Raw genomic sequence first — 57256 nt, 5'->3', positions numbered from 1 at the left:
GTTGTCGAACTCGGTGAACGGAACGTCCCGGAGCAGCGCCATCCAGTACAACTCCACCATCTCCGCGGAGTTGCGCGGGTGGTCGATCCGCGGCGCCGGCGGTATCCGCAGCGACTGCGGGTCCGGGCCTTCGAGATCGAAAGCCAGTCCGGCCTGCGGATCGACCAGCTTGCGCCGGGTCACCGGAATTCGCTCGAAATCCTCGGCCCGCTGCGTGGAAATCGCCCGCAACAACGCGTTGTAGGCGCTCGGCACGACCTCCCCGGCATCGTCGTGCGCCAAACCCTTGCTGAAGTTCGCGACAAACGGATAGTCGCCTTCCTCACCGTTGTTCACGTGCTCCGGCCACGGCTGCCGGCTCAGCACATCCGCGGCCACGAGCCGCGATTCGCGTGCGCGAGTACAACGATCACTCATGGTGAACCTCCCCCGATATCACCCAGACGGACCTAGCTCCCCCGGGTCCTCCCTTCAGACAATCACGCTCAGCTATCAACGGCAGCGTCCGAATGGGTGGATGTCACACTCGGATGGACTGTGCACCATAAGTCACCCAGAGAAAGATCATTCCGGGTGGCAGGCCACCCGATGGGCCGAAAGAATTCGGCAATGCCGTGAAAATCCACGGCGGCGATGAAGCCACCGGCCCCGGGCAGGAATCCGGCTACTGCGGTTGTACGGAGGCAACCTTGGTGCCGAGCACGCGCGACAACGCCTCGGCGAGCGGTGTTGCGGATGCCGAGTGCCAGGCGACGATGGCGTCGGGGCGCAGGAGCAGTGCGCCGTCCGGGGGCAGGCAGACCTCGGCCAGCCAATCCTGGTGCGACACCTTGACCAGACGCAGCCCGAGGTCACTCGCTTCAGTGATCCAGCGCTCGTCGTCCGGGCCGGTGAGCAGGGTCAGGCCCGGGCCGGCGAAGTCCACTGTGGACGTCGTCGCGTCGAGCCAGGCGTGGGGCACGCGCGTGCCGGGACGGCCCGCCGGGGCGTAGTGGCCGACGGGTGCGGGACCGCGGCCGTCCGGGACGAACGCGCCTTCGGCGTACTGGGTGCCGAACATCGTGGCCGGCAGGTCGTCGTGCCGGTTGTCGGGTTTGGTGAAGGCGGCCAGCATGTCGCCGACGTGCCCGCGGACCGTGCTGGAGGCTTCGGCGATCGCGTAGCCGGCCGGATGGCGTTCGGCGTGGTAGGTGTCGAGGAGGGTGGGCGCCGCCCGCCCGGCCAGTGCGGCCGCGAGCTTCCAGGCGAGGTTGGCCGCGTCGGCGATGGCGGTGTTGGCGCCGGCCGCGGCCATCGGGGGCATCATGTGCGCGGCGTCGCCCACCAGGAACACGCGGCCCTGGCGGAACCGGTCGGCCACGCGCATCGCCGACTCCCAGGGCGACCGGCTGAGCAGTTCGACGTCGAGATCCGGGATGCCGATCACGATGCGCAGGAGGTCGTGCCAGTCGCCGTCGCCGAGCGTGTGCGCCTCGGGGAAGTCGGCCGTCGAGAACAGCCACCGATCGGTGCCGTTGACCGAAAGGAAGGCGCCCGACGCCACCGGATTGTCGATCTCGCACAGGTTGAACGGCCTTTCCCGCACCAGCTCGGTGAGATCGGCGCGGAAGTAGAGATCGAGGTTGTCGGCGAGGTGACCGTGGCCGCTGCGCTCGATGCCCAGAGCGGTGCGGACGGGACTGCGCGCGCCGTCGGCGGCGATCAGGTAGTCCGCGGCCAGCTCGTACGGTTCGCCGTCCGGGGGCTTCAGCAGCGCGGTCACCCCGTCGTCGTCTTGGGTGAAGGACACCAGTTCGGTGCCGAGCCGGACGGACACGCCCCGCTCCGTCGCGGCCCGGCGCAGGATCGGCTCCAGCACGACCTGCGGGCACAGGACGTTCGGTCCCGGGCTCAGCTCGGGAATCCTCGCCTGCTGCTTCCGCCGTTCCCGCATGGTGCCGGTCATTTCCCGCACCCGGGCGGCGGCCAGCGTCGGACCGACCAGAACTTCGGTGAACGACGCCAGCGGCGCACTCGCCTCAGCGACCTCGGCCGCCAAGCCGAGCAGGCGGAACACCTCGGTGCTGCGCGGGTTGAACCGGCGTGCCTTCGGCTGCGGCGACACACCGGCGTGCTTCTCGACCAGCACCGGATACCCCCCTTCGCGGCGCAGCACGAGGGCGGCGGTCAGTCCGGCGATGCCACCGCCGCTGATCAGCACCGGAACACGTGTGGTCATGGGAACCCCTCAAAGTAAAAGCGACACGGTACAACTGAGTACACAGTACAACTAGTGATATGGTCAAGCCATGATTACCGGGACGGGCCGGCGGGAGCGCAAGAAGGCCGCCACCCACCAGGCCCTGGCCGACGCGGCCCTGCGGCTGTTCCTCGAGCGCGGCTACGACAACGTGGGCGTTCGCGAGATCGCCGACGCCGCCGACGTGTCCACCACGACCCTGCAGAAACACTTCCCCAGCAAGGAATCCCTCGTGTTCGACCGGGACGCCGAGATCGAGGACGCCTTGCTCGCGGCCGTGCGCGACCGAGCGCCGGGCACTTCCGTGCTGGACGCACTGCGGGACCACACGCTCGCCCGCGTCGAGCGCGGCGCCGCCGCCGACGGGGCGTCGGAGTTCATGACCCTCGTGCGTAGCACTCCGGCGTTGAGCGAGTACTGGCACCGGATGTGGATGCGGCACGAGGAGGCGCTCACCCGCGTCCTCGCCGCCGAAACCGGCGCCCCGGAAACCGATCCCGGATGCGCGGCACTGGCCCACTTCGCGCTGGAAACCTCGGCCCTCGCCATCCGCTCCGAAAATCCGGCCCGCGTCGCCGAAGCCGCGTTCGCCATCCTCGAACACGGCTGGCGCACCTCATCCCGCTGAGGCAACTCCAGCGGCCGCGCGACGAAACTCCTTGCCTGGACGCCGGTGTCAACGTGGCGGGAGAGGCGGTCGCTCGGCAGGTTCGACGTCGAAGACGCCGGTCGGTCAGTGGACGTCCGCGGCGGTGGGGGTGGGCGGTGCACTGCGGAACCGTCCCGGTGACACGCCGTACTCGCGGCGGAAGGCCGCCGAGAAGGCGAACTCGGTCGAGTAGCCCACCTTCGGGGCGATGCTCGCCAGCGAGGCGTCGGTTTCCCGGAGCAGCCGGGCGGCGAAGGCGAGCCGCCAGCCGGTCAGGTAGCTCATCGGCGGCCGGCCCACCGCGGTGGTGAACAGCCGGGAGAAGGCGGTACGGGGCATCGCGGCGACCTCGCTCAGCCGGCCCACCGTCCACGGCCGGTGCGGGTTTTCGTGGATCTCGCGCAGCGCGGCCGCGATGCCCGGGTGGGCGACCGCCGGCCACCCGGGCGCGGTGTCCTGCTCGTGCCACTGCCGGAGCACCTGGACGAGGACGAGGTCCAGCAGTGCCCGCCGCGTCGCGCCGGAGCCCGGGCGGGCCGCGGAGACGTCGGCGGTGAGGAGCTCGATCAGGGACCGCAGCTCCGGGTGGCGGTCGTAGTCCGGTGACACCACGATGAGGTCGGGCAGCGCGCGCAGGTACTGGGGTGGGTGGCCGTGGTCGAGCCGGTAGGCCCCGCACAGGAATTCGAAGGCCGCGGGCCCCGGAGCCGGCGGGTGCGCGCCCGGTTCGACGAGCGGGAGGTCGCGCAGCGCGCGGGGCTCCTGGCTGAGGCCGTGTTCGGCGCCGGACGAGGTGAGCACGATGTCGCCCGGCCGCAGGGCCACGGGCTCGCCGGGGCCGACCAGCCAGCAGGTGCCGCGGGTGATGATGTGGAACCCGCTGCCGTCGAACGCGGCGAACCGGAGACCCGCCGAAGGCGGCTGCCTGATCAGGCGAGCGCCGGCGCTCCCGACCCGCACGCTGCGGATCACCTCGCTGATCAGGTCCATACCCGCAATCTTAACGACGCACAGCCGCGTATGAACCGGTGCCGCCGGCGCATGGCACACCACGCGCGGACGGTGCTTGAGTCGGTGGAGTGATCGAATACGCGAACGCCGGAACCACGGACGTCCTGCGCGCCCACGCCGGGAAAGTGGAACAGAACGAGCGGCCGGCCGGCGAAGGCTTGGCCGCCCTGCGCGAGGACGGCGTCTTCGCCTGGCGGACGCCGCGGGAGCACGGCGGCGAATGGGCCGACGCGGAGACCGTCGGGCGCCGGCTGACCGGCCTCGGCCGGGCCTGCCCCTCCACCGCGTGGATCGCCGGGACCTGCGTCACGGCGAAGAACCTCGCCGCCCGCACCTTCACCGGTTCCGCGACGCCGGAGTTCTTCGCCGACCCCGACGCGCTGTTCTGCGGTTCGGGGGTGCCCGGCGCGCGGGGTGAGCGGGTGCCGGACGGGGTGCGCGTCACCGGCCGCTGGCCGAACGTCTCGGGCTGCGAAGACGCGGTCTGGGCCACGCTCGCGGTGCTGGTCGACGGCGAATTCTCCTTCGCGGTGGTGCCGACGGCCGAACTCGTCGTCGAGCGGACCTGGGACATGGCGGGCATGCGCGGCACCGGCAGCCACACCTTGGTCGCCGACGGCGTCCTGGTGCCGGCCGGGCGGATCGCGGCGGCGTCACCGTTCCCCCTGGGAGACGCGATGCTCTACGCCACCACGGTGCTCGGCCCGGTGGTGGGCGCCGCCCGAGGAGCGCTCGACGCCGTCGACGCGATGTTCGCTTCGGACCGCAAGCCGTTCATGACCGCGTACACGCGCATGGGCGAATCGGCGGGAGCCCGCCACTGGCTGGCGGAGGCCGGCTACCTCGTGGACCGCGCCGAGCGGACGATGCTGGAAGTGGCCCGCGAAGCGAGTTCCGTGGAATTGTCGCTTGCGGACGGTCCGCGGCTGCGCATGGCTCTCGCGGACGCCGGCCGGGACTGCCGGACCGCCGTCGAGCGGATGCTCGACCTGCACGGTCCGAGCGGTTTCGCGACGTCGAACGTCCTGCAGCGCTTCTGGCGGGACGTCGCCGTCGGCAGCAGGCACCCGCACCTCAACCCGTACCTCGCGGTGGAAAACCTGGGCACGGCGCTGGTCCCGGCCGATCACTGACCGACGACGGAAGCCGGCGCGGGAGCCGCGGTGGGCTCAGTGCTCGGCGATCACGTGGATCAGCTGCAGCTGTTCCGGCTGCAACGCGGGCGCCTGGAACCCGGCCGTGGCCAGCGCGGCGCCCGACAACGTCAGCGGCCGGTCCGCCCAAGCGGGAAACGCGGGCAGCCCGTGCCGGCGCACCCGCTCGACGGCGGACAGGAACCGCACGGTGTAGCGGGTTCCGGGGGCCAGTCCGGGCAGCCGGACGCTCCCGGGCGGGGCCGAGGCGCCGGTCTGCAGCGCGACGAAGGCGAAGAGCGCTTCGGTGCGGTCCTGGGCGACGACGCCGTGGAGCCAGTGCGCCGGGTCGGGGTGGTCGCCGCGGACGACGGTGCCGCTGTGCAGCAGCGGCCGGAACCGCTTGTGCAGGGCGATCCAGGCCGTGAGTTCGGCGAGTTCGGTTTCGCTCGCCGAGGTCAGGTCCCACTCCATGCCGAAGTGCCCGAAGAACGCGGTGCCGGCGCGGAAGTCGAGGGTGTGCGTGCGGCCGGTGGTGTGCGCCGTCGGCGCGCCGACGTGCGAGCCCAGCATCTCCGGGGGCAGCAGCAACCCGGTCCAGCGCTGGATGTGCTGCCGCTCGAGCGCGTCCAGGCAATCGCTGACCCAGATCCGCTCGGTCCGGGCGAGGATCTCGAGGTCGGCGCGGCCACCGCCCGACGAGCAGGACTCGATCTCCAGGCCCGGGTGCTTCGCGCGGAGCTCGTCCAGCAGCCGGTAGAGGGCGCGGGTCTGGTCGTGCACGCCGGCCGTGCCGCTCGCGGTGTGCCCCGCGTCGACGAGATCGCGGTTGTGGTCCCACTTGAGGTAGCCGACGCCGTACTCGGTGACCAGCGCGTCGAGCCGGTCCAGCACGTAGGCGTAGGCGTCCGGACGGGAAATGTCGAGCACCTGCTGGCGTCGCGCCTCGGGCGGGAGCCGCCCGTCCGGCCGGAGGATCCACTCCGGGTGGGCCCGGGCGAGGTCGGAGTCCGGGTTGACCATTTCGGGTTCGACCCAGAGCCCGAACTGCATGCCGAGCGAGCGGACGTGGTCGGCGATCGGGCGCAGACCGTCCGGCCACACCTGCTCGTCGACGAACCAGTCACCCAGTCCCGCGTTGTCGGCCCGGCGGCCGCGGAACCAGCCGTCGTCGAGCGTGAACCGCTCCGCGCCGACCCGCGCGGCGAGCACGGCGAGCTCGCGCAGTTTCGCCGGATCGTGGTCGAAGTAGACCGCTTCCCAGGTGTTCAGGGCGATCGGCCGCGGCGAGGTGGGATGCTCGGGCCGGCTGCGCAGGTCGGCGTGGAACCGGCCGGACAGCTCGTCCAGCCCGTCGCCGTGGGAACCCATCAGCGTCGGGCAGGCATAGGACTCGCCCGGGGCGAGGATCACCTCGCCGGGCAACAGGATTTCCCCGCCGCCGAGGATCGCGACGCCCGCGGCGTCGCGCTCGGCGTAGGTGGTGTGGTTGCCGCTCCAGGCGGTGTGCACGCCCCAGACCTCCCCGCGGCGGAAGCCGAAGCCGGGCTCACCGGCGAGCACCAGCAGGGTCGCGTCGAGGCCGGTCCGGCCACGGCGTCCGCTGCGGACGTGGGAGCCCAGCGTGAACGGGTGCCGCTGCGGGGCGCGCTCGCGCAGGTGGCGTCCGGTGAAATCCAGCAGTTCCCGGGCGTTCGCCGGGACCGGCAGGTTGAGGGTCAGCGAGTCGAGGCCGTAGTCGTCGCCGCCGATGTTCGTCACCGTCGCGTCCAGCCGCACCACACCCGACGGCGAGAGCGCCACCCGCAGCTCGAGCGCCAGTCCGGCGGCGACGTCCTGCGCGGTGGTGATCAGGGTGCCCTCCGCCGTCAGGTCCACCGCGGTCTTCGTGAACAGCGGGGAGAACGCGCGACCGGCGCGGCTGCCGGCGATGCCGGGGGTGCCGGCCCAGCCGGTGGCGGCTTCGGCCAGCACGCCGACGGGCAGCGGGTCGTCGATGCTGTTGGAGACGACCGGTGGCCGGGCCGCGCGCACCAGGTCCGCCAGTTCGGCTTCGGTGGGCTGCCCGAGATCGGCGCCCCAATACACGACGCGAGGCAGGCGGTCGCCGGTTGCGTCGAGCACGAGGCTGGTGCCGGCGGCGCCGAGGTGGACCACGCCGGGACTCGCCGGCTTGTCGTCGCCCGCGGTGAACGTCATCGTCAACACGCCGTTAGTTTCACTACAACACTAACCAGTGTCAAGAAGCCAACTAGCGGACGGCTATCGCCTGTACTTTGTTTCAGAAAAGACCTAACGAGCCGCTCACGCGCGGTACTCTCGCCCGGTGAGTTCCGGAACTCTCGAAGGCCGAGCACGGGCGGGAGCGCCCTGGCCGCAGCTGCCCGAAGCCGCCCGTGAGGTGCTCCTCGAGGCACTGGTCCACGGCCCCATCTCCCGCGCCGAGATCGCCGCGCGCCGGCAACTGTCGCGGCCGACGCTCAGCCGGATCACCCGGCAGCTCGTCGCCGACGGACTGCTGATCGAAGGCGGGACCGAGCTGCGTTCGGCGACCGGGCGCCCTTCGGAGCTGCTGCACGTCAACGGCGCCGCCCGGCACTTCTTCGGCGTGAAGCTCACCGGTGACCACCTCTACGCCGTGGTCACCGACCTCAACGCCGAAGTCGTGGCGTCGCTCGACACTCCCCTGCGCTCGGCGGACGTCACCGAGGTCGTCGGCCGGATCGCCGAAGCCGCCTCGGCGCTGCGGGCCGCGTTCCCGGACCTGACCGCCGCGGGCGTGACGCTGGCCGGGAGGGTGCGCTCGGGGACGGTGCACGGGTCGGCATACCTGCAGTGGTCCGGGGTCCCGCTCGCCGATCTCGTCGCCGAAGCGACCGGCCTGCCCACCGCCGTGGCCAACGACGTCCAGGCACTGACCGCCGCCGAACACTGGTTCGGTGCCGGCGCCGGGCTGCGGTCCCTGGTCCTCGTCACGATCGGCGTCGGCATCGGCTGCGGCCTGGTGCTCAACGGCGAACTCGTCGAGGGCGCGCACGGCACCGTGGGGCGGGCGGCGCACCTCGTCGTCGACCAGTCCGGGCCGGTGTGCGACCTCGGGCACCGCGGCTGCGCCGCCAGCTACCTGCTGAACGAGTCGATCGTGCGGGCGCTCGGCGCCGCGGACCACGCCGGCGCCGTCGCCCGGGCACAGGCCGGCGACCCCGCGGCGCGGCGGGTGTTCGGCGACGCCGGCTTCGCGCTCGGCATCATCATCGGCACGGTCGCGAACCTCGTCGACCCGCAGAAGGTCCTGCTGACCGGCGACGGCCTGCCGCTGTACGAGCTGGCCGCGGACCGGGTGCGGGACGGCATCGCGAAGTCCTACGAACCGGATCCCGCCCAGCTCGACCTCGACGTGCGGACCTTCGACTTCGGCGAATGGGCGCGTTCCGGGGCCGCGCTGGCCATCCGCGCCGCACTGACCGGCCGGACCGGCTGAGGGTTTACAACGGACTTCCGTGGCGCTAACGTTTTTCTCGCCTGAGAGCGCTTCCACCTCGACTGTCCACAGTGGCCAGTCGATCGCCCTCGGGAGGTATCGTGCAGAGATTCCTCGGCTTCTGCGCACTCGTGCTCACCGCGCTGATCGCCACGCTCATCGTCCCCACGGCCGCGTCCGCCGCGGCACCCACGCGCATCATGGCGCTCGGCGACTCGATCACCGGCTCGCCGGGCTGCTGGCGCGCGCTGCTCTGGCGGCACCTGCAGAACACCGGGTACACGAACACCGATTTCGTCGGAACGCTGCCGGCTCCCGGCTGCGGATTCACCTACGACGGGGAAAACGAAGGTCACGGCGGCTACCTGGCCACCGGGATCGCGAACAACAACCAGCTGCCCGGGTGGCTCGGCGCGACGCACCCGGACATCGTGCTCATGCACCTGGGCACCAACGACGTCTGGAGCAACATCGGCACCACGACGATCCTCGACGCCTACACCCGCCTGCTCGGCCAGATGCGGGCGAGCAATCCCGCGATGAAGGTGCTCGTGGCGAAGATCCTCCCGATGAACCCGTCGAACTGTTCCGCGTGCGGCCAGCGCGTCGTCGACCTCGACAACGCCATCCCCGGCTGGGCCCAGGCCCATTCGACGGCCGCGTCGCCCATCACGGTCGTCGACCAGTGGACCGGGTTCAGCACCTCCGCCGACACCGTCGACGGCGTCCACCCGAACAGCACGACCGGAATCCAGAAGATGGAAAGCCGGTGGTACCCGGCGCTGACCGCGGCCCTCGGCGGGGGCAGCACGCCGACCGGCTCCACCGTGGTGGGCGTCCAGTCCGCCCGGTGCCTCGACGTCACCGGTGCCGGCACGGCCAACGGAACCAAGGTCCAGCTCTGGGACTGCAACGGCCAGTCGAACCAGGCGTGGACGTTCGGCTCGGCCGGCGAGATCCGGGGCGGGAGCGGCCGCTGCCTCGACGTCGCGGGGCAAGGTACGGCACCGGGCACCGCGGTGGACATCTGGGACTGCACCGGCCAGGCCAACCAGCAGTGGACGCTCAACGCCGACGGCTCGATCACCGGACGGCAGTCCGGCCTCTGCCTCGACGCGAGTGGCCAGCAGACGGCCAACGGAACTGCGGTGGCGCTCTGGACCTGCAACGGGCAGGCGAACCAGCGCTGGTCCCGGCGCTGAGTGAACGCAATGACCGCCCCAGACGGATATCCCGTCCGGGGCGGTCGCGGCGTTCACTTCAAATTGGGAACTTCGTCTCTGGTGATCACGTAAGAGCTGTTGTACGTCTTTTGCAGCTGGCTGATCGAGTTGTGCGAAGTGTTGGTCAGCCAGTCGGTGTGCCAGGTGTTGAACATGACCCACCGCGTGTTCGACGACTGCAGCTGGTCCGGGTCCGGAATCGGGCCGTTTTCGTGCAGGGCGATCGGGATGGTACCGCCGACGATGTTCTTGGTGGCGTTGAACAGGCCGGTCTGCGGTCCGTAGTCACCGGCGTAGGTGTCGGAACCGGCGATGTCGGCCAAGGACTTGCCCGGGTAGAACGACGAGTCCGGCTGACCGTTGAACGGCAGCAGCCACACCAGGTTGTCGAGCCCCTTGGTGCCGGTGAGGTAGTTGTACTCGAACTGCCACAGCCGCTTGTACTGGGAGCCGCCTTCCTTGCTCCACCAGAACCAGGTGCCCCCGGCTTCGTGGAAGGGCCGCCACAGCACGGGAACCCCGGCGTTCTCCATGATCTGCAGCTGGGCGGCGGCCTTGTCGAGCCGCTGGACGAACGAGGCGTACTCGGCCGTTCCCGGCGTCAGCACGGCGTTGATGGACACGGCCATCTGGCTGCCCTCGTAGGTGTCCGGCTTCGTCGGCGCACCCATGTGGTAGCCGACCATCGGGATGCCACCGGCGTTCCACCACGTCACTCCGCGGCCGCCGACGCCGTCCTGCTCGATGTCCATGCCGCGGATCGCCGGATATTTGCCCGTGTGGTCGTGGATATAGTTCATCTCGTACTCGGAGCCGGCCACCCAGGTGGACTCCTCCTGGCCGGAAATGATGTGGTTGCCGTACTGGCTGTAGAAGTAGCAAAGCAGGTTCTTCGCCTGGGCCGTCGCGCGCGGGTTGACGGGATTCGCCGCGCAGGTGCCGCCGGGCGGGGTCGATCCGCCGCCGAGGCTCCACCGCTGGTTGGCCTGGCCGTGGCAGCCCCAGAGCTGGACCGTCGTGCCGTTCGCCGTCGCGGCGGCGTTCACGTCGGCACACAATCCCGACTGGGCACCGTAAACGCTGCCGTCGGAACGCAGGGTGAACTTCTGGTTCGCCGCGCCGGTGCAGGTCCGGATCTGCAGCTTCGTGCCGGCCGCGATCTGGCCGGCGTCCAGGCACATCGAACCACCGAACACGCGCAGCTCACCGGCGTCCGTGACGGTCCACTGCTGGTTGGCCTGGCCGTTGCAGTCCCAGATCTCGATCCCGGTACCGGCGGTCTGCACGTTGCCGGTGACGTCGAGGCAGCGGCCGGAAGCCGCGCCGACGAGGGATCCGGTCTGGGCCGCCGACGCGGTTGCGCCGCCGGCGAGCAACGGGACGACGAGAGCCGACGCCGCAAGAACGCGGGTGGTCCTCCTCCCCCAGCGGCCGAACCGGTGTTGCGTCTGCGGTGAACTTCGAGGGAACGACATCGCATCTCCTTTGATGGCGATGAAGGCCGGCCCGCCCGAAACGGGCGCGGCGCGAGGAAAGATGACAACGTCTGAGAGCGCTTCCAGTCCGGAATTCTAACACCGCGCCGACACCGGAAAGCCGGTGAAAATAAGTTCGAGCAGAAAACTTAAGAAGTTCGATTTGCCCTGCCGGTAAATCCGCGCAGCGCGGAACGAAAATTCCGCAATCGGCGGCGAATCAATCGCGACGGACCGAATCGGATCGCTTCTCCGGTCGCGAACCTCAGGCAGGCGGAACGGTACTGGCGCGCAGCACACACTTCGCGCCCGGCGACCAGCGTTCGGTCACCGGGGCCCCGTCGACCAGCTCCAGCACCGATTCGGCCACCGAGACGCCGTACTGGTGCACGTCGACGCTCATCGTCGTCAGCGAAGGGGTGGCCAGGCGGCACAGCGTCGAGTCGTCCCAGGCAATGATGCTGAGCCGCTCCGGAACGTCGATCCCCAGTTCCTTGGCGGCACCGAGGCCCGCCAGCGCCATCACGTCGTTGTCGTAGAGGATCGCGGTCGGCGGTTCGGCGCCGGACAGCAGCTCGGTGGTGCGTTTCGCCCCGGACTCCTCCGAGTAGTCACCCTCCGCGATGAGCGGCTCGATGCCGGCCGCACGGCAGCCGGCGACGAGCGCGTCGGTGCGGGCCCGGGTGTGCAGCAGCTGCGCGGGCCCGGTCACCCGCGCGATGCGCCGGTGGCCGAGGTCGAGCAGGACTCGCAGAGCCTCCCGGACCGGTCCGGCGTTGTCGGTGCGCACGGCCGGGAAGCCGTGGGCGTCCTCGGGCTCGCCGACCAGGACCGCGGGCATGTCCAGCGAGCGCAGCAGGGCCGGCCGGGGGTCGTCGTGGACGAGGTTGACCACCACGGTCGCCTCGACCATCCGCTGCGCGGCCCACCGCCGGTACGCCGCCAGCTCGCCGTCCTGCGTGCTGACGACGTGCAGCAGCAGCGAGAGGTCCCAATCCGCGAGGTGCTGCTCGATCCCCGCGATGAACTCCATGAAGAACGGCTCGGTGCCCAGCAGCCGGGGTGGGCGGGCCAGCACCAGGCCGATCGCGCCGGACGGACGGTGGGTGCTCACTCAGGACCTCATCACCGGGGAGCCGAGAGCGTTCGCCGACCGCAGCACGAGCGGGTCGGCGAACGCGGCCGGATCGACCGTGTTCGCGGTGCGGACCAGGAACGACCGGGTTTCGCCCGGCAGCAACGTGATCAGCATGTCGTCGACCACGGCGTCGGGCGCCACGCGATCGGCCAGGAGAGCGACGTCCCGGGCCAGTGCGGAAGCGGTGACGTCGACGCGGTAGCCGCCCGGCACCGCCGTCGCTTCGGCGGACAGCGGACCGGGCAGGTAGTCGTGCTCGAGGTCTTCGCCGAAGACGTGCACGAGCCGGGTCTCTCCGGTCGTCGCCACGAGCACCTCCTCTCCGGTCCCGGCCGGGGCCAGCTCCACTGTGGAGCGGGCCGGCACGGTGAACGGCAGTCTACGGCGCCCGGTGACCTGACCGGCGACCGTCCGCGTTTCCAGCTCGAGATCACCCGACCAGGGCGTGGCGGTGTCGTTGACCGCGATGACGACGTCTTCGCCGTCGCGCGGCTGGACCGTGAGCAGCCTCGGGGCGAACGCGTGCTTGAGGGCGTACCACAGCGGCTTGGGCCGTTCGTCCGAGTCGATCGCGGCCCAGGAGGTGACCGGCCAGCAGTCGTTGAGCTGCCAGACGACGGCCCCGGCGGTGCGCGGCCACCACGACCGGAAGTGCTCGATGCCGAAGGCCACCGCACGGGCCTGGTTGAGCTGGGTGGCCCAGTGCCAGTCGGGGAACGTCTCCGGCCGCGGCAGGTGGGGCGCCAGACCGCGGTCGAGCTTGCCGTTGCCGTCCTCGGCCTTCTGGTGGCGCAGGAACGCCGGCGAGGCCGGCGTGAGCGGGTCGTCGTGGATCCACCGGGTCAGGGTGGCCCAGGTGGGCGGCCCCTGGAAGCCGAACTCCGAGCAGAACCGCGGGATGTGGTCGCGGTAGCAGGTGTAGTCGACGCGGTTCCACACGTCCCACTCGTGCCGGGTGCCGTGGTCGGGGTCGTTGGGGTGCCGATCGCCGGGGCTGTACGGGCTCCCCGGTGCGTAGGGGCGGGTCGGGTCGAGTTCGGCGACGATGGCGGGCAGCAGTTCGGTGTAGTACTTCAGGCCCCACGTGCGGCCGTCGAGCTGTTCGGGCCAGCCCCAGTCGGCGAAGCCCCAGAGGTTTTCGTTGTTGCCGTTCCACAGCGCGAGGGAGGCGTGCGGGGTCAGCCGGGCGACGTTCTCCCGCGCCTCCGCCTCGACCTCCGTCCACAGTGGCTCCTCCTCGGGGTAGGAGGCACAGGCGAACGGAAAGTCCTGCCACACCAGGACGCCGCGTTCGTCACAGACGTCGTAGAAGTCTTCGGTTTCGTAGATGCCCCCGCCCCAGATGCGCAGCAGGTTGAGGTTCGCCCCGAGAGCTTGGTCGACGCGCCGGGCGAGCCGGGCGCGGGTGATCCGGGTGAGGAAGTGGTCGTCGGGGATCCAGTTGGCCCCCTTGGCGAACACCGGCGTGCCGTTGACCACGAACGTGAACGGGGTGCCGATCCCGTCCGGTTCGGTGTCCACGGTGATGGTCCGGAACCCGATGCGGCGCCGGTAGGCGTCGAGCTCCGTCCCGCGCCCGACGAGGTCGATTTCGAGGTCGTGGAGCGGGTGTTCGCCGTAGCCGGCGGGCCACCACAGCCGGACGTCCGGCACCGTCAGCGTCACGGTCGCCCGGGTGGCACCCGGTTCGACGGCGGCCCGGGCGGTCCGGCCTTCGGCCGGGATCGAGGCGACCAGCTCGAGCCGGTCGCCCGAGCCGGTGGCGCGCTCGACGTCCGCGTGGACCGTGACCCGGCCGGTGCCGTCCTCGTCGACCGTCACCAGCGGCCGCACGGTCGCCAGCCGGGCGGTGGTCCACCGCTCGAGGCGGACCGGCTTCCAGATGCCCGCGGTCTGCAGGTCGGGTCCCCAGTCCCAGCCGAACGAGCAGGCCATCTTGCGGATCATGTTGAACGGGCTCGGGTAGGCGTGGTCGCGCCAGCCCAGCTCCGCCTCGACCGCCTCGGCGTGGGCCAGTGCGCTCGCGATCTCGACGGTCAGGGTGTTCGTGCCGTCCCGCAGTACCTCGCGGACGTCGAAGCGGTGGGTGCGGTGCATGTTGGCGGTCCGCCCGAGCTCCCGGCCGTTGAGGGTCACGGTCGCCACGGTGTCGAGGCCGTCGAAGACGAGGTCCGTGCGTTCCGCCGAAGCCGGCGCCGAGGATTCGAAGTCGAGCGTGTAGCGCCACCCGGCCCGGTGCATCCACACCACGTCGGCCTCGGCGGTGTCGAGGTAGGGGTCCTCGATCAGGCCGGCGGCCAGCAGGTCCAGGTGGGCGGAGCCCGGCACGGTGGCGGGGAGCGCACGACCCCGGACCGCGTCCGGAACCGGCCCGGCCACGGCCTCGATCCGCCAGCCGTCGTGCAGTTCCTGACGGTTCAATTCGGGCGCTCCTCACGCGGCCGGCGGCTCGCTGGGGAGCCGAATCTGCTCGACGATTGTTACGCAGGTAACTTAAGTAAGTCAACCGAGTTGTGGTTCAGACCTTCTTCGCTCAGGGGGTCAAGCGGGCGGGTGGCGCCCACCTCAGGGTCATGCCGGTGCTCCGGGGAACCAGCATCGCGCGAAGTGCCCGTCTCCGACCTTCTCCTCCGCCGGTGTTGTAGCGCAGACCGCCGTCGCCGAACGGCAGCGGTCGCGGAACGTGCAGCCGCCGTGCACGCCGGGCGTGAGGCCGCCACCGGCCGGATCGGCCTGCTCCGCCATCGCCATCCCCCGCTTGTCGGGATCGGGCGCGGCCGCCGCGAGCAGCTGGGTGTACGGGTGCTTCGGCCGCAGGATCACCTCCGAGGCCGGACCGTGTTCGACGATCCGGCCGCGGTAGAGCACCGCGATGTCGTCGGCGAAGTGGCGGGCCGTGGCCAGGTCGTGCGTGATGTACAGCACGGCCAGACCGTCCTCGCGCTGCAGCCGCCCCAGGAGGTTGAGCACGCCGAGGCGGATGGAGACGTCGAGCATCGACACCGGTTCGTCCGCGATGATGACCTTCGCCCCGGGCGCGAGGGCCCGGGCGATCGCCACCCGCTGGCGTTGCCCGCCGGACAGTTCGTGCGGCCGGCGCCGCGCGATTTCGTCGGCCGGCGTCAGGTTGACCCGCTCCAGCAGGTGCAGGACCTGCCGCCAGGTGTCCTCGCGTCCCCGGGCGCGCCCGTGCAGCAGCAACGGCCGCGCCAGGTGGTGCTCCACGGTGTGGAAGGGGTTCAGCGACGCGAACGGGTCCTGGAACACCATCTGCACGTGGTCGCGGTACGCCCGGCCGGAAACCTCGGCACCGTCGTCGGCGCTGACCACGATCCGCCCGGACGACGGCGACTCGAGACGCGTGACCAGCCGGGCGATCGTCGACTTCCCCGACCCGGACTCGCCCACCAGCGCCGTCGTCCGCCCGGGCGTCAGGGTGAACGACACGCCATCGACCGCGCGCAGCCGGGACCGGCGCACGCCGTCGCGGACCCGGAAGTCCTTCACCAGGTCGCGGACCGCCAGCTCGGTCACCGGACACCTCCTTCGGTGAGGGCTTGGTCGCGCAGGAACGCCCCGCGCTCCCCGGTCAGGCTCGGGAACGACTCGAGCAACGTCCGGGTGTAGGGATGCGACGGCGCGCGGTACATCCGCTCGGCCGCGGCGTCTTCGACGATCTCGCCGTCCTTCATCACCGCGATCCGGTCGGCGATCTCCAGCAGCAGGGGGAGGTCGTGGGTGATGAGGATGGCGGCGAAGCCGAACTCGTCCCGCAGCCGCAGGATTTCCTTCAGGATTCCGCGCTGCACCACGACGTCCAGCGCGGTCGTGGGCTCGTCCATGATCATCACCTGCGGGTCGAGCAGCAGGGCCATCGCGATCATCACCCGCTGCCGCATCCCGCCCGACAGCTCGTGCGGGTACGCGCCCAGCCGGCCGGGATCGACGCCGACCAGCCGCAGGACCTCCTCGCACCTCGCTTTCCGCTGCGCCTTCGGCATGTCCGGGCGGTGAGTCGTGAGGACGTCGTCCAGCTGTGAACGCACGGTGGTCACCGGGTTCAGCGCGTTCATCGCGCCTTGGAAGACCATCGAGAGGCGGTCCCAGCGGAACGCGCGCAGCTCCTCGCGGTCCAGGGCCAGCACGTCGATGTCCGTGCCGTCGCGGTCGTGCAGGACGACCGTGCCCGCGGTGACCTCCGCGGGCGGCCGGTGCAGCCGGTTGATCGCGTAGGCCAGGGTCGTCTTCCCGCAGCCGGACTCCCCGGCCAGGCCGAGGATCTCGCCGCGCCGGAGCGTGAGGGACACGTCCTTGACCGCGTGGACCGGCGACTGGGTGCGGTACACGACGTCGAGGTGATCGACGCTCAGCACGACGTCGGCCCCGGCCTCGGCCGGCTGCCGGGTTTCCGGCCGTTCGGCGCGGCGCCGCCGGCCCGCCACCCGCAGCTTCGGGTTGATGATCTCGTCGATGCTGAAGTTGATCAGCGCGAGCCCGCAGCCGAACAGCGCGATGACCAGACCGGGCGGGACGAACCACCACCAGGCCGACCGCTGGAGGGCGAAACCGTTCTGGGCGAAGTAGAGCATCGTCCCCAGCGTCGAGGAGTTCGACGCACCGAGCCCGAGGAACGACAGCCCGGCCTCGGACAGGATCGCCGCGATCACCGCGAACACGAACTGCGACGCCAGCAGCGGCAGCAGGTTGGGCAGGATTTCGACGGTGATGATCCGCCACCGCTTCTCCCCCGCGACCCGCGCCGCGGCGACGTAGTCGCGATTGCGCAGCGAGAGCGTCTGGGCGCGCAGCACCCGCGCCGAGGCCGCCCACCCGGTGATGGCCAGCACGAGCGCGACCGTCCACGCGCCGCGCGACTCGGGCGGGACGAACCCGGCGATCACGATCACCAGCGGCAACCCGGGGATGACCAGCATGACGTTGGAGAACAGGGAAAACACTTCGTCGACGGCGCCGCCGGCGTAGGCGCCGATGACGCCGAAGAACGCCGAGAGCACCGTCGCCAGCACCCCGACGATCAGGCCGATCTGGAGGGAGCCACGGGTGGCGTACGCCAGCTGGGCGAAGACGTCCTGCCCGGTCTGGGTGAGACCGAGGAGGTGGCCGTCGCCCGGCGGGGCCAGTCCGGCGTCCCGGATCGCGTCGGGGTCGCCGACGAACAGCGGGCCGAAGATGCCGAACAGGGCGATGACGGCGACCAGGCCGAGCCCGACGCCCAGGCGGGGCGACCACGTCGGCAGGACCGCGCGCAGTCCGCTGATGCGGCCCCGGCGGACGGGCGTCAGGATCGGTGCGCCGGTGGTGGTTTCGGGGCTGAGATTCGTCACGTGCCGTTCTCCTTCTCAGGCCCGGGCCCGGGTGCGCGCGTCGATCAGCCCGTACAGCAGGTCGATCACGAGGTTGGCGCCGAGCACGGCCACGGTGATGATCAGGAAGATGCCCTGCATCAGCGCGTAGTCGTTGTTCTGCACCGCCTGCAGCAGCTTCGAGCCGATGCCCGGGTAGGAGAACACCTGCTCGGTGACGATCGACCCGGAAACCACGAAGCCCAGCGAAATCGCGAACCCGGCCACCGACGGCAGGACCGCGTTCCGGGCGGCGTAGCGCAGCATCACCCGCCCGTCGCGCAGTCCCTTGGCCTGCGCGGTGAGCACGTAGTCCTCGGACCCGGTGGACACCATCATGTTGCGCATGCCGAGCAGCCACCCGCCGACCGAGGAGACGACGATGGTGAGGGCGGGCAGGGTGCCGTGGTAGACGGCGGAGCCGAGGAAGTCGGCGTTCCACCCCGGGTCGAGGGCCACGTCGTAGCCGCCGAGCAGCGGGAACCACCCGAGGGCGCCGGCGAGCAGCGCCGCCAGCAGCAGCGCCAGCCAGAAGTACGGGACCGCGGCCAGGACCGTGGTCCCCGGCACGAGGGCGTCCAGCCACGTGCCGCGCTTCCAGCCGACGAACATGCCGAGCCCGACCCCGAGCACGAACGACACCAGGGTCGCGATGCCGACCAGGACCAGCGTCCAGGGCAGCGCCTGGGCGATGACGTCGGAGACCTTGGCGGGGAAGACGCTGACCGACACGCCGAGGTCGCCGTGCGCCAGCCGGCCGAGGTAGGAGCCGTACTGCGACCACAGGGGCTCGTCGCTGTGGGTGCCCAGCAGCAGCTCGTAGGCGCGGCGCACCGACGGATCGGGCGTCGCACCGCGCTGGGCCAGCTTCGCGAGCAGGACGTCCACCGGGTTGCCGGGCAGCAGGCGCGGGACCAGGAAGTCGAGCGTCAGCGCCGCCCACAGGGCCACCAGGTAGAACGCCAGTTTCCGAACGTAGTAGCGCACCGGTCACTGGCCCGCGGGCTTGAGGGTCTTGTAGATCTGGGCCTGGTCCGGCCGGCTCCACACCGCCGGGAAGGCGTACAGGTTGTCCTTGGCCGGCCAGCCGGTGAATTTGGCCGAGTGGTACTCGCTCGTCGTGCCGCCGGTCAGGATCGGGATGTAGGGCATGTCCTGTTCGGCCCGGGTCTGGACGACGTCGAAGTAGGGCTGCCGCTTCGCCGCGTCCGTCGAGTCGATGCCCTTGACGGCGTTGAGCGCCGCGTCGACTTCCGCGTCGGAGTAGCGGCTGTAGTTCGGGTAGGCCGATTCGCCGACCTTGGCGGTGGTCTCGGTCGAGAAGTAGTAGTTGTAGTCGTAGAACGGGTCCGCCGACGGGCCCTGGTTCATCGCGTCGATCAGCAGCTGGAAGCGGCCGCGCACGCGCGCGTCGGCCCACTCGTTGTAGGACACCTGCTGGGCGGTCAGCTTGATCCCGGCGGGCTGCAGCTGCTGGGCCATGGTGGTGATCGCGGTGATGTAGTCGGTCCAGCCCGAGGGCACCTGGACCGTCAGCTCCAGCGGTTTGCCGTCCTTGGCGAAGACGCCGTCCGGGCCCTTCGCGTAGCCCGCGCCCTGCAGGAGCCCGGTCGAGCGGGCCAGATCGGGTGCCTTCGGGGCGAGCCGTTCCCGCAGTTTCGGCGAGACGTACTTGGCGTCGCGGCCGAGCAGCGTGAAACCGGGCGAGATGTCGGAGGCGGTGTCCTCGAAGGCCAGCGCGTTGAGCTGGGTGCGGTTGATCGCGTAGTAGATCGCCTTGCGCACGGCCGGGTCGGTCTGCGGGCCGGTGCAGCCGAGAGCGGCGTTCGAACAGGTCGTGAGGTTCATCTGGTTCATCGGGACCGTGATGGCCTGATAGCCCGGGTAGTTCTTCGAAACGTTCTTGATTTCGGGGACCGGCCCGGTCTGCCAGTCGATCTGCTTGCTCGCCAGCGCGTCCGCGCCGGACTGGTTGCCGGCCAGCGCGAGGTAGCGGATCCGCTTCACCGCGGGCTCGCCGCCCCAGTAGCCGGGGTTGGCCTTGAACGTGAACGCCTGTGGCTTGAACTCCTCGAGCACGAACGGGCCGGTGCCGACCGGCTGCGCGATCACGTCGTTCGCCGGGTCGGGGATCTTCGACCACAGGTGCTGGGGCACGATGAAGGTCTTGCCGAGGACCTGCGCGCCCTGCATGAACGCGGGCTTCGAGAAGGTGATCCGGACGTGGGTGTCGTCGGTGGCGACGGCCTGGCCGTCGTAGCCGGTGGTGTTGATGGTCTTGTTCTTCGCGACCATGTCGAGGGTGAACGCGACGTCCTTGGCGGTGAAGGGCGTGCCGTCGGAGAACTTCACGTTCGACCGCAGGGTGACCAGCAGCTGCGTGCCGTCGGCGTTCCAGGCGAAGTCGGTGCCCAGCAGCGGGACGGGCTTCGCGTCCTGGGTGATGTTGTAGAAGAACAGCGGTTCGAAGATCGTCCCCGGGCCTTCCATCGTGCTGGAGGAGAACGGGTTGAAGTTGATCTGGTAGTCGCCCGACTGGCCGGTGTAGGCGACGAGCGTGCTGTCCGCGGCGGACCCGCTGTCCGACGACCCGCAGCCGGTGACGAGCGTGGTGGCCGCGATCGCGGCGAGCACAGCGCCGCAGGCCCCGCGACGCGCTGGGTGAACCGACATCAAGTCCTCCTGGCTGGGCTGCGTTGACCGTCCGCCGATCACGGCAGGCACAAGACTGGAGGCATTGTTAAGTCATCGAAGAAATTAAGTCAACCCTTTCGGGGCATCTGGCGGGCGCGAACGCGCTGTCTACCCCCAGCTGGCGGGCAGCGCCTTGCTACCCTTCGCGTATCGACCTAAGTAAGTCGGCAGGAGTTCGGATGAGCGCGCCCACCAGGACCACCCCGCACACCAGCAGCCGGGCGGCGGTCCTCGACGTCATCCGGGCCGCCGGCACCATCAGCCGGGTCAGCCTGGTCAACGCCACCGGCCTGACCGGTGCCACGATCTCCACGGTCGTCCGCGGTCTCATCGACGACGGCCTGGTCCAGGAAACCGGGCGCGCCGCATCGACCGGCGGCAAGCGCCGCGTCCTGCTGCAGCTGAACCCGGCGGCCCGGTACGCCGTGGGCATCCACCTCGACCACGCCGACATCACGTACGTGGTCACCGATCTGGCGGGCGCCGTGGTCGCGCGCATCTCGCGGCCCGGCGCGGGGAACGCCGCTCCCGAAGCGGTCGTGCAGCGGATGACCGACGAGGCCTGGGCGCTCGTCGCGAGCGCCGACGTCGACCGCGAGCGCCTGCTCGGGTTCGGCCTGGTCTTCCCCGGCCCGCTCAGCGCCAACGAAGGAATGGCGATCACCCCGCCGGCCATGCGGCAGTGGGCGGACTTCCCGCTGGGCCACGAAATGCGCCGCGCCACCGGCCTGCCGGTCGTGCTCGACAACGACGCGACCGCCGCGGCGCTCGGCGAGCACTGGTCCGGCGGCGTGGACCTGCCGCCCACCTTCGCCGCGCTGTACATGGGCAGCGGCATCGGCGCCGGGCTGATCGTCAACGGGATCAGCTACCGGGGCTCGAGCGGCAACACCGGCGAGCTGGGCCACATCTGCCTCGAAATGGACGGTCCCGAGTGCTGGTGCGGCGCGCGCGGCTGTCTCGAGGTCCTCGCCGGCCCGGCCGCGGTCGTGGCCGCCGCGCGTGCCGACCGCCGGCTCGCCCGCGCCGCCGGGTTGTCCCGGCGCGACCGCAACCCGGATCAGTCCGTGATCCCGGACTTCGCCGCGGTCAGCCGGGCGGCGCGACGCGGTGACGAGGGCGCGCTCGCCCTGCTGGAGCGCTCGGCGCGCTACGTCGCGGTCGCCGTGCGGAACCTGGCGAACATCATGGACCTCGAAGCCGTGGTCCTCACCGGCCCCAGCTTCGCCATCGCCGGGCCGAGCTACCTGCCGGCCGTCGAACGGGAACTGGACGGCATGTTCTTCGCCCGCGCCAACCACACCGTCGAAATGCGGCTGTCCCGGGCGGCGGCGACGGCACCGGCGATCGGCGCCGCCGCGATGGTGCTGCAGTCCGAACTCGTGCCGCTGCACAGCGGCCTGCGGCTGCCGGAGAACCTCCAGCCGTCCGAACCCCCGCTGTCACCCGCCTCCTGAACGGCCCGCCACCACGCCACCGGCGAACGAAGCGCATACGGGCAGCCGGGTGATCAGCGCGGCCTGGTAGGCGTGGTAGACGTCGGGTTTGCCCGGCCACACCGCGGCCGCAGGCGCGTTGCCGTGGTCGAGTTCGTGGTGCCAGGACCCGTTTTCCCGGTCCACGAAGTACTTCTCCGCGTACTCGCACCACCGCCGGAACCGGACGAGGTACTGCGCGTCCCCGGTCGCCTGGTGCAGCACCCAGGCCGCGGCCATCGCCTCGGCCACGACCCAATGCAGCCGGCTGCGCACCACCGGCGTCCCCGCGAAGTCCGTGGTGTAGACGAAACCGTCCGCGCCGTCGACCGACCAGCCGTCCCGGACCGCGGTGTCGAACAGGCAACGGGCGCTCTCGAGCAGCCATTCCGGCGCACGGCTGCCCAGCGCGGTCCGCACGTGCACCGCCAGCCGGGCCCATTCGAAAAGGTGGCCGATGGTCACGCCGTACGGCCGGAACGGATGGGCCGGGTCGTCCCGGTGGTACTCGGGCACCTCGGTCCACTCCGCCGTGAAGTGCTCGGGCAGCCGCCAGCCGTGCCCGCGGGCGACCCGGCCGACGAGCCGCTCGACGATGCGGGCGGCCCGCTCGAGCAGCCGCGGGTCGCCGGTGATCCCGGCGGCCGCGAGCAGGGCTTCGACGGCGTGCATGTTGGCGTTGGCCCCGCGGTAGGGCTCGAGCCGGGTCCACCCCCGGTCCCAGACGTCGGCCGCCAGCCCCGCCGCCGGCTCCCAGAAGCGTTCGTCGAACACGGCCAGCGCCTCGTCGAGCAGGACGCGGGCGCCGTCGATCCCGGCGGCGGCCGCGCTCGCCGTGGCGAGGATGACGAAGCCGTGCTCGTAGGCGCGTTTGTCGTCGACGACCGGCCCGGCCGCGGTGGCCGACGCGAACCACCCGCCGTGCTCGTCGTCGCGCAACAGGCCGGTCAACGCGGCGATCCCGTGCTCGGCGAACTCGGTGTACCCGCTTCTCCCCTCGGCCGCGGCGAGCGCGAAGACGTGCGTCATCCGGCAGGTGATCCAGGTTTCGACCGGCCGCTCGCGGACCGGACGCCCTCGCTCGTCCAGCCAGGTGAAGCCGCCTTCGGGGTGCCGGGAGGCACGGGCGAACTCCAGCAGCCGATCCGGCTCGGCGGCCAGCCACGCCGGCACCACCTCGTCGGCGAGCAGACGGCTTTCGGGCACCTGACCTCCTCCATCCACGTGATCATCAGTCTTCCCTCGACGCCGGATCCACCTCTGGTCGGCCCGCCGGTCAGGTGCCGGCCGACTGGCCGATGCCGAAGAAGCGGATCACCTCGTCGGCGAGGATCTGGAGGTTGTGCGGCTGGCCCTGCTCCCGGATCGCCTCGACCCGGGAGCCGTAGCGGGTGCGGGTCCACGTGCTGCGCGGGGTGTTGTACTCGGTGGAGGTGGGTGTCGCGCTCACGCCGAGCACATTGGTCCACTGGTCGATCGCCTCGCCGAAGTTGGCGAAGCGGAGTACGTCGTCTTCGGTGCCGTGCCAGAGCTGCACCCTGGGCCGTGGGCCCCGGTAGCCGGGGTAGGCGCTCCGCACCAGATCGCCCCACTGCTGCGCGGTCTTGTCGATGCGGCCCTCGGCGCAGTCGGTGTTCCACGACGCCGGACCGGCGAAGCAGCCGAACGGCACCCCCGCGAACGACGCGCCGGCCCGGAACACGTCCGGGTAGGAGCCGAGCAGGACGTTGGTCATCATGCCGCCCGAGGAGTGCCCGGTGACGAACGTGCGGGCCGGATCGCCGTGGTAGCGCTGCTGAACGTACTTGACCATCGACACGATGCCCTGTGCGTCACCGCCGCCGTCGTGCCTCAGCACCGCCGGCGAGTGGACGTCCCAGCAGCCGTCGGAACTGACCGCCGACGGGTAGATCACGATGAACCCGTACCGGTCGGCCAGCGAGGCGTACTGCGTGCCGGCGTAGAAGTCCTGCGCGGTGCCGTGGCACCAGTGCACCCCGACCACCACGGCGGGCCTGGCCGCCACCCTCGCGGGTACGTACACGAACATCTTGATGCCACTGGGGTTGTAGCCGAAGTCCTTGACCTGCTGCAACGACGCGGCACGAGCTGTGCCGGGAGCCAGCAGCGCCGCCAGGCCGATGAGCAGGGTCGTGACGAAGACCGCCGTCCTCGATGCCATCCGAACCGCCTTGTCTCGTCGATGAGGGAGGAACTCAGCCGAGACATTGTTAGGTTTCTGAAGAAAGAAAGTCAACCACGCGGTCGCCCGGACCCCGCTCACAACCCCAAGAGGGCCGACAGGGCGGTAGTGGCGAGATCTTCCGGGGCCTCGCCCATCCGGAAGCGCTCGTGCGGTCGTCGCAGGCTGAGAACCGCCAGGCCGTGCAGGGTGGCCCAGATGGCCGTGGCCAGCTGCTCCACCGATGGCTTCGCGGAAAGGATCGCCTTGGACTGAGCGTCGGCGACGGCTTCCCGAAGCACTTCGAAGGAGTCGTGCCCGACCGGACCGGCGTCCGGCCGGCTGCGGAACATGGTCGCGAACAGATCGGGGTGGTCCTGCACGAACCGCACGTACGCCGTGCCGCCGATGTTGGAGGCGAACACCTCGGCGATCAGAAACGGTGCCGGCTCGATGTCGAGGCGGTCGCAGACCAGCAGCGTCACCGGGGCGATCAGCAACACGGTGGTGACGTTGTCCAGGAACGCCGAGGCGACGGCGGTGATCAGCGACAGCAGGATCATCACCCGCAGCGGTGACCCCTTGGCCCGTTTGGCCAGCGCGGCGACCACCTTCGGGATCTTCTCGGTCGCGATGAACAGGTAGGCGATCACGAACACCGTGACGGCGATGGCCGTGCTCATGCCGTCAGTGCGGGGCCAGCGCCAGCTGCAGGAGCCGTGAGGCGGAGATGACGCCGTTCAGGGTCCGGTCCTCCATGACCGCGACCAGGGGGCAGCGCAGCCGGGCCATCATGGCCGCGACCTCGACGATCGTGTCGTCGGAGTTGACCCGCGGCAGCTCGGTGACCTCCTCGGGCAGCAGCGACCGCACGGTCCGGCCACCCAGCTTGTCCGCGACCCGGTCGGCCATGGACTCGTTGAGCACCCCGGCCAGCGACGGGTCGTCGCGCACGTAGCTCGGCACCAGGAACCGGACCACCTGCGACGCGGGCAGCACCGACTGCGGGCAGCCCGCCTTGTCGGTCACCACCAGGCCGGGCAGCCGCCGCTCGGCCAGCAGCCGCGCAGCGTCCAAGGCGTCGGAGTCCAGCTCCACCACCGGGTATTCCTCGGCCATCTCGACGGCGTGCATCGTCCCAGCGTAGGACGTCCCGACCGGGGACGCCGGGTTCACGATCAGCGCGAACGCCGAGATGAGCGCCATCGAACTTCCAAGCGTTCCTCCGGCGCCGGAGGTCGACCGCGGCCACTCAGCGGCCACGGAACCGCACGCCGGTAACCGCGCGGTAAGGATCTCCGAGCGCAAACGGTGCGACGATGAGGCAATCCACCGAGGAGGTCGCCATGACGAGTACTCACCCAGCACAGTCGCCGATCGGTCACCCTGCCTGGAAACGATTGGTGCCGGCGGGAATCGTCATCGTTTCCGCCCTCGTCGTGGCGGGCGGCGCGAAAGTCGCCTTCGAACTGGGCTCCACCATGATGCTGAGCATCGCCTCGGTGGGCGCTTGGATGATGTTGTGCCTCGGCTTGGCCTACGCAGGAGTCCGGCTGCGGCCCGGCGTCGGCGGCGCTCTCCTGGTCGGCTTCGGAATCGGCGCGCTCCTGGTGCTGGTGTTCGGAGGCATGCAGATGTTGGCGTGACCGGCCGCGGCGAACGCCGGCGGACGAATCGACCGAGGCCTTCGCCGCGGAACTCCGGTCAGCTCGCCGGCCCGGCCGCAAACGCGGCCAGGTCGGCAGCGGTGCCGGCGAAGACGTCTTGATCACCGGGAAAGGTGCCGGACTTCGCCCACTGGTAGAACGTGTAGGCACTCCACCCGGCAGGCATGCCGGGTGGGCCGCCCGCGTCCGAGGCGACCGGCGAAATCCACAACGGCGAATGCGCCGGGACAGTCACGTCACCGCCGGTGCAGTGGTTCCACCAACCCCGGGTTGTGTAGATCACCGGCCAGCGACCGGTCCGGTCGTCCACCGTGGTGACGAAATCGGTGAGCCACGCCGTCACTTCGGCCGGTGTCCGGTTGTAGCACCAGCCCGCCCAGTCCGCGGTCGAATACGGGTTGTACTCGATGTCGAGCACCGGCGGCAGCGTCTTCCCGTCGTTGACCCAGCCACCACCGTTCGCGACGAAGAACTCGGCCTGGGCGGCGCCGGAAGCCTGGTCCGGCAATCCGAAGTGGTACGCACCGCGCACGAGCCCCGCGTTCGCCGACCCGGCGTAGTTCGTCGCGAACGTCGGGTCGAGGTAGGTCGTGCTCTCGGTCGCCTTCATGTACGCGAACTTGGCGCCCCTCGCCGCCACGCCGGGCCAGTCCACGGTCTTCTGGTAGTGGCTGACGTCCAAACCCGGCAATCCGTCCGGCGCGACCGCACTCACCGACGCGGTCCGCCGACCGACCGCGCCGGCCCTCTCGGAAACCGGGACGGACGACCCCAGGAAGTCCGCCTCGGGATGAAGCCGGCCGAACCCGGTGGCCTCCGACGCCTGGCAAGACCCGGTCACCAGCGTCCCGGCGAAAACCACCGCCGCCACACCCGTGCCGGCCACTGTGCGCATTGAGCGGAATTTCGCGAATAGCCTCTCTGCCAGTCAGCCGTTCTTGGACTACTGCCTATCCTTCGTGCCACCAGGGCACGTCCGACTCGCCGAAGAGCATCACGAACGCGGAAACCGGAAACCGATCGTCCGGCGGCCGGAAATCTACGGTCATCTCGATCTCTTCGGCGCCGAGCAAGGTCATCCCGGCTTCCCGGAGCATTTCGATGATTCGCTAGTACGGGTTCCGGAGGTCCCCGTAGGCGCGGCGGGCGTGCTCGTGGACTTCCTCCGACCGGTCTTCCTTCCCTAATGCCATGGCGAACCGTGCACCCCCTTCTTGACGTGCGTGCTGACGCGCACAGTCCACTGGAGCTTACCTTTCGAACCGCCGAATGCCGCGCCGAGCCTGGGATGGAAGTTCGCCCACCGCCGGCCGAAGAAGAAGGCCGAACTGGATTGCGCGTTGGATTGTGGCACCGGCGCTGGCCGGCTGGCCGAGCCGCCGCGGTCTTGACGCCCCCATCAGCGCTTTTGCCCGCGCACGGCAAAAGCTACCGGTGTTCAGGCACGACCTCAACGATGGGAACGCACCACGGCACTGCCTCGAATCAGCACCTCCAAGGAGAGACATGAAGCACAAGTCACTCAAGGTCGCACTCGTCGCCGCGATCGCGGCCGGTGGCCTCGTCCTGTCCACCGGCAGCGCCTTCGCCTCCGGTCTAGGCGGAGACGTCTACACCACCTACTGCCATGCCTACGTCGCGTCCGCCGGCCCCCACTACGGCTACGGCGTCGTGACCGGAGCATCCAATTGCCTGGTCAATCTCTGGCAGTACAACGTCAACACCGGCGGTTCGAGCTCGACCGGCTTCTACTACGGCTCCACACCCAGCAAGTACCACGCTGACGGCGTGCACGAGCTCCAGGTCGAGGTCTACGACCCCAACACCGGCGCTGACGCTTGGGGTCCGCTCGTCTACTAGCGCGATCACGGGTCGGTCCCACGAGAAGGTGAACCGCCCTGGCGATTGCGGCCGGGGCGGTCACCTCTCGTGGCCAGGTGAGGTCAGCCGCGCCGAGCCCTCTTCGACGAAGATGGCGTGCAACGCGCTTGGGTGATCTCCCCCGAGAGTCCGGTCTACGGGGGTCAGGGCAGCACGCGATAGGTCAGGTGCGTGACCGAGCCGGCCGCTCGCGCGTCCACCTGCTCGACGTTCAGCGGCGGGGCGCCGTCGCGTGCGCGTTTCATCGCGGCTTCGATTCCGTCGGTCACGAAGTGGAACGTGGTGCCGCCGTCCATCGGCTGCGGATCGCGCGGGTGGTGGGTGAGCACGAAGACCGGGGCGTGGTAGGGCGGATTGTCGCCCCACCAGCCCTTCCACTGCCGATCCCACTCGCCACGCACCGGGCCGAACATGTTGCGCCCCATGATGAATGCCTTGGCCGTCATCATCCTGGCGAACTCGGCCGGGTGCTCCGCGGCGCCTTCGGCGAACCAGGCGTGCAGCTTGTCACCCCAGCCGTCGCCACCGTCGTCGCCGAACGGACGCTGCTCGCTCTGGTTGAGCCCGGCCGAGTACCCGTCGACCGAGATCGTGAGGTCGCAAGTCACCTTGCCCTTGCCTGTGGTCATGCCATCAGCATGGAGCAGTCACCCACATGGCGTCCAATGCCGATTCTGCAGAAGGCCGCCGAGATTCCGGGAGGGGTCGACGCGGCAACCAACGAGCCGGCCGTACAGGTCGGCTGGTCACGATCTGCCATCGTCCATAACAGAAGCCTGGCTGTCGACGACTGGAGAGCCATGGGAACCGGACGGACGAGGGCCCGCGCACGGAACTTCATCACCGCGGCGGTCGTGGTGGGGATCGGAGTGGCGACCGTCTGGAGGCTGCAATGTTCCATCGAAACGGAATCGGAGAAGATCGGCGATACCGTCACCGCCTGCGATCCGGTGAATTATCCTGCCGCGACCATCGACGTCGACGCGGAGATCACGGCCGATCGGCTGAGCACCCCCAGGCTGACGACCACGACGACCGTGCACCTGCCGCATTCCTGGTACGCGTCGAATGACCTGCTCAGCAACCGTGGGACAATCGCGTACCGATCGGCGGTACGGTGCCTGTTCGGCGACCTCGGCACCGAAACGGCGGTGTCCCACGACCAGCCACCTCCCGTCGAGATGACGACAGGGGATGTCGTCGTGACGGACACGGCGTGGTTCGACCTCACGAAACCCGGCAAAACCACACTCGGGCTGGTGGACCTGGAAGCGCAGGACAACGGCGACTGGTTTCTTTCGGTGAACTCGCGATGGGGACTGACCCAGGCGACCACGTGGAACGTCACCGTCGCCGCGCCGGACAGCTGGCTGGCCGGCGCGTCTCCGTGGCCGGAACCGGCGAATGCCGAATCCGGCAGGCTTTCCTGGTACTTCGGCACGACCGCACCCATGGCCGAGACCACGATGACGACGGTTTCGCTTCACCCCCCGGCCGGTTCGGAGCTCATCATCTGGGAAGGCACGTCGTGGGGACGCATCGTCGGGTGGATCTTGTTCGACTGGCCGCAGACGACGGCCTTTTCCGTGCTGGTGCTGCTGTTCATCCGCTGGGCCCGCAAACAGCGGCTCAACCCGGGCGAGCGCATCACCGATTCCGCCGACAACGCACGCCGGGTGACGCTTCCGCTTCTCGTGTTCCAGCTCGCGGTGCTGGGCATCGACATCACTTGGATCACCCTGGACGCGCTCGGGCAGCAGGTGCCCGACTGGGCGAACGCGGCCTGGGCGGTCGACATAGCGGTCTGCGCTTTCGCGTTGCTGTTCGCCTGGCGTTGCTGGATCCGAGGCTCAGTCCTGCTCCTGCTGACAGCCGGCTTCGCCGCGATTCTCATTGTCGTCCCGCTGCTCTCCGGTGATCTCGCCTTCGAGAATGCCGACCCGGTGCGTGCCGTCGTGCTCAGCACACTCGAGACGAGCCTGACATTTCTCGTGACGGTCCTTGTCGCCGCTTCGCTCTTGAACGCCGTCCGCGTCTTGTTCCATTCACCCCGCAAAGCCACGACACCGTTCTGGCTGTGGGCGTCCGCGTCGCTGATCGCCGCGAGCCTGCTCTTCGAGGGGTTCTGGCTCACCGGCCACAACTTCGCCCTGCAGCAGTGGCTGGCCGACTCGACGCCGGCCACCGGAGCGTTGCAGAGCACGTTCCGCTACTCCCTGTGGGGTCTGCTCAGCGACCGGCAGTGGATCTTCCTGCTCTTGCCGGCGATCGCCACGTTGGCCGTGACGCGCGACTACCTGCGGAGAACCACTACCTCGGACCGAAAGCCGCTGATGACGATCGCGTCGCTGCTCATCGCCCTCGGGCCGGCCGTGTGGTATCCCTCTTACGCAGGGTTTTCGCTGCCCGTCTGGATTGCCGTCGTCGCCACGTTCCGGCTGCTGTGCAATACCAAGACACCGGTGCTGGACCTGAAACTGATTCCGGGCGAGCCGATCCGGAACTGGGTCGCCCGACACGGCCCGGCAGCAGTCGACACACACGCGAAAGCCTGGCTCAGCCGAGGCGGCCGCGGCTCCGCGACAGCGCAGCTGCTACCCCGGCGAGTGACTCCGGTCGATGTGGCCTTCGCGCTGGGACCGGGGAAGACGCCCTATGGCAACTTGAAGGTCGCGGTCAGGGCCGCCTTGTGGCCCAGTGCAGTGGCCGGCTTCGCATTGTGCTTCCTCCGGGACTTCGTCCGCACCGACTACAGCGGAACCATCAACCAGTCCCTCGTGGTGCTGTGGCTGCAGGACCTCGCATGGGAATCCCTGAAGTGGATCTTCGCTGCCGCTGCTCTCGGCATCTTGTGGCAGCATCTGCCGGGCAAGCGTGGCCCGGTCAAGGTGTTGCCGTTGATCGCGGGTGTCGGCGTCGGTCCCTTGCTGGCCTTCGCCGCGCCAGCTGTTCTCGGCGGCGACCTCTCGTTCGACAGCTTGATCGAACTGGCGACGTTCACGGTGGTCATCACGCTCGTCGGCTGGCGCATGGACATGCGTGTGCTGCGGAACCTGGACAGCCAGCGGTACTCAACCTGGAAGGAAAGCTTGGCCATCTACGGCGTCGGCAACATGTCCTCGAGGATCACGACCTCACTGGCACCGCTGACGGCCATCGTCACCATCGTCTTCACGCTCATCGCCGGGCCGGACACCGCCACCAAGACCGAATCGAAGCAGGAGCCGTCCACCGGCTCCAGTGGACAGGTTCTCATTCCGCCAGGCCACTGATCGAGAGCATGATCTTGCCGGTCCCGGTCCAGTGATGCCCGGTGGAGCCGGCGGCCATGATTCTGCCGGCGAGCGCCAGAACCGGGGCGTCGCCGATCCGGCGGCGCACCGCGGCAGGTGTTCTCCGCGTCGCGACCGGCTGGCATCCTTCTCAGGATGACCGACTTCGCGTTTCGTACCGCTGCCGGCAGTGTCGCCGGGCGGCGGTACTCGGACAATTTCGACGTCGTCCACTTGACACAGGAACCGTTGCTCGCGGTCGTGGCGGACGGCATGGGCGACGGGGAAGGCAGTCGCGCGGCCGGCCGCACCACCGTCGATGTCTTCATCGACCGAATCCGCACGGCCGGCGACGCCCTCGACGCCGCGACGCTCCGGGCCGCTGTCGCCGAAGCCCAGGTGCAGGTCGGCGCGGCCGGCCGGCGGATCGGCCAGTTGACCGGCTGCACCCTGACCGCGCTGGCGGCGTCCTCGGCCGGACTGTGGCTGGTGCAGATCGGCGACTCCCGCGGCTACCGCCTTCGAGACGGCTTGCTGGAGCAGCTGACCGTCGATCACACCATGGCGTGGCTCGGTGCCGTCAACGGCTGGTACCCGTTCGATTCGCCCGAAGCCCACTCCGCCCGCTACCAGCTGACCCGGTACGTCGGCCACAGCGCGCGCCCTGAACCGGATGTGCTCAACGTCGCACCGCGCCCCGGTGACGTCCTCCTGCTGTGCAGCGACGGCGTCACCGACCAGGTGCCCTACACCCGGATCCGCGAAGTCCTGCAATGGGCGGCCGATCCGGACCGGCAGGTGCGCCGGCTGCTCGCCGACACCGAAGAGGCAGGCGGGGACGACAACGCCACCGCAGTGATCGTTCAGGTGACCTCAGGGTGAGTGCACAGCCGATTCTCCTGAACGGCCCACTTCTCGCCGCTGCGGCAAGCCGGCGTCTCCAGGATCAAGGGACGAGTTCGACGGCGACCCGCTCGGCAGCGGCGAGCACGTCGGCACACCCCGTCGGCCAAGCGACCGAGAACCACCACGCCGCTCGCGGGCGGCGCGTCGCGGTAGTAGATAGCCAGGTTGCCCCAGGGAGCGTAAAAGGCGATATCCCCGGCTTTCGGCTCAGCGCTTTCCGGAGCGCCGGAGGTCGTCAGCCGCCGAGGCAGGTCCGAGATCCGTTCCGTTTCGTGGAAGTCGCTCAGGTTCAGGGTGAGCGGCAGGAGCGTGGCGAAGTCGCGGGCGCTCGGGCTGTCGTTCAGGGTCGCGGTCACGACGCGGCCGTCGACGGTGAGGCGGATGTTCACGGCGGTGGCACGTCCGCCGGGAACGCGCGAGCCCGGATTCCGTCGCGGGCGAGGGCGGTCGTCAGCTCGGCCAAGCGCTCGGCGTCGCGGGCGATCAGGGCGACGGGGTGACCGGCCGCCCCGAAGCGGCGCGCGGTGGCGAGCCCCAGGCCGGGGCCGGCACCGACGAGTGCGAAGGTCGGCAAGGTGCCTCCTTGGTCGGGTTCAATCTCCGGTATCCACGGAACCACGAGCCGGCGCCTCTCGCGAGGTTCTCTCGAAAGGTGTACCGGCAGGGCACCCTTCGGCCGCGCTGCCGGACTTATCGTGGTGGCGTGGACAACCGTCAAGAAGTCCGTGAGTTCCTCGTCTCGCGGCGGGCCAAGATCAGCCCGGATCGGGCCGGCCTGCCCGCCGGCGGGAACCGGCGGGTACCGGGGCTGCGCCGCAGCGAGGTCGCGATGCTGGCCGACGTCAGCGTCGAGTACTACGCGAAGCTGGAACGCGGGAACCTCGCCGGCGTGTCCCCCGCCGTGCTGGACGCCGTGGCGCGGGCGCTCCAGCTCGACGACGCGGAACGAGCGCACCTGCTTGCCCTCGCCCGGGCCGCGGACGGCACGAGCGCGATCCTGCGGCGACGGCCGAAGGTGAAGCAGTGGTCGCCACGCGGCAGTCTGCAGCAGGTCCTCGACGCGGTCACCGAAGGGCCCGCGTTCGTCCGCAACGGACGGATGGATCTGCTGGCCGCGAACCGCCTCGCGCGGGCGTTCTACTCCGAGGTCTACGCGAGCTCGCAGCAGCCGCCGAACATCGCCCGGTTCCAGTTCCTCGACCCCGCGTCGCGCCGGTTCTACCCGGACTGGGAATTCTTCGCCGACGTCTGCGTGGAAATCCTGCACACCGAAGCCGGTCGCAACCCGCACGACAAGGGGCTGCACGACCTGGTCGGCGAGCTCTCGACCCGCAGCGACGAGTTCCGCCGGCGGTGGAGCGCGCACAACGTCCGTCACCACGGGACCGGGTCGAAGACCTTCCACCACCCCGTGGTCGGGACCCTCACCCTGGCCTACGAGGGCCTCGAACTGGCCGCCGAGCCGGGTCTCACCCTCACGATCTACACCGCGGAGCCCGGCTCGCCGTCGGAGGAAGCGCTGCGACTCCTCGCGTCCTGGGCGGCCACTCAAGAAGCCTCCACAGTGGACCGGGCAGAACGGAATCACTCGTCCGTGCGCGACGACGTCGTCCAGGACGCCAGCAGCTCCAGACGTTCCGCGGAGGGCGAACCGGGTTCGGCGGTGTAGACGACCAGGGTGAGCCCGGGCTCGGCCGCCATCGCCATCGCCTCCCACGTCAGGGTGACCTCGCCCACCAACGGGTGACAGAAACGCTTTACGCCCGTGCCGTGCCGGCGGACGTTGTGGGCACCCCAGCGGCGGCGGAACTCGTCACTGCGGGTGGACAGCTCGCCGACCAGGTCGTGGAGGCCCTTGTCGCCGGGGTTGCGCCCGGCCTCGGCACGCAGGACGTCGACCGTGATGTCCGCGGCCAGCTCCCAGTCGGCGTAGAAGCGGCGCGATCCCGGATCGAGGAACTGGTAGCGCGCCATGTTCGGCGTCGGCCCGCCGGCGTACATGTCGCTGTAGAAGGCCCGGGCGAGCTCGTTCCCGGCGAGCAGGTCCAGCCGTCCGTTGTTGACGAACGCGGGCCCGGCGGTGATCGCGTCCAGTGTCCACTGCAGACTCCGGTGCGGCGTCCACTTCTTCCCGGCTCGCTTCCGGGGCCGGGCGAGCACGTCCGCACCGTCGGCGCTCTGGGCGAGGTGGAGCAGGTGCGCGCGTTCGGCGTCGTCGAGCTGAAGCGCGCGGGCGACCGCCTCGAGCACGGCGGGCGAAGCACCGGCGAGATTCCCGCGCTCCAGCTTGGCGTAGTACTCGACGCTGACGTCGGCCAGCGCGGCGACCTCGCTGCGCCGCAGTCCCGGCACGCGACGCCGGGTGCCGCCCGGCAGGCCGGCTCGCTCCGGCGCGATCCTCGCGCGCCGCGAGACGAGGAACTCGCGGACTTCGTCACGATTGTCCACACCGCGACCGTACGCGCCCGCGTCACACGTTGGGGTGTACTGGCGGTACACCCCTCGGCAGTGACTCGCTGCCCGCGCGCAAAAGGAGTTGCCTGGAAGCACGGGGCCTTCGCGGCCCGCCATCGTCACTGTGTGAGGAGTCCACCATGCGCGGAGCTGTCATCCACGCGCCCGGCGACGTGCGTTTCGAACAGCTCGACGACCCGAAGATCGAGCGGCCGACCGATGCGATCATCCGCACCGTGCTCACCTGTGTCTGCGGGTCGGACCTGTGGCCTTTCCGCGGCCTCGAGCCGATCGGCGACCCGCACCCGATGGGGCACGAGTACGTCGGCGTCGTCGAAGAGGTCGGCAGTGAGGTGACCTCGGTCAAGCCCGGCCAGTTCGTGGTCGGGTCGTTCGCCACCTCGGACAACACCTGCGCGAACTGCCGCAACGGCTGGCAGTCCGCCTGCCTGCACCGCGAGTTCATGAGCACCTGCCAGGCCGACTACGTGCGGATCCCGAACGCCCAGGGCACCCTCGTCGCCACCGCCGAGCACCCGGACGAGGAATTCCTGCCCAGCCTGCTCGCGGTGTCCGACGTCATGGGCACCGGCTGGTACGCCGCCCTCGCCGCCGAGGTCAAGCCCGGCGACACCGCCGTGGTGGTCGGGGACGGCGCGGTCGGGCTCTGTGGTGTCATCGCCGCCAAGGAGCTCGGCGCCGAACGCGTCATCGCCATGAGCCGCCACGAATCGCGGCAGAAGCTCGCCACCGAATTCGGCGCCACCGACATCGTCACCGAGCGCGGTGACGACGGAATCGCGCGCATCAAGGACCTCACCGACGGCATCGGCGCCGACGCGGTGCTCGAATGCGTCGGCACCCCCGAGGCCATGCGCCAGGCCCTGCAGTCGGCGCGGCCGGGCGGCAACGTCGGTTTCGTGGGCGTCCCGCACGACGTGCAGATCGCCGGCGAGGAGCTGTTCTTCTCCCACGTCGGCCTGCGCGGCGGACCCGCGCCGGTGCGCCGCTACCTGCCCGACCTGGTCGACCGGGTGCTGGCCGGCCACATCGACCCCGGCCCGGTCTTCGACCTCAACCTGCCCCTGGACCAGGTCGCGGAGGGTTACCGGGCGATGGACGAGCGGCGCGCGATCAAGGCCCTGCTCACCCCCTGACAGAACCACCACCCGGCCAGGACCGCAGCGACGACGGTGCGGCCCACGCCGGCCACCCGAGGAGAAGATCACATGGACACCGGGACCACTCCCGGCCGCCTGCCCGCCGTCGTCTGGGTGCTCGCCGCGGGCACCTTCCTGATGGGGACCACCGAGTTCGTCGTCGCCGGGCTGCTGCCCGAACTCGCCGGGGACCTCCACGTCAGCGTGTCGCAGGCCGGTTTGCTGATCACCGCCTTCGCGCTCGGCATGATCGTCGGCTCGCCCACCATGGCGCTGGCGACCCTGCGGTTGCCGCGACGCCGGACGCTGGTCCTGGCGCTGGCCGTGTTCAGCCTCGGCCACGTCTTCGCCGCCCTGTCCGGCTCCTTCGCGATCGTTCTCGCCGCCCGCGTCGTCACCGCGCTGGCGACCGGGGCGTTCTGGTCCGTCGGCGTGGTCGTCACCACGGCCGCCGTCGGCCCGCGCGACTCGACGCGCGCCCTCGGCGTCATGATGGGCGGCCTGACGCTGGCCAACGTCGTCGGTGTGCCGCTCGGCGCCTTCGCCGGCCAGGTCACCGGCTGGCGAGGCCCGTTCTGGGCCCTGGCCGTGCTCTCGGCCCTCGGCGCCGCGGCGATCGGGCGGTTCATCCCTGCCGCTGAGCAGCGGGCCGAGGTGTCCGTGCGGGCCGAACTCCGGGCCCTGCGCCACGGCCGGCTGTGGCTGGCGCTGGCCGCCGCGATGCTGATCATGGGCGGGGTCCTGGCCGCCTACAGCTACTTGACCCCGCTCCTGACCGGCCGCGCCGGCCTCCCGGCCGGCGTCGTCCCGCTCGCGCTGATCGCCTTCGGCGCCGGTGCTCTCGGCGGCACCGCGGCGGGCGGCCGGCTGGGCGACCGGCGGCCGCTGGCGACCACCCTCATCGCGGCCGCGGCCACCTCCGGCGCCCTGTTCCTGATGATCCCGCTGTCCGCCAGCCCCATCGCCGCCATCGCCCTCGTCTTCCTGATGGCGCTGACCGGCTTCACCGTCAACCCCGTCGTCACGGCACTCGCGGTCCGCTTCGCCGGTGACGCCCCCACCCTGACGTCCGCCTTGAGCACGTCGGCCTTCAACACCGGTATCGCGGCGGGGACCGCCATCGCGGGCACAGCCCTGGATTCGCTCGGGGTGACCGGACCGCCCCTGGTGGGGGCCGTCATCGCCGCCCTCACGCTGCTGCCGCTGGCAGCTCTCGCGCGCCTTGGCAAGGTACTGCCGGTACACCCTTCACCGGAGACTCCCTCGCCGCGGAAAAGCCTGGTCGAATCGCTCCCATGTCGCCCGAACCCCTCGAACGGACCGAACCGGACTCACCGCCGAGCCTTCGCCGGCGCACGTTCCTCGCCGCCTCGGCCGTGAGCGGCGCCGCCGTCGTGGCCGGACCACCGCTGCTGGGCACCGCCGCCGCCGCGGACAGCGCGCCGAGCAGCCAGGTCTCGTTGACCGTCAACGGAACCCGGCACACCGTCACCGTCGACAACCGGACGTCTCTGCTGGACCTGCTGCGCGAGCACTTCGGACTCACCGGCACGAAAAAGGGCTGCGACGCCGGTGCGTGCGGCGCCTGCACCGTGCTCGTCGACGGCCGGCGGATCAATGGGTGCCTCACGCTGGCGGTGCGTCTGGAAGGCGCGCACGTCACCACCATCGAGGGCCTCGCCGACGCCGACGACGGCCCGCTGCACCCGCTGCAGCAGGCGTTCGTCGACCAGGACGCCTTCCAGTGCGGGTACTGCACCCCCGGGCAGATCATGTCCGGCGTCGGCTGCATGCAGGAGGGCCACACCGGGTCGCCGGAGGAGATCCGGGAGTGGATGAGCGGCAACATCTGCCGCTGCGGGTGCTACGTGAAGATCGTCAAAGCCATCCAGCAGGCGGGGAGCTGATCCGATGGAGTCCTTCTCCTACACCAAAGTGCCCGACGTCCGGGCCGCGGTCGCGGCCGGGCAGCGGGGCGCACGCTTCATCGCCGGCGGCACGACGCTGGTCGACCTGATGCGCGAGACCGTGGAACGTCCCGGCACCCTGGTCGACATCGCCAAGCTGCCACTCACCGGCCTCTCCCCCACCGCCGGCGGCGGTCTGCGGATCGGCGCGCTGACGCGGATGGCCGACGCGGCCGCGGACCCGCGGGTGCGCTCGGCCTTCCCGGTGGTGTCCGAGGCGCTGGGGCTGAGCGCTTCCGCTCAGCTGCGCAACATGGCCACCATCGGCGGCAACATCATGCAGCGCACCCGGTGCACCTACTTCCGGGACGTGACCGCGAACTGCAACAAACGCGAACCGGGCTCGGGATGCGCCGCCCTCGACGGCTACAACCGCGGCCACGCCATTCTCGGCGGCTCCGCAGCGCGGTCGCCCTCCACATCCAAGGCGGAGTGATCCGCGCCGCGAAGATCGCCGCCGGCGGCGTGGGCACCGTCCCGTGGAAGCTTCCCGCCGTCGAACGGTACCTGCTCGGCAAGCGGCCCTCGGATTCGCTGTGGACCAAGGCCGCGCAGCGAGCCGCGGACGGCGCCCGGCCGCTGCGGCACAACGGGTTCAAGGTCGAACTGCTCAAGCGCACGGTCGAACGCCAGCTGCGCGTCGTGGGAGGCACCCGATGAGCCAGCCCCGCACCGCCGTCGGCACCCCGCAGTCCCGAGTGGACGGACGCCTCAAGGTCACCGGGCGCGCACGCTACGCCGCCGACCAGCCGACTTACGGAGTCCTATACGCCGCCGTCGTCGACGCCAGCGTCGGACGCGGCCGCATCACGGGCATCGACGATGGCGCCGCTCGCGCCCACTCCGGTGTTCTCCGCGTGCTCAGCCACCTCAACGCACCCCGGCTGCCCTATGTGGACAATCCGGGATCGAACAACCCGGCGCCCAACTCGCGGCTGCGGGTCTTCCAAGACGACCGGGTGCGGTTCTTCGGCCAGCCGGTCGCGGTCGTGGTCGCCACGACCTGGGAAGCCGCGCAGCAGGGAGCACGGCTGGTGCACGTGTCCTACGCCGCCGAGCAGCCGGTCACCGACCTGACCACCGCCCCGGCCGACCCGCCGACGACCTACGCGCGCGGCGACGCCGACCGGGCGTTGAACAGCGCCCCGGTCCGGCTGGACCTGACCTACCGGACCGCCCGCAACCACCACAACCCCATGGAACCGCACGCCACCATCGCCCGCTGGGACGGCGACCGGCTCACCGTCTGGGACAAGACCCAATGGGTCATCGGCGGCACCCAGCAGGAGCTCGCCGCCGTCTTCGATATCCCGCAGACCGCTGTCCGGGTGATCTCCCCGTTCGTCGGCGGCGCGTTCGGCAGCGGCCTGCGCGCCTGGCCGCACACCACGATCGCCGCACTCGCCGCCCGCGAGACCGGGCATCCGGTCAAGCTCGTCATGACACGCCGGCAGCTGTACTTCGGCACCGGGTTCCGGCCCGCCTACTCCTACCGGCTCCGGCTCGGCAGCGACCGCACCGGACGGCTGACCGCGATGACGCACGAAATCCGCGGCGAAACCTCCAGCTACGAAACGTTCACCGAAGCGATGCTGGCGCCCGGCCAGATGCTCTACTCCATGCCGAACGTCCGCCAGTCGTACGCGACCGTGCCCCTGAACGTGAACACCCCGATCTGGATGCGCGGACCCGGCTACGCCTCCGCCGCCCTCGTCATCGAATCCGCGATGGACGAGCTCGCGCACCAGCTCGGCCTCGACCCCATCGAACTGCGCAAGCGCAACGAACCGACCGTGGACGAGTCCAGCGGCCAGCCGTTCTCCACCCGCCGGCTGCGCGAATGCTACGACGCCGGCGCCCGGGAGTTCGGCTGGCAACGCCGGAACCCCAAGCCAGGCGCCACTCGCGACGGCGACTGGCTGATCGGCACCGGCATGGCCGCCGCCGTCTACGACACCGCCCGCGCCCCCGCACAGGCCCACGTCCGGCTCAACGCCGACGGCACCGCACTGGTCCAGTCCGCGACCAGCGACATGGGCCCCGGCACCTACACCTCCATGCCCCAGGTCGCCGCCGACGCCCTCGGCCTGACCATGGACACCGTCCGGTTCGAACTCGGCGACTCGCTCATGCCCCCGACCCCGCCCCACGGCGGCTCCATGACCATGGCCAGCGTCGGCTCCGCCGTCCAGGACGGCTGCGACAAGGTCCGCCGCCAGGCCATCACGCTCGCCGTCAACGACCCGCGATCCCCGTTACACGGCGTCGATCCCGACAGCATCATCGTCCGAAAAGGACGAATGTCCGTCAAGAACGACCCCACGCACGGCGAGACCTACCGGCAGCTGCTGGCCCGCACCGGCCGCGATCACCTCGAGGTGATCGGGTCGTGGGCACCGCCGGAGCACGACCGGTTCTCGATGTACGGCTACGGCGCGGTGTTCGCCGAAGTCGCCGTCGACGCCCGTCTCGGGCTGGTCCGGATCCGGCGCATGCTCGGCGTTTACGACGCGGGCCGCATCGTCAACCCCAAGCTCGCCGACAGCCAGGCCCTCGGCGGCATGGTCGGCGGCATCGGCGCCGCCCTGCTGGAGCACACCGTCACCGACCCGCGCGACGGCCGTATCGTGAACGCCAACCTCGCCGACTACCTCGTCCCGGTCAACGCCGACATCCAGAACCTGCGCGCGATCTACCTCGACGGCGAAGACCGCGAAGCCGACCCCCTCGGTGTGAAGGGCTTGGCTGAGCTCGTGCTGGTCGGCGTGGCCCCGGCGATCGCCAACGCGGTCTTCCACGCCACCGGACGACACATCCGAGAGTTCCCCATCACCGCTGACGCCTTGCTGTGAAAACCATCCGTGCGCACCGGTCAACGGCCGGCCGGAAGCCGCTCCGTGGCCGCCCAGGTGGCGAGCAGCTGCAACCGCTCGGCCGAGCCGGAATCGGGGCGGGCCGCGTAGGCGGTGAGCGTGAGCCCGGCGTCGGCGGAGAGCTCCATGGCTTCGAAGTCGAGGGTCAGCTCGCCGACGACCGGGTGGCGGAAGTGCTTGGTGCCGGTGCGGTGCAGGCGGACGTCGTGGGCGGCCCAGCGGGTCCGGAAGTCGTCGCTGCGGGTCGACAGCTCGCCGACCAGGTCGGACAGATCCCGGTTGTGCGGGTCGCGGCCGGCTTCCGTGCGCAGGATCGCGACCGAGGTGTGGCACGACTTGTCGTAATCGGGGAAGTAGTCGCGCGCCGCGGGATCGAGGAACCCGAACCGGGCGAGATTGGGCAACGCGGCTTCGCTGGGACGCGTGGGGCTGTCGAACACCGGCGAGTACAGGGCGCGGCCGAGCAGGTTGGTGGCGAGGATGTCCAACCGGCCATTCCGGACGAAGGCGGCCGTCGAGGTCATGCTGTCGAGGATCTGCTGCACCACCGGCCGCACCCGGTGCGGCGACCGGCGCCGCTGCGCGGCGGTACGAGGCCGGCCCGCGGCGTTGGCGGCGCGGGCGAGGTCGAACAGGTAGACCCGCTCGGCCTCGTCGAGCTGCAGCGCCGCGGCGATCGCGTCCAGGACGCTGTCGGAGTCGCCGGCGAGGTTGCCCTTCTCGACGCGCGTGTAGTAGTCGGCGGAGACACCGGCGAGCAGGGCGACCTCTTCGCGACGCAGGCCGGCGACGCGGCGGTTGCCGCCGTAGTGCTGCAGCCCCGCCTGCTCCGGGGTGATCTTGGCCCGGCGGGTGACCAGGAAGTCACGGACCTCGGTGCTCTTGGTACTCACCCTCCCACGGTACGACAGGTCCGGCCCGCGAAGGGGGTTCTGTCATGACCCGGAACGACGCGACCTCCCGCCCGCGGACGGCAACATGTTTGCTGGTGAGGTGACCTCTTCCGAGACGACCACGACCATGACCCGGCCGGCGACCGGTGCCGTCGCCACGCTGGCGGCGGCCCTGCTGGGCTTCTTCGTCGTGACCTTGGACGCCGTCATCGTGAACGTCGCCCTGCCCGCGATCCGAGCCGACCTGGGCGGCGGCATCACGGGCCTGCAGTGGGTGGTCGACGGCTACACGCTCCTGTTCGCCGCGTTCCTGCTCTCGGCCGGCTCGCTGACCGACCGGATCGGCGCGAAGCGGGCGTTCGGCCTGGGCGTGGGGATGTTCGTGCTGTCTTCGCTGGCTTGCGGCGTCGCCCCGGCGCTGCCGGCCCTCGTCGTCTGCCGGTTCCTGCAAGGAGCCGCGGCCGCCCTGGTGATGCCCTCGTCGATGGCCCTGATCGGCCAGGCCTTCCCCGATCCGGCACGCCGCGCCAGGGCTGTCGCCGTGTGGGCGATGGGCGGGGCGGTCGCCTCGTCGGTCGGGCCGGTGCTGGGTGGCGTGCTGACGCTGGCGAGCTGGCGGTGGATCTTCCTGATCAACCTGCCGGCCGGTGCCGTGGCCCTGGCCCTGCTGGCTCGCGTGGCACCTTCAGCACACCATCGAGTGCCGTTCGATCGCTACGGCCAGGTCACCGGCGTAGTCGCCATGGCCGCCCTGGTCTACGGCGCCATCGAGGCCGGTCGCGGCGGCTTGACCGCTCCGCAGGTCGTGGCCGCCTTCGCCCTCGCCATCGCGAGCATGACCGCGTTCGTGCTGGTCGAACGGCGAGTCGCCGCTCCGATGCTGCCGTTGGACCTATTCCGGTCACGGACAGTGGTCACCGCGGTCCTGATCGGGTTCGCGTTCATGGTCGGCTACTACGGGATGCCGTTCGTGGTGAGCCTGCTCCTGCAGCAGAACGGGCTGTCCGCCGTGCAGACCGGCACGGTGTTCCTGCCGATGATGCTCGCCGGGCTCGTGCTGACTCCGCTCGTGCCGCGGCTGACCGAACGGGTGAGCACCCGTCCGGTGGTCACGGCCGGGCTGGTGCTGATGGCCGCCGGTCTCGTCGTCCTCGCCCTCCTGCCCGCGACGACACCCGGCTGGGTGACTGCCGCGGTCATGGTGCTCGTCGGCCTCGGCGGTCCGGCCGTGATCCCGCCGGTGATCACGGTGCTCCTCGGCGCCGTCGGCCCGGCTCGGACCGGTACCGCGAGCGGCGTGCTCAACACCAGCCGCCAGCTCGGCGGCGCGCTGGCCGTCGCCGTGTTCGGCGCGCTCTTGAACGCTCCCGCGGGGTTGGCCGCCGGGACGCGGGTCAGCCTCCTGCTGGCCGCGGGCGTCACGGCCGCAGCGGCTTTCGCCGCGGTCGCACTTCCCGTGAGAACAAGATCAACGAAAGGATTCCGATGACCGACGACAGCCGTCCCGAGCCGTCCGGCGCACAGAAGATGTTCGGCGACTTCGCACCCGCACTGGTGCACTTCACCGACGGCGTGCTCTTCGGCGAGGTGTGGAAGCGCACCGAGCTGACGCCGAAGGAACGCAGCCTCGTCACGGTGGCCGCGCTGGCCACGAACGGCAACACCGAGCAGCTGGTCTTCCACCTCGGCCTGGCCAAGGAGAACGGCAACACCGAGGCCGAGCTCATCGAGGCGCTCACCCACCTGGCCTTCTACGCCGGCTGGCCCCAGGCCATGGCCGCGATGGCCGTCGCCAAGCAGGTCTTCCGCAACTGACCTCCAGGGAGAACACCGTGGACTTCATCCCCGTAAACGCCACCGTCAAGACCCCGGCCGAGCGCTTCACCGGCGACGTCTACCTCACGATGATCAAGACACCCGAGCCACCGTCGCGCTTGGTCGCTTCCCTGGTCCGGTTCACCCCCGGCGCCCGCACGAACTGGCACTCCCACGCCGTCGGGCAGACCCTCCACGTGACCGAGGGCGCCGGCCTGGTCGTCAACCGCGACGGCCAAGTCATCCGCATGCGCGCCGGCGACACCGTCTGGACCCCGCCCGGCGAGGAACACTGGCACGGCGGCACGAACACGAACTGCATGAGCCACATCGCGATGCTCGAAGGCCCGGAGGAGGGCGGCGACGGCACCACCTGGCTCGAGCCCGTGACCGACGAGCAGTACACCGCCGCACACGGCGATTGACGCGCTTTGGCAGGCATTTGTTGGTGCGGGTCGCGTCCGCCGAGCGGTAGGGGGTTCGCCGGCCGGCAATCCGGTCCACCCCGGCGGCTGAGCACGAATTTCGTCTCGCCGTCGGCGAGCCAGCCGACGAGCCCCGTGGGCGGGTACGCCGTGCAGCCGGCCAAGCGCGCGGGGGCGTACGTCATCGCCACCGCGAGCCCGCCCAGCAGCGACATCGTCAAGGCGACCGGTGCGGACGACATCATCGACCACACCGCCACCTCGGTGCTTGACACGGTGACCGAGCCCGTCGATGTGCTGCTGAACCTGGCCCCGATCACCCCGCCGGGATTCACCGCCCTGGTGACCCGGGGTGCGTGATGGCGGCGTGGTCGTCTCCACTACACCGACCGTGACGACATCCGGCAACGAGGCGCGAACCGTACGCGCGGCCGCAATCAAAACCATCTCCGAATTTTCAAGGGCAATCCGGAAGCCGAGTGAAGCCCATAGATCATTTGATGGCCGCACCACAAAGTAGATCATTGGATACGCGCAGCGAACACCGTTAAGATCTTTATGCGATCGACAATCTTACTACTAGCCCGTTAGAGTGAACCTGTCACACCTCGTGTAACATTCCCTTTATTTCTCCGACTTTGACCGACAACGCCCATTACCCAGGAGGTCACCGATAGAATTCAGATGACGGTCAGCTCGATCACCAATCAAAGAGCTTCGAAAGAAGAAGGTCAGAAAATGGCCATTACCTCCATTCAAAACGTCGGCAACATCACCGGAGAACAGGTCGTCTTTGTCAACCTGGAATCCTCCGGAAACAACCGAGTGGTCGACAACGGTGCATTCTTGTCGGTAGGGAACTGCTGGGTACCCTGGTGCGACCGGGGAAACCAGTACGCTCAACACCACATCGAAATCAGACAGGGCACCAAAATCCTCTACGCAATCTGGCAGAAGAGGGACGAGATCCTCTATTCAACGACCGACGACTTCAACGAAGCCAGACCAGTGCAATCAACCGGCAACAACGGCAAGATTGCGATTGGCAGAGCCTACAATCTCGTCATTTCACCAGAAGAAATCAAAGCAACACTGACATAGTTGACAAAGTGAACCATCAAGCGCATCGATGTGGTAAAAGTTGCCGTTGAAGCGCCCGTGGAGCCCGACAAGTGCGGCTTCGCCGTCGGCGCTGGGGGGAGCACCCTCGCTGAGGTCTGCTCCCTCCAAATTTCAGGCTCGAGCCGAGAAGCCAGGCAGCCCACGAGGTATACCCCGGGGAACGTCGCAGAAGCTGCCGGGGTCCGGCGGTTATCCGCCGAGGGTGACGTGGAAGATCTTCTCGTTGCTGTTGTCGGGAATGCTGTCCTTGTCGCCGTTGTTGGTGGTCGTCAGCCACAGGCCGCCGTCGGGTGCGGGTTCCACCGTGCGCAGCCGTCCGTACGTGCCGTTGAAGTACGCCTGGACGTCGGTCAGGTCGCTGCCGCTGATCACCTCCCGGTACATCCGGGTCCCGCGTTCGCAGGCGACGTAGAGCACGTCGCGGACGATGGCGATGCCGGAGCAGGAACCGTCCGCCGTGGGGTAGGTCCGCTTCGGCGCGATGAAGCCCGCGGTGCCGCACGTCCCGGAGGTGCCTTCACACGCCGGCCAGCCGTAGTTGCCGCCCTTGGTGATCAGGTTGGTCTCGTCCATGATCGAGTTGCCGAACTCCTGTTCCCACAACCGCCCTTGGGAGTCGAACGCGAGCCCCTGCGGGTTGCGGTGGCCGTAGCTCCACACGTAGGTGCCGAACGGGTTGTCCGAGGGCACGCTGCCGTCCGGGTTCAACCGGAGGACCTTGCCGTTCAGACTCGCTTTGTTCTGCGCGTTGTCGCCGTTCTGGGCGTCGCCGGTGGTGGCGTAGAGCTTGCCGTCGGGCCCGAAGCGCAGCCGCCCGCCGTTGTGGTACTTGTTGCGCAGCAACCCGGTGAGCAGTACCTGCTCGGTCCCGAGCTGGTCGTTCTCCAGCTTGATCCGCACGATCCGGTTGTCGGACGGCGAAGTGTGCATCAAGTAGAGCCAGTGGTCACCGGCGAACCCGGGCGAAACGGCCAGGCCGAGCAGGCCGCCCTCCCCGTCGGTGTTGTCGACCCCCGGAACCGTGCCGACGCTGGTCTTGGCCCCGGTGGCCGGGTTCAGGTGGACGATGTCGTGGGCGTCGCGCCGGGTGTAGAGGATCGTGCCGTCCGGCAGCGTCACCAGACCCCACGGGATGTCCGTGTCGGTCGCGATCTGCGTCACCGCGCACACGGAGGCACCGCAGGCCGCGCCGGTCGTCACGGTCGTGGACGTGCTGGGCGGCGAGACGTTCGCCTGGGCGTCCCGCGCGACGACGTAGTACGAGTAGCTCGTGTTCGCCGCCAGCCCGCTGTCGACGAAGGTGGTCGCGGGCGGCGCGGTGGCGGTCCCGGTGACGGCGCCGACCTTGGCCCCGCCGCGGTAGACGTCGTAGGCCCGGACGCCGATGTTGTCCGTGGCCGCGGCCCAGTTCAGGGTCACCGTGGTGCCGGAGGCGGCGGCGGTCAGGTTCGTGGGTGCGCTCGGCGCCTGATCGTCCGGCTGGCACGGCGGGGGCTTGATCGAGACCGTGGCGCCGGCCTGGGAGACGTTGCCCGCGGCGTCGCGCGCGTTGACGTAGAGGCCCCAGGCCGCGCCGGCGACGACGGTGAGGCTCGTCGACAGGGTGGTCCCGCTCACCGACTTCATCGACTGGCCGTCGTGGTAGATGTCGTAGAACGCCACGCCCACGTTGTCGGTGGAGGCGTCCCACGAGAACGTCACCGCGTCGCAGACCAGGTCGCTCACCCGCGGGTTGCCCGGCACGCTCGGCGGCTGGGTGTCACCGAGGGAGGTCCGCCACTTCTGGTTGTCTCCCCCGGTGCACGTGTACAGCCCGACCAGGGTGCTGTTCGCGGTGCCCGCCCCGGTGACGTCCAGGCAGAGGCCCGACTGCACGCCGGTGATGGTGCCGTCGGCGTTGATCCGCCACTTCTGGTTGGCGCCGCCGTTGCAGGGGTAGATCTGCGCCTCGGCCGGGGATGTGGTGCTCGCGCCGGCGACGTCGAGGCACATCGCGGGGTCGTAGACCCGCAGCTCGCCCGCCGCCGTGAACGTCCAAGCCTGGTTGGCATGGCCGTTGCAGTCGTAGATGTTGACGCGCGTCTTGGCCGCGGTGCTGTTGCCGACGACGTCGAGGCACCGTCCGGACGCCACGCCGGTCACCGTGGACCCGGCAGCCGCCGCGGTGGCAGCGGGCACGACCGCCGTCACCGCGGCGACGGCGGCGATCACCGCGGTCACGACCCGCAGGCGCGACCACCGACGGGAGCTCGAGGGGAACATTCCGTTGACCTTTCACTATGGGTCGGCTCGGACTGCTTCTCCGGTGGGCGTGTCTCACGCGTCGAAGCGGAAATACACGGTGCGGTGGTAGTCGCCGGTGGCCGTGTTCGGGCGGCTCTCCGGGCCCAGCGCCGCGACGCCGTGGAACTTGTTGCCGATCGGCGCGATGCCGTCGAGGAGCGAGATTCCCCCGGCCGGGTAGGTGACCACGGCGTTTTGCGGGTCCGGGCCCACCGCCGGGGTGAACAACCGCAGGAACAAGCCCTCCTCCGCGGCGACCACCGTAACCGCGCCTTCGGTGGTGTCCAGCACCGCCCAGCAGGTCCGCGCGTGGTAGCCCTTGAACTCCGGGTAGGCGAACCCGCTCGCCCCGGTCGCGGTGTCGTTGTACGGCTTGTGCCAGACGTCGGGCTGCACCCCGCGCAGCCGGTTCTTGTAGACGCGGTACGGCCCGTCCCCGAGCCAGGTCAGGCCCCGGACGTTCGCCTCCGGGTAGTCGAAGTTCACGCCGAGGTGGTCGTGGTCGCCGGTGGCGCGGTAGCGGTACTCCAGCCGCAACCAGCCGTTGGCGTCCAAGCGCCAGCGCACCGACGTCAGGTCGCCGCTGTAGTCGGCCTGCACGACCCAGCCGGTGCCGTCGCGGAAGTGGCTGAACCCGGTGAGCGTGGCCGTCCCGCCGGCCGGGGCGGGGCCGTTGGCCAGCGACACCGGCGTGCTGCCGCGGCGCACGCCGGTCAGCCGCCCGTCGGCCTTGCCGATGGTGACCCGGGTGCCCCCGGCGACGAGCGTGACGTCGGCGGCCGTCTCGGCCGCGGTGACGCTGCCCGTGGTCGCCGGCTTGACCAGGCCGGCCGCGAAGTCCGGCGCCTTGCGGATGCGCCACGTCCAGCCCGCGACGTCCCGGCCGGTCGGATCGGTCACGCTCAGCCGCAGCGCGTCGGCGCCGGTCCAGTCGGCGGGCAGGCCGAGCGTCACCGCGCCGGTGGCCCCCGGCGCGACATCCGGCGCGCCCGCCTCGCCTTGGGCGAGCACCCGGTGACCGGATCCCCCGCCGGGTGCGGGGAACGCCAGCAGCTGCCAGCCGAACCGGCACGTCCGGAGGTTCGTGAAGTCGTACCGGTTGACGAGCTTCACCGTCTTGTCGAACGACGCCGGAAAGACCGAGTCGTAGTAAGCGGGATTGGCCGGCTGGACCGGTGACCAGATGTCCTTGATCGTGAAGAAGCTGCCTTCTTTCTCCCGGTACGGCCCGAGAATGCCGTCGGGAGCGCGGCTGCCGTTGGTGTCAAGCACCCCGCCACGGTCGTCACGCACGACGCTTTCGTCGACGAGCGCCCAGATGAACCCACCCGCCGAGCGCTGCGCCCCGCCCATCAGTTTCCAGTAGTCGTTCAACCCGGCTCCGGCGCCGCCGTCGTAGAGGCCGTGCAGGAACTCGGTCGGCATGAAGATCGTGGCGCCGGCGACCTTGCTCGCGGTGCTGCTGTAGGTCTGGTAATGACTCGTGTCGACGCCGCTGAACGTCGTCCACGGGTGCAGCACCGCCCGCCGCTGGGGGTCGTACCGGCCGAAGTCGTCGTCCAGCGCCGTGTTCCAGCCGCCTTCGTTCCCGTTGTCCCAGAACAGGATCGACGGGTGGTTGACGTCGCGTTCCACCAGCGCCTCGACCAGCGGCGCCCCGACGCCCTCGTCGTAGTGGTGCTGCCAGCCGGTCAGTTCGTCCAGGACGTAGAGCCCGAGCTCGTCGCAGAGGTCGAGGAAGTACGCGTCCGGCGGGTAGTGCGACATCCGGACGGCGTTCATGTTCATGTCCTTCATCAGCCCGATGTCCAGCCGGGCCAGGCGCGGGCTCGAGGCCCGGCCGGAGGTCGGCCAGAACGTGTGCCGGTTCGCTCCTTTGAGGACGATTCGCTTCCCGTTGACGTAGATGCCGTCGCCGGTCCGGACTTCGACCGTGCGGAACCCGAAGCGCTCGACGACGCTGTGCAGTGGCACGCCGGTGGCGCTCGCGAGCGTCAGCTCGAGCTGGTGGAGGTTCGGCGTTTCGGCCGTCCACAACCGGGGCTGGGCCGCGGTGGTGCTCAGGGTCGCACTGGTCGCGCCGCTCCCGACGGCGACCGAGAAGGCGCCGCCGACGGCCGTACCGTCGAGCCGGCGCAGCTGCGCGGTCAGCCGGGCCGCCGCGCTCACCCCGGCGAGCGTGACCTGGGCGGCGAAGGTCCCGTCCGCGCGGGCTTCGATCGCGACGCGGTCGATCCCGGCGGCCGGGTACGCCTGCAGCGACACCGGCCGGAAGATCCCGCCGAAGTTCCAGAAGTCACCGCGGCGCTCGGCGTCGTTCACCGAATTGTCCGCCGATTCCTTGCTGACGGTCACCTCGAGCAGATTCGCCTCGCCGAGCCGCAGCAAAGCCGTCACGTCGTAGCGGAAGCGGTAGAAGCCGCCCTGGTGCACCGGCCCCGCCGAGACCCCGTTGACCCGCACGTCGGCGTCGGTCATGGCCGCCTCGAACACCAGGAAGATCCGCCGCCCGGCCCACGACGCCGGCGGCGTGAACGAGTGGCGGTAGTGGCCCTTCTCCGTCGGGACGAGGTCGCCGCCGTAGTGGTAACTGCCGAAGCCGTGGCACTCCCAGTTCGACGGCGTCGGGATCGTGGCCCACTCCCCCGCGCGCCGCCCGGCCGTCACCTGGAACTCCCAGTCGACGGTGTGGTCGGCGTCGGCCCCGGTCAGGAGCATGGTCTGAGTCACCGGAACGGCAGGCGCCGCACCGGCTCCGCCCGGCGGCGGGACGTTGAGCGCGGACAGCCCCGCGCCGGCCGCACCCACCGTGCCGATGACCAACGCCGTGCGACGATCGAATTCCACGGTGCCTCCGAAAGACTGGGAGGTGAAGTCCGCCGACGCGCCCGGATGGTAACCGAAGAATAGGCGCGATCTGATATATGACACACCATACAACGGCACCGGGCGCGCAAGTGGACAAACCGCCGGACAAGCCGGCCGTCCGATTTCGAGCGCCGGGTCAGGTCGGGCAACCCGCCCACGTCAGCGACGCGGCCACCCGCAGCTCCGCCACCGCAGTCACGCTTTGCCCCCGCGGCGGCGAGGGGCGGCCGAGCGAGGTGGCGTCGAGCGCATGTGCTCGCGCACCGGCGCCAGCAGGCCGGCGAGGGTCACCACATCGTCCGGCGAGAGCGGCTCGAACAACAGGCCGCTGACCACCTCGATGTGGCCGGGCAGCACCCGCGCGAGCAGCGCGCGCCCCGCGTCGGTGATGGTGACGGTGACGCTGCGCTCGTCGTCCGGCGAAGGGGCGCGCACCACCAGACCTGCCTTCTCGAGCAGACCCGCCTGGTAGGTCAGGCCGCTGCGGCTGTAGACGACGCCGTCGGCCAGGTCGGTCATCCGGTGGCTGCCCGACGGCGAGTCCCCGAGCCGGGCCAGCAGCTGGAACTGCACGTAGCTGAGATCGCCGGCCTCGCGCAGCTGCTGCTCGACCGCGTGCCGGAGCAGGCTGGTGACTTCGATGAGGTCGAAGTAGGCGCCGAGCTGCACGGGGTCGAGCGACGGCGGCGAATCGGTCATGACGGAAGTCTACTGCTTCGAATTCGAAGGGTGCCGGTTTCGCTGAAGCTGCGGCTCCGGGAGTACCGCCGATCGGGGTCAGGCGGGCTTGACCGCCTCGACGTGGTCGCTCAGCCAGCCGCGGAAGGTCTGCAGGCGCGGGTTGAGCGACCGGACCAGGTCCAGGTCGCGCGCACCGACGAAATCGCGCTCGCCTTCGACGTAGAACTGGAACATGTTGCCGAACTCGTCACCCGCGGGCAGGCCGAGCACGCGGAACCGGTCGTGCGTGAGCGGCCGGTAATCGACCGGTTCGCCGAGTGCGTCGGCGAAGGCGGCGGCGTACTCGGCGCCGGTCAGGTGCTCACCCGCGATGCTCACGGTCTCGCCCACGTACTTGTCGCCGGCGGCGAACACCCCGTAGGCGGTGCGGCCGATGTCCTCGGCCGCGATGCCGGCCAGCTTGGCCTCCCCCATCGGCAGGGTGAGCACGAGCCGGCCGTCCTCGCCCCGCATCGGCCCGGAGCCTTGGGTGAACCCTTCCCAGTAGAAAGTGCTTCGCAGGTAGGTCGTCGGGACACCCGAGTCGCGGAAGAACGCGTCCGCCTCGGCCTTGACGTCGAAGTGCGGGACCGTGTAGCGGTCCTGCAACACGGGGGCCCGCCGGGCGGACACGGGAATGACCTCGCGGGTGTCCTCCAGAGTGGACCAGATGACGTGGGCGACCCCGGCCGCCTTCACGGCCCGGGCGGCTGTCGCGGCCTGCGCCAGTTCGACGTCGGCGGACATGGACTCCCAGAAATTGGTCACCACGTAGGCGCCGTGGGCGCCCTCGAACGCCTTGCGCAGCGACTCCTCGTCGTCCAGGGTCGCCGCCACCACCTCGGCGCCACGCTCGGCCAGCGCGCGGGCCTTCGCCGAGTCCGCGTTCCGGGTGACGGCCCGGGCGGCGAACGGACCGTCGGGAGCGTCCAGAATCGCCCTGATCAGACCGCCGCCCTGCGCACCCGTCGCACCCAGCACCGCGATGATCTTCTTGTCACTCATGAGCACTCCTCATTGCAGCGCGAAACTTTCGAGTGGGTTGTGGACCCGGTCAGATCGACTTGAGGACCCGGACCCGGTCGGCGAGAGCACGGCGGGCGACGTCGGAGCCGAAGGCGATGGAATCGAACTCGTGCGGGGCGCCGGGGTGCAGGTGGAACTCGACCGGCACGCCGGCGCGGCTGAGCTTGGTCGCGTAGGCGGTGTCCTCGTCGCGGAAGACGTCGAGCTGGCCGACCTCGATGTAGGCCGGAGGCAGGCCGGTCGCGTCTTCGAGGCGGGCCGGGGCCGCCGTGGCCGGGACGTCGGGGCCGCCGGCGGCGTCGCCGAGCAGGGCCGGCCACGCGGTGAGGCTGTCGTCGTAGGACCACAGCACGTAGGGCGCGATGTGTGGGTCGGGCGTGGTGGTGCGGTCGTCGAGCATGGGCATGAGCAGGATCTGGCGGGCGATCTTCGGGCCGCCGCGTTCGCGGGTGAGGATCGTCAGCGCCGCGGCCATGCCGCCGCCCGCGCTGTCGCCCATCACGCCGATCCGCTCCGGGTCGACACCCAAATCGGCGGCGTGCTCGTGCAGCCAGCGCAGCGCGGCGTAGGCGTCTTCGAGCGGTGTGGGATAGGGGTGCTCGGGGGCCCGGCGGTACTCCACCGACAGCATCGGCACACCGCTGGCCGAGACGTAGCGGGCGACCGGCCCGTCGAACAGGTCGATGTGGCCGAAGATGTACCCGCCGCCGTGGAAGAACAGCACCGCGGGACCCGGTGCCGCACCGTCCTTGACGTACCACCGCATCGTGATCTTCGTGCCGTCGTCCGCGGTCGCGTGGTGCTCGCTGGTCTTGACGTCGGCCGGGATCGGCTGGGCCGTGCTCGCGGCGCCGATGATCGGCTCCCACATCGCGCGCCGCGCCGCGATGTCGCCCACGGCCGGCGGTGTGGCCTCCGCCATCGCGCCGGCCATCGGGGCCAGTGCCTCGGCGATTTCGGGATCCAAGCTGAGTGCCATGGTCGCTGCCTTTCAGGATCGGGTGGGGGGTCAGGCGGTGGGCGGGAGGACGATGACCTTGCCGTGCACCGCGCCTTCGGCGGCCCGTGCGTGCAGGGCGCCCAGCTCGGCCAGCGGCACCCGCTCGGCGACCTCGACCCGCAGCTCACCACGGTCGACCAGCGCCACCAGCTGCGCCAGCTGGTCGGCGTCGCTGCGGACGAACAGGTCGATGCCGCGCACATTGCGTTCCTCGTCGCTGGGTGCGGGCATCCACACGGTCGTGTTGACCACGACACCGCCCGGCCGGACCAGGGTGACCAGCGCCGCCAGCTGCTCCGGCGCGACCGGGGCGAGGTTGAGCGCCACATCGACCGGCTCCCTCACCGCCGCGGTCACGTCGGTGGTCGTGTGGTCGATGACCTCATCGGCGGCCTTGACCGCCTCGGCGCTGCGCGGGCTGGCCGTGGCGATCACGTGGGCACCGGCGTTCTTGGCCAGCTGCACGGCGTAGCCACCGACCGCACCCCCGGCACCGTTGATCAGCACGTGCTGCCCCGCCGCCAGCTTGCCGTGGTCGAACAGCGCCTGGTACGCGGTCAGCCCCACCAGCGGCAGCGCAGCGGCTTCGGCCAGCGGGACGCTCTTCGGCGCCGCCGTCAGGACCTCGGCCGGCGCCAGCACGTACTCCGCGGACGCGCCATCGTCGGTCATCGGCAGGAACCCGACGACCGCGGCGCCGGCCTCGAAGCCGTCCACCCCCTCCCCCAACGCGTCGACCGTGCCCGCGACGTCGCGGCCCGGCGTGTGCGGAAGCACCACCGGCATGGGGCCCTGCATGTTCCCCGCCCGCACACTGGCGTCGATCGGGTTGAACGACGTCGCGGCGACGCGGACCCGGACCTGCCCGGCGCCGGGCGTGGGCTGCTCCACGTCCTCGTAACGCAGGACACCGGGATCGCCGTACTCGTGGAAACGCACTGCCTTCATCGGAAGTCTCACTCTCGCTTCGGATTGCTTCGAAGTTGAAGCAACTACGGATGACAGTACAGCTGCTTCGAATTTGAAGCAAGTGACGCCGCTCACCGGCTCCGGGACACCGGGACCGAGGTCCGCCACTCGTCCTGTCCTGATCAACCCGTGCATCGTGCGGCAGCCGCCGGATCCGCCACGGCCCCGTCGCACATCGTTCGGAATTGACGAGCTTTCCCGGTCTGATGTTCGATCCCGCGACCTCTCGAGCCGCACTTCACCTACCTTGGGATCTCATGCTCGTACGTATGAAGATCGCCGAGACCGGTGGCGTCGCGGCTGTCTTGGGCGCCGCGACCCTGTGGGGGACGGTCGGCCCGGCTCAAGTCCTTGCCTCGACCGACGTCGACCCGGTGGCGCTGGGCGCGCTTCGCCTCATCGGCGGAGGCATCATCCTCTTCGGCCTCGTGGCGGCGCGCGACCGCGCGACGTTCAGCCGATGGCGTTCACTCGGCCGCGGCGGCGCGCTCGGCTGGCTCCTGCTGGCCGCCGCGGCGACGGCCGCCTACCAGGCCGCCTTCCTGAGTTCGGTCGAACGCACCGGAGCCGCACTGTCCACTGTGGTCACGTTGGGGGTGGCGCCGCCCGCGGTCGGCGCGCTGGCCCGGCTCGGCGGCGGCGAGCGGCTCACCCGGCCGTGGATCTTCGGGACCGTGGCCGCGGTCGCGGGGACCGCCGTGCTGCTGCTGCCCGACGCCTCCGTCCGGCTCGACACCTTCGGCGTCGTCCTCGGCATCGTCGGCGGCCTCTGCTACGGCGTCTACACCGTCGCGGCGAAGAAGCTGCTCGACAGCGCCGCACCGACCTTCGTCGCGGTCGCCACGACCCTCGTGCTCGGCGGAGCGATGATGCTGCCCTTCACCGGTGACGTCTCCCGCGCCTTCGCCGAGCCGGACGCCTTCGCCCTGGTCGGCTGGCTCGCGGGACCGGCCACCGCGCTCGGGTACTTCTGGTTCGTCTCCGGCCTGCGGCACGTCACCGCCTCGACGGCGGGAACCCTGAGCCTGGCCGAGCCGCTGGTGGCCGCCGTGCTGGGGGTGGTGCTGCTCGGGGAGAGGCTGTCGCTGCCCGCCACCGCCGGTGCCGTCCTTCTGCTGGCCGGCTTGCTGATCGCGACGATCCCGGCACCGCGCCGCGGAAGGAGCGCCGAACCTCGCCACCTCCTCACCGCTTGACGGAACTCCTCAGCGCGGCCGCCGCCGGCCGTCGGCCGGGTCGATGCGGCGCGACCGGACGTGCTCGTAGACCATCGTGGTGTGCACGTCGGCGACTTCTCGTCGTTCGGTCAGGCGGTCGATGACGAAGGCGTAGACGCCGTTGATGTCCGGGACGGCGATGTGGATGAGAAAGTCGTGCGAGCCGGAGGTGACGAAGAGGCCGATCGTCTCCGGCAGCCGCGCCGCCCACTCCCGGAACCCCTCGATGATCGGGCGGGCCGGCGGACGGATGCGGACCGAGATGAGCGCCTGGACCGGCCGGCCCACCGCTTCGAGGTCGACCGCCGCGTGATACCCCGTGATGATCCCGTTCTCGCGCATCGAGCGCACGCGCTCCAGCGACGTCGACGGAGACACGCCGGCCTTGCTCGCCAGTTCGCGGTTCGTCTGCCGGGCGTCATCCTGCAACTCACGCAGGAGAGCCTGATCGATCGAATCAATGTCCACGACACCGAGCCTATCCCGCACGAAGTTCGGCACTCCATGGTCACGGTCGACAATCTCGATCGGGGAGAAATTGCCGAATATCGTGGCGACGCAATCGAACCGTGCGCCCGGCGCCCACTCGTGTCCACCATGGATGGTCAGCGCGCCGGCACAGCTTACTTTCGGCATCGGGAGATCCGCGATCGCGGCCGATGGCCGCGTCCCCTGTGGAGTCGGCCGGCGTGCTCATGCGGCCCCGGCCTGAAGGGCGGGGCCGAGGAGGAGTCCACCGTCGATGACGTACTCCGACCCCGTGATGAACGAACCGTCCGATGACGTGAGGAACAGGAGAAGACGGCTGACGTCGGCCGGCTCTCCGAGCCGGGGGATGGCGAACGGCTCGGGTGAGTAGAAGTCGGCGATGGCCGCGGCTGCGCCGGCCGCCGGTTCGTGGATGAAGGGGGTCGAAATCACGCCGGGGTGGAGGGTGTTCACCCGGATGTGGTCGCGGCCGAGCTCGAGGGCTGCCGTTCGGGTGAGGCCTCGCACGGCCCACTTGCCGGCGACGTACGGCGCGTAGTGCGCCGTGCCGCCCAGTCCCATGGTCGAGGCGATGTTGACGATGGCTCCCCCTCCGGCGCGGCGCAGAGCGGGGGCTGCGGCCTTGATGCCGAGGAAGGTCCCGGTGAGGTTGACGTCGAGGATGCGCGACCACGTGGCCTGCTCCGTGTTTTCGATCGTGGCCGGCGGATTCTGCACGCCCGCGTTGTTGACGAGCACGTTCAGGACACCGAAAGCGGTCTCGGCGGCCAGCACCGCGGCGGACCACGAGCTCTCGTCGGTGACGTCGAGGCGGGCGAAGCGAGCGCGGGTCCCGAGCTCGTCGGCGAGAGCGGCGCCGCGTTCCGCGTCGAGGCCGCCGATCACCACGTTCGCTCCCTCCGCGTGGAAGGCGCGCACGTGGCTCGAGCCCTGGCCGCCGGTTCCCCCGGTCACGAGCACGGTCTGGTTGTCGAAGCGGGGCATGGGATGTTCCTTCGGTCAGTGGTGAGCCGGGCGACTCACCATCGTCTCCGACCCTAGGTCGGCGGCAGTTGCGAGTCAAGCCACTCACCTCGTATGCTCGGCCCGTGAGCAAGGCCGTGACGACGTATCACCAGCGCGTCGCCCAGGAGAAGCGCGCGCTGATCGTGACGGCCGCGACCGCACTGTTTCTCGAGCTGGGCTACGACCGGACGTCGCTGGCGCGGATCGCCGAGCGCTCGGGCGTTTCACGGGCCACCTTGTTCAAGCAGTTTCCGAGCAAAGCCGCCCTGTTCGACGCCATCGTGACCGAGGCATGGTCGACCGCCGACGAGGAGGAGCCTCCGCCGGCAGGCAACTTCGTCGACGGACTCGGCATCCTCGGTCGCCGTTACGCCGAGCTGCTGGGCCGGGCCCGGATGACCGACCTGTTCAGGATCGTCATCGCCGAGCTGCCGCGGTTCCCCGAGCTGGCCCATGCGCAGTTCTCCCAAGGGAAGATGCCCTACTTCGAGTCCGTACGCGGCTATCTCCTGGCCGAACACGAGGCGGGAACGGCGCGGATCGAGGACGTGGACCTCGCAGCCACCCAGTTCCTGGGCATGATCTCCAACTACGTCTTCTGGCCGACCCTCCTGGTGCCGGGCTGGGAGGTGAGCGCCGAACGCGTCGCTCAGGTGGTCGACGAGGCCGTCCGCACCATCGCCGCCCGGTACGCCGCGACCGGACCAGGGGCGTCGGGTCCAGCCCGCCGGTCCAGGCCGTCACCACGCAGCTGATCCGGCGGGGGTCGCAGTACGGATGCGGCGCAGCAGCCCGTTCCGTGCACATGCCGCCGATCAAGCGTAGTCCTACTCATGGTGCTGCAGGCGGGGAACGCCTACCGTGCTGGCGTGGATGATCACCAAGCCCAGCCCCGGCCAGGTACGCCAGGGACGGCCCGCCGCTGTGCCATGGCCGCGGCCGTCGGCGGCGGGCTCGGCCTGGTCTGGTTGGCGGCGATGAAGACGGCGTCCCTGGACGCGGCGCTGTCACGTGCCGAGCTGGGCGCGCTGGGCATCGTGGTCTTCGGCTTGCCGGCCGGGGCACTGGCGGCGTGGCCCCTGCTGTGGGCGGCGGGGGTGCGACGGGCCTGGCTGGTCGCCCTGCTCGCGCCCGTTCCCGTGGTCGTGCTGTGGCATCTGCTGGATCTGGTCTGGCTCGAC

The 57256-nt window shown here is 70.2% G+C and carries 53 protein-coding genes and 1 pseudogene (2 of these 54 cut by a window edge); 23 read left to right on the top strand and 31 right to left on the bottom strand.

Annotated features, from left to right (window positions below; translation table 11 throughout):
• A protein-coding gene (locus ISP_RS19915) for a vanadium-dependent haloperoxidase (RefSeq protein WP_230468855.1) crosses the window boundary here: on the bottom strand, window positions 1–417 show its start. Its footprint begins 1080 nt before the window's first position; the window shows 417 of its 1497 coding nt (coding positions 1–417); it begins with the start codon at window positions 415–417; its stop codon lies off the left edge, out of view.
• A gap of 247 nt (window positions 418–664) precedes the next feature.
• On the bottom strand, window positions 665–2218 hold the full coding sequence (locus tag ISP_RS19910; protein WP_013225605.1) for an FAD-dependent monooxygenase: 1554 nt from the start codon (window positions 2216–2218) through the stop codon (window positions 665–667).
• Between the two features lie 70 nt (window positions 2219–2288).
• Between ISP_RS19910 and ISP_RS19905 the strand changes: the two genes are divergently transcribed.
• Complete coding sequence (locus ISP_RS19905; protein WP_013225604.1) at window positions 2289–2867, top strand: TetR/AcrR family transcriptional regulator; 579 nt, start codon at window positions 2289–2291, stop codon at window positions 2865–2867.
• Window positions 2868–2972: 105 nt separating this feature from the next.
• On the opposite strand, the gene ISP_RS19900 is transcribed toward ISP_RS19905, so the two are convergent.
• Window positions 2973–3878, bottom strand: a complete 906-nt coding sequence (locus tag ISP_RS19900; RefSeq protein WP_013225603.1) for an AraC family transcriptional regulator — start codon at window positions 3876–3878, stop codon at window positions 2973–2975.
• Between the two features lie 89 nt (window positions 3879–3967).
• Here ISP_RS19900 and ISP_RS19895 point away from each other — a divergent pair, with 89 nt between their 5' ends.
• The gene (locus ISP_RS19895) at window positions 3968–5032 is read left to right on the top strand and encodes an acyl-CoA dehydrogenase family protein (protein WP_013225602.1); all 1065 of its coding nucleotides are present in this window, start codon (window positions 3968–3970) and stop codon (window positions 5030–5032) included.
• A gap of 36 nt (window positions 5033–5068) precedes the next feature.
• On the opposite strand, the gene ISP_RS19890 is transcribed toward ISP_RS19895, so the two are convergent.
• The gene (locus ISP_RS19890) at window positions 5069–7231 is read right to left on the bottom strand and encodes an alpha-galactosidase (RefSeq protein WP_230468938.1); all 2163 of its coding nucleotides are present in this window, start codon (window positions 7229–7231) and stop codon (window positions 5069–5071) included.
• Window positions 7232–7358: 127 nt separating this feature from the next.
• On the opposite strand from ISP_RS19890, the gene ISP_RS19885 reads away from it, so the two are divergent.
• Together ISP_RS19885 and ISP_RS19880 are read left to right on the top strand one after the other, a co-directional pair.
• A complete protein-coding gene (locus ISP_RS19885) occupies window positions 7359–8513 on the top strand; it encodes an ROK family transcriptional regulator (protein ID WP_230468854.1) in 1155 nt (384 codons plus the stop codon).
• A gap of 101 nt (window positions 8514–8614) precedes the next feature.
• A complete protein-coding gene (locus tag ISP_RS19880) occupies window positions 8615–9715 on the top strand; it encodes an SGNH/GDSL hydrolase family protein (RefSeq protein ID WP_013225599.1) in 1101 nt (366 codons plus the stop codon).
• Between the two features lie 53 nt (window positions 9716–9768).
• Here ISP_RS19880 and ISP_RS19875 read toward each other — a convergent pair whose 3' ends face one another.
• From ISP_RS19875 to ISP_RS19845, 7 genes are all read right to left on the bottom strand, one after another.
• Window positions 9769–11211, bottom strand: a complete 1443-nt coding sequence (locus ISP_RS19875; protein ID WP_230468853.1) for a glycosyl hydrolase — start codon at window positions 11209–11211, stop codon at window positions 9769–9771.
• Window positions 11212–11476: 265 nt separating this feature from the next.
• Complete coding sequence (locus tag ISP_RS19870) at window positions 11477–12325, bottom strand: LacI family DNA-binding transcriptional regulator (protein ID WP_013225597.1); 849 nt, start codon at window positions 12323–12325, stop codon at window positions 11477–11479.
• Entirely contained in the window at window positions 12326–14770 is a 2445-nt protein-coding gene (locus tag ISP_RS19865; protein ID WP_013225596.1) for a glycoside hydrolase family 2 protein, read from the bottom strand.
• Between the two features lie 150 nt (window positions 14771–14920).
• Window positions 14921–15883: an ABC transporter ATP-binding protein gene (locus ISP_RS19860; protein WP_013225595.1), complete on the bottom strand. Its 963-nt coding sequence runs from the start codon at window positions 15881–15883 to the stop codon at window positions 14921–14923.
• Window positions 15880–17694 carry a dipeptide/oligopeptide/nickel ABC transporter permease/ATP-binding protein gene (locus ISP_RS19855; protein ID WP_013225594.1) on the bottom strand — a complete coding sequence of 605 codons (1815 nt, stop codon included), beginning with the start codon at window positions 17692–17694 and terminating at the stop codon, window positions 15880–15882. Before ISP_RS19855 ends, ISP_RS19860 begins: the two co-directional genes overlap by 4 nt.
• 15 nt (window positions 17695–17709) lie before the next feature.
• On the bottom strand, window positions 17710–18699 hold the full coding sequence (locus ISP_RS19850; protein WP_013225593.1) for an ABC transporter permease: 990 nt from the start codon (window positions 18697–18699) through the stop codon (window positions 17710–17712).
• A gap of 3 nt (window positions 18700–18702) precedes the next feature.
• Complete coding sequence (locus tag ISP_RS19845) at window positions 18703–20385, bottom strand: ABC transporter substrate-binding protein (protein WP_230468852.1); 1683 nt, start codon at window positions 20383–20385, stop codon at window positions 18703–18705.
• Window positions 20386–20585: 200 nt separating this feature from the next.
• On the opposite strand from ISP_RS19845, the gene ISP_RS19840 reads away from it, so the two are divergent.
• Window positions 20586–21863, top strand: coding sequence for an ROK family transcriptional regulator (locus ISP_RS19840; RefSeq protein ID WP_013225591.1), 1278 nt, complete (start codon window positions 20586–20588; stop codon window positions 21861–21863).
• Here the strand turns inward: ISP_RS19840 and ISP_RS19835 are convergent.
• The 4 genes from ISP_RS19835 to ISP_RS19820 all read right to left on the bottom strand — a co-directional run bounded on the left by ISP_RS19835 (window position 21849) and on the right by ISP_RS19820 (window position 25197).
• Entirely contained in the window at window positions 21849–23087 is a 1239-nt protein-coding gene (locus tag ISP_RS19835) for an AGE family epimerase/isomerase (RefSeq protein WP_013225590.1), read from the bottom strand. The genes ISP_RS19840 and ISP_RS19835 overlap by 15 nt on opposite strands.
• 70 nt (window positions 23088–23157) lie before the next feature.
• On the bottom strand, window positions 23158–24063 hold the full coding sequence (locus ISP_RS19830; protein WP_013225589.1) for an extracellular catalytic domain type 1 short-chain-length polyhydroxyalkanoate depolymerase: 906 nt from the start codon (window positions 24061–24063) through the stop codon (window positions 23158–23160).
• 98 nt (window positions 24064–24161) lie between these two features.
• On the bottom strand, window positions 24162–24746 hold the full coding sequence (locus tag ISP_RS48285) for a TetR-like C-terminal domain-containing protein (protein WP_013225588.1): 585 nt from the start codon (window positions 24744–24746) through the stop codon (window positions 24162–24164).
• Window positions 24747–24750: 4 nt separating this feature from the next.
• Complete coding sequence (locus ISP_RS19820) at window positions 24751–25197, bottom strand: CBS domain-containing protein (RefSeq protein ID WP_034285193.1); 447 nt, start codon at window positions 25195–25197, stop codon at window positions 24751–24753.
• A 185-nt stretch (window positions 25198–25382) separates the two neighbouring features.
• On the opposite strand from ISP_RS19820, the gene ISP_RS19815 reads away from it, so the two are divergent.
• Entirely contained in the window at window positions 25383–25709 is a 327-nt protein-coding gene (locus ISP_RS19815; protein ID WP_235190568.1) for a hypothetical protein, read from the top strand.
• Window positions 25710–25767: 58 nt separating this feature from the next.
• Here ISP_RS19815 and ISP_RS19810 read toward each other — a convergent pair whose 3' ends face one another.
• Window positions 25768–26625, bottom strand: a complete 858-nt coding sequence (locus ISP_RS19810; RefSeq protein ID WP_013225585.1) for a GH25 family lysozyme — start codon at window positions 26623–26625, stop codon at window positions 25768–25770.
• Between the two features lie 55 nt (window positions 26626–26680).
• On the bottom strand, window positions 26681–26809 hold the full coding sequence (locus ISP_RS19805) for a hypothetical protein (RefSeq protein WP_265049910.1): 129 nt from the start codon (window positions 26807–26809) through the stop codon (window positions 26681–26683).
• Window positions 26810–27236: 427 nt separating this feature from the next.
• On the opposite strand from ISP_RS19805, the gene ISP_RS19800 reads away from it, so the two are divergent.
• A complete protein-coding gene (locus ISP_RS19800; RefSeq protein ID WP_013225584.1) occupies window positions 27237–27590 on the top strand; it encodes a hypothetical protein in 354 nt (117 codons plus the stop codon).
• A gap of 164 nt (window positions 27591–27754) precedes the next feature.
• Here ISP_RS19800 and ISP_RS19795 read toward each other — a convergent pair whose 3' ends face one another.
• Window positions 27755–28240, bottom strand: coding sequence for a dihydrofolate reductase family protein (locus ISP_RS19795; protein ID WP_013225583.1), 486 nt, complete (start codon window positions 28238–28240; stop codon window positions 27755–27757).
• A 36-nt stretch (window positions 28241–28276) separates the two neighbouring features.
• Here ISP_RS19795 and ISP_RS19790 point away from each other — a divergent pair, with 36 nt between their 5' ends.
• Window positions 28277–30883, top strand: coding sequence for a DUF6185 family protein (locus ISP_RS19790; protein WP_230468850.1), 2607 nt, complete (start codon window positions 28277–28279; stop codon window positions 30881–30883).
• Here ISP_RS19790 and ISP_RS19785 read toward each other — a convergent pair.
• Complete coding sequence (locus ISP_RS19785; RefSeq protein ID WP_014467015.1) at window positions 30864–30992, bottom strand: hypothetical protein; 129 nt, start codon at window positions 30990–30992, stop codon at window positions 30864–30866. The two genes, ISP_RS19790 and ISP_RS19785, sit on opposite strands and share 20 nt — an antisense overlap.
• Window positions 30993–31039: 47 nt before the next feature.
• Here ISP_RS19785 and ISP_RS19780 point away from each other — a divergent pair, with 47 nt between their 5' ends.
• The gene (locus tag ISP_RS19780) at window positions 31040–31765 is read left to right on the top strand and encodes a PP2C family protein-serine/threonine phosphatase (protein WP_013225581.1); all 726 of its coding nucleotides are present in this window, start codon (window positions 31040–31042) and stop codon (window positions 31763–31765) included.
• Here the strand turns inward: ISP_RS19780 and ISP_RS19775 are convergent.
• Together ISP_RS19775 and ISP_RS19770 are read right to left on the bottom strand one after the other, a co-directional pair.
• Window positions 31747–32178, bottom strand: coding sequence for a cyclophilin-like fold protein (locus ISP_RS19775; RefSeq protein WP_013225580.1), 432 nt, complete (start codon window positions 32176–32178; stop codon window positions 31747–31749). The genes ISP_RS19780 and ISP_RS19775 overlap by 19 nt on opposite strands.
• Window positions 32175–32363 carry an SDR family NAD(P)-dependent oxidoreductase gene (locus ISP_RS19770; protein WP_014467014.1) on the bottom strand — a complete coding sequence of 63 codons (189 nt, stop codon included), beginning with the start codon at window positions 32361–32363 and terminating at the stop codon, window positions 32175–32177. The genes ISP_RS19775 and ISP_RS19770 overlap by 4 nt, the downstream gene beginning before the upstream one ends.
• Window positions 32364–32492: 129 nt before the next feature.
• On the opposite strand from ISP_RS19770, the gene ISP_RS19765 reads away from it, so the two are divergent.
• Complete coding sequence (locus tag ISP_RS19765) at window positions 32493–33458, top strand: helix-turn-helix domain-containing protein (RefSeq protein ID WP_014467013.1); 966 nt, start codon at window positions 32493–32495, stop codon at window positions 33456–33458.
• On the opposite strand, the gene ISP_RS19760 is transcribed toward ISP_RS19765, so the two are convergent.
• Entirely contained in the window at window positions 33374–34237 is an 864-nt protein-coding gene (locus ISP_RS19760; RefSeq protein WP_013225578.1) for a helix-turn-helix transcriptional regulator, read from the bottom strand. The two genes, ISP_RS19765 and ISP_RS19760, sit on opposite strands and share 85 nt — an antisense overlap.
• 146 nt (window positions 34238–34383) lie before the next feature.
• Here ISP_RS19760 and ISP_RS19755 point away from each other — a divergent pair, with 146 nt between their 5' ends.
• The 5 genes and pseudogenes from ISP_RS19755 to ISP_RS19735 all read left to right on the top strand — a co-directional run bounded on the left by ISP_RS19755 (window position 34384) and on the right by ISP_RS19735 (window position 40222).
• Window positions 34384–35400: a zinc-dependent alcohol dehydrogenase family protein gene (locus tag ISP_RS19755; RefSeq protein WP_013225577.1), complete on the top strand. Its 1017-nt coding sequence runs from the start codon at window positions 34384–34386 to the stop codon at window positions 35398–35400.
• Window positions 35401–35472: 72 nt separating this feature from the next.
• Window positions 35473–36783 carry an MFS transporter gene (locus ISP_RS19750; RefSeq protein ID WP_013225576.1) on the top strand — a complete coding sequence of 437 codons (1311 nt, stop codon included), beginning with the start codon at window positions 35473–35475 and terminating at the stop codon, window positions 36781–36783.
• The gene (locus tag ISP_RS19745; RefSeq protein WP_230468849.1) at window positions 36780–37310 is read left to right on the top strand and encodes a (2Fe-2S)-binding protein; all 531 of its coding nucleotides are present in this window, start codon (window positions 36780–36782) and stop codon (window positions 37308–37310) included. Before ISP_RS19750 ends, ISP_RS19745 begins: the two co-directional genes overlap by 4 nt.
• Window positions 37311–37314: 4 nt before the next feature.
• A pseudogene (locus ISP_RS19740) lies at window positions 37315–38030 on the top strand (FAD binding domain-containing protein).
• Window positions 38027–40222: a xanthine dehydrogenase family protein molybdopterin-binding subunit gene (locus ISP_RS19735; protein WP_013225572.1), complete on the top strand. Its 2196-nt coding sequence runs from the start codon at window positions 38027–38029 to the stop codon at window positions 40220–40222. The pseudogene ISP_RS19740 and the gene ISP_RS19735 overlap by 4 nt, the downstream one beginning before the upstream one ends.
• Window positions 40223–40242: 20 nt before the next feature.
• On the opposite strand, the gene ISP_RS19730 is transcribed toward ISP_RS19735, so the two are convergent.
• The gene (locus ISP_RS19730; protein WP_013225571.1) at window positions 40243–41136 is read right to left on the bottom strand and encodes a helix-turn-helix transcriptional regulator; all 894 of its coding nucleotides are present in this window, start codon (window positions 41134–41136) and stop codon (window positions 40243–40245) included.
• A gap of 100 nt (window positions 41137–41236) precedes the next feature.
• On the opposite strand from ISP_RS19730, the gene ISP_RS19725 reads away from it, so the two are divergent.
• The 5 genes from ISP_RS19725 (at window position 41237) to ISP_RS19705 (ending at window position 44477) form a co-directional block, all read left to right on the top strand.
• On the top strand, window positions 41237–42625 hold the full coding sequence (locus tag ISP_RS19725) for an MFS transporter (protein WP_014467011.1): 1389 nt from the start codon (window positions 41237–41239) through the stop codon (window positions 42623–42625).
• Window positions 42622–42951, top strand: a complete 330-nt coding sequence (locus ISP_RS19720; protein WP_013225569.1) for a carboxymuconolactone decarboxylase family protein — start codon at window positions 42622–42624, stop codon at window positions 42949–42951. The genes ISP_RS19725 and ISP_RS19720 overlap by 4 nt, the downstream gene beginning before the upstream one ends.
• A 17-nt stretch (window positions 42952–42968) precedes the next feature.
• Window positions 42969–43376 carry a (R)-mandelonitrile lyase gene (locus ISP_RS19715; protein WP_013225568.1) on the top strand — a complete coding sequence of 136 codons (408 nt, stop codon included), beginning with the start codon at window positions 42969–42971 and terminating at the stop codon, window positions 43374–43376.
• A gap of 135 nt (window positions 43377–43511) precedes the next feature.
• Window positions 43512–43736 carry a hypothetical protein gene (locus ISP_RS19710; RefSeq protein WP_013225567.1) on the top strand — a complete coding sequence of 75 codons (225 nt, stop codon included), beginning with the start codon at window positions 43512–43514 and terminating at the stop codon, window positions 43734–43736.
• Between the two features lie 324 nt (window positions 43737–44060).
• On the top strand, window positions 44061–44477 hold the full coding sequence (locus ISP_RS19705; protein WP_141748469.1) for a hypothetical protein: 417 nt from the start codon (window positions 44061–44063) through the stop codon (window positions 44475–44477).
• A gap of 210 nt (window positions 44478–44687) precedes the next feature.
• Here the strand turns inward: ISP_RS19705 and ISP_RS19700 are convergent, their stop codons facing one another.
• From ISP_RS19700 to ISP_RS19675, 6 genes are all read right to left on the bottom strand, one after another.
• On the bottom strand, window positions 44688–46760 hold the full coding sequence (locus tag ISP_RS19700) for a PQQ-dependent sugar dehydrogenase (RefSeq protein WP_013225566.1): 2073 nt from the start codon (window positions 46758–46760) through the stop codon (window positions 44688–44690).
• A 54-nt stretch (window positions 46761–46814) separates the two neighbouring features.
• Window positions 46815–49628 carry a glycoside hydrolase family 2 gene (locus ISP_RS19695; RefSeq protein ID WP_014467010.1) on the bottom strand — a complete coding sequence of 938 codons (2814 nt, stop codon included), beginning with the start codon at window positions 49626–49628 and terminating at the stop codon, window positions 46815–46817.
• A 216-nt stretch (window positions 49629–49844) separates the two neighbouring features.
• Window positions 49845–50348, bottom strand: coding sequence for a MarR family winged helix-turn-helix transcriptional regulator (locus tag ISP_RS19690; protein WP_013225564.1), 504 nt, complete (start codon window positions 50346–50348; stop codon window positions 49845–49847).
• 78 nt (window positions 50349–50426) lie between these two features.
• Window positions 50427–51374 carry an NmrA/HSCARG family protein gene (locus tag ISP_RS19685; RefSeq protein WP_013225563.1) on the bottom strand — a complete coding sequence of 316 codons (948 nt, stop codon included), beginning with the start codon at window positions 51372–51374 and terminating at the stop codon, window positions 50427–50429.
• A 49-nt stretch (window positions 51375–51423) separates the two neighbouring features.
• Window positions 51424–52374, bottom strand: coding sequence for an alpha/beta hydrolase (locus tag ISP_RS19680; protein ID WP_013225562.1), 951 nt, complete (start codon window positions 52372–52374; stop codon window positions 51424–51426).
• A gap of 30 nt (window positions 52375–52404) precedes the next feature.
• Window positions 52405–53343, bottom strand: a complete 939-nt coding sequence (locus ISP_RS19675) for an NADP-dependent oxidoreductase (RefSeq protein WP_013225561.1) — start codon at window positions 53341–53343, stop codon at window positions 52405–52407.
• Window positions 53344–53633: 290 nt separating this feature from the next.
• Between ISP_RS19675 and ISP_RS19670 the strand changes: the two genes are divergently transcribed.
• Complete coding sequence (locus ISP_RS19670; RefSeq protein WP_013225560.1) at window positions 53634–54560, top strand: DMT family transporter; 927 nt, start codon at window positions 53634–53636, stop codon at window positions 54558–54560.
• Between the two features lie 9 nt (window positions 54561–54569).
• Here ISP_RS19670 and ISP_RS19665 read toward each other — a convergent pair whose 3' ends face one another.
• Both ISP_RS19665 and ISP_RS19660 read right to left on the bottom strand, forming a co-directional pair.
• Window positions 54570–55049 (bottom strand): Lrp/AsnC family transcriptional regulator, encoded by a 480-nt coding sequence (locus tag ISP_RS19665; RefSeq protein WP_013225559.1) that lies wholly within the window; start codon window positions 55047–55049, stop codon window positions 54570–54572.
• Between the two features lie 225 nt (window positions 55050–55274).
• Window positions 55275–56054, bottom strand: a complete 780-nt coding sequence (locus ISP_RS19660; protein WP_013225558.1) for an SDR family oxidoreductase — start codon at window positions 56052–56054, stop codon at window positions 55275–55277.
• Window positions 56055–56158: 104 nt separating this feature from the next.
• Here ISP_RS19660 and ISP_RS19655 point away from each other — a divergent pair, with 104 nt between their 5' ends.
• Both ISP_RS19655 and ISP_RS19650 read left to right on the top strand, forming a co-directional pair.
• Window positions 56159–56830, top strand: coding sequence for a TetR/AcrR family transcriptional regulator (locus ISP_RS19655; RefSeq protein WP_013225557.1), 672 nt, complete (start codon window positions 56159–56161; stop codon window positions 56828–56830).
• Window positions 56831–56944: 114 nt separating this feature from the next.
• Window positions 56945–57256, top strand: the 5' portion of a protein-coding gene (locus tag ISP_RS19650; protein ID WP_230468848.1) for a hypothetical protein. It continues 129 nt past the right edge of the window; only the first 312 of its 441 coding nucleotides appear in the window; it begins with the start codon at window positions 56945–56947; its stop codon lies beyond the right edge, outside the window.

It is taken from the genome of Amycolatopsis mediterranei (assembly GCF_026017845.1).
Lineage (GTDB): Bacteria > Actinomycetota > Actinomycetes > Mycobacteriales > Pseudonocardiaceae > Amycolatopsis > Amycolatopsis mediterranei.
This window is presented reverse-complemented; position numbering and strand designations above follow the sequence as displayed.

Excerpts from the sequence above, each read along its gene's own strand:
- ISP_RS19750 (WP_013225576.1), top strand. The coding sequence starts at position 35,473 with ATGGACACCGGGACCACTCCCGGCCGCCTGCCCGCCGTCGTCTGGGTG.
- ISP_RS19735 (WP_013225572.1), top strand. The coding sequence starts at position 38,027 with ATGAGCCAGCCCCGCACCGCCGTCGGCACCCCGCAGTCCCGAGTGGAC.
- ISP_RS19685 (WP_013225563.1), bottom strand. The coding sequence starts at position 51,374 with ATGAGTGACAAGAAGATCATCGCGGTGCTGGGTGCGACGGGTGCGCAG.
- ISP_RS19690 (WP_013225564.1), bottom strand. The coding sequence starts at position 50,348 with ATGACCGATTCGCCGCCGTCGCTCGACCCCGTGCAGCTCGGCGCCTAC.
- ISP_RS19720 (WP_013225569.1), top strand. The coding sequence starts at position 42,622 with ATGACCGACGACAGCCGTCCCGAGCCGTCCGGCGCACAGAAGATGTTC.
- ISP_RS19910 (WP_013225605.1), bottom strand. The coding sequence starts at position 2,218 with ATGACCACACGTGTTCCGGTGCTGATCAGCGGCGGTGGCATCGCCGGA.
- ISP_RS19820 (WP_034285193.1), bottom strand. The coding sequence starts at position 25,197 with ATGCACGCCGTCGAGATGGCCGAGGAATACCCGGTGGTGGAGCTGGAC.
- ISP_RS19890 (WP_230468938.1), bottom strand. The coding sequence starts at position 7,231 with ATGACGTTCACCGCGGGCGACGACAAGCCGGCGAGTCCCGGCGTGGTC.
- ISP_RS19905 (WP_013225604.1), top strand. The coding sequence starts at position 2,289 with ATGATTACCGGGACGGGCCGGCGGGAGCGCAAGAAGGCCGCCACCCAC.
- ISP_RS19700 (WP_013225566.1), bottom strand. The coding sequence starts at position 46,760 with ATGTTCCCCTCGAGCTCCCGTCGGTGGTCGCGCCTGCGGGTCGTGACC.
- ISP_RS19800 (WP_013225584.1), top strand. The coding sequence starts at position 27,237 with ATGAAGCACAAGTCACTCAAGGTCGCACTCGTCGCCGCGATCGCGGCC.
- ISP_RS19780 (WP_013225581.1), top strand. The coding sequence starts at position 31,040 with ATGACCGACTTCGCGTTTCGTACCGCTGCCGGCAGTGTCGCCGGGCGG.
- ISP_RS19815 (WP_235190568.1), top strand. The coding sequence starts at position 25,383 with ATGAGGCAATCCACCGAGGAGGTCGCCATGACGAGTACTCACCCAGCA.
- ISP_RS19845 (WP_230468852.1), bottom strand. The coding sequence starts at position 20,385 with ATGTCGGTTCACCCAGCGCGTCGCGGGGCCTGCGGCGCTGTGCTCGCC.
- ISP_RS48285 (WP_013225588.1), bottom strand. The coding sequence starts at position 24,746 with ATGAGCACGGCCATCGCCGTCACGGTGTTCGTGATCGCCTACCTGTTC.
- ISP_RS19670 (WP_013225560.1), top strand. The coding sequence starts at position 53,634 with ATGAAGATCGCCGAGACCGGTGGCGTCGCGGCTGTCTTGGGCGCCGCG.
- ISP_RS19875 (WP_230468853.1), bottom strand. The coding sequence starts at position 11,211 with ATGTCGTTCCCTCGAAGTTCACCGCAGACGCAACACCGGTTCGGCCGC.
- ISP_RS19830 (WP_013225589.1), bottom strand. The coding sequence starts at position 24,063 with ATGGCATCGAGGACGGCGGTCTTCGTCACGACCCTGCTCATCGGCCTG.
- ISP_RS19805 (WP_265049910.1), bottom strand. The coding sequence starts at position 26,809 with ATGACCTTGCTCGGCGCCGAAGAGATCGAGATGACCGTAGATTTCCGG.
- ISP_RS19755 (WP_013225577.1), top strand. The coding sequence starts at position 34,384 with ATGCGCGGAGCTGTCATCCACGCGCCCGGCGACGTGCGTTTCGAACAG.
- ISP_RS19810 (WP_013225585.1), bottom strand. The coding sequence starts at position 26,625 with ATGCGCACAGTGGCCGGCACGGGTGTGGCGGCGGTGGTTTTCGCCGGG.
- ISP_RS19675 (WP_013225561.1), bottom strand. The coding sequence starts at position 53,343 with ATGAAGGCAGTGCGTTTCCACGAGTACGGCGATCCCGGTGTCCTGCGT.
- ISP_RS19660 (WP_013225558.1), bottom strand. The coding sequence starts at position 56,054 with ATGCCCCGCTTCGACAACCAGACCGTGCTCGTGACCGGGGGAACCGGC.
- ISP_RS19705 (WP_141748469.1), top strand. The coding sequence starts at position 44,061 with ATGACGGTCAGCTCGATCACCAATCAAAGAGCTTCGAAAGAAGAAGGT.
- ISP_RS19900 (WP_013225603.1), bottom strand. The coding sequence starts at position 3,878 with ATGGACCTGATCAGCGAGGTGATCCGCAGCGTGCGGGTCGGGAGCGCC.
- ISP_RS19840 (WP_013225591.1), top strand. The coding sequence starts at position 20,586 with ATGAGCGCGCCCACCAGGACCACCCCGCACACCAGCAGCCGGGCGGCG.
- ISP_RS19790 (WP_230468850.1), top strand. The coding sequence starts at position 28,277 with ATGCCGATTCTGCAGAAGGCCGCCGAGATTCCGGGAGGGGTCGACGCG.
- ISP_RS19680 (WP_013225562.1), bottom strand. The coding sequence starts at position 52,374 with ATGGCACTCAGCTTGGATCCCGAAATCGCCGAGGCACTGGCCCCGATG.
- ISP_RS19795 (WP_013225583.1), bottom strand. The coding sequence starts at position 28,240 with ATGACCACAGGCAAGGGCAAGGTGACTTGCGACCTCACGATCTCGGTC.